Source organism: Streptomyces sp. NPDC056479 (assembly GCF_042795335.1).
Lineage (GTDB): Bacteria > Actinomycetota > Actinomycetes > Streptomycetales > Streptomycetaceae > Streptomyces.
The window spans coordinates 985,676-1,042,225 of sequence record NZ_JBHTRZ010000001.1 but is presented as its reverse complement, the minus strand read 5'-3'; the positions used below and the strand labels follow the sequence as shown (position 1 = coordinate 1,042,225).

The 56,550-nt window shown below is 71.6% G+C and carries 52 protein-coding genes and 1 pseudogene (1 of these 53 running past the window's edge); 27 read left to right on the top strand and 26 right to left on the bottom strand.

From position 1 onward, the window contains the following. Positions 1 to 190 precede the first annotated feature (190 nt). The 11 genes from ACFQ6S_RS04650 (at position 191) to ACFQ6S_RS04600 (ending at position 15,148) form a co-directional block, all read left to right on the top strand. Positions 191 to 874 (top strand): class I SAM-dependent DNA methyltransferase, encoded by a 684-nt coding sequence (locus ACFQ6S_RS04650; RefSeq protein WP_383403418.1) that lies wholly within the window; start codon positions 191 to 193, stop codon positions 872 to 874. A gap of 58 nt (positions 875 to 932) precedes the next feature. Beyond that, the gene (locus tag ACFQ6S_RS04645; protein ID WP_383403415.1) at positions 933 to 2,726 is read left to right on the top strand and encodes a SpoIIE family protein phosphatase; all 1,794 of its coding nucleotides are present in this window, start codon (positions 933 to 935) and stop codon (positions 2,724 to 2,726) included. Positions 2,727 to 2,883: 157 nt separating this feature from the next. Beyond that, positions 2,884 to 5,703: a SpoIIE family protein phosphatase gene (locus tag ACFQ6S_RS04640; RefSeq protein ID WP_383403412.1), complete on the top strand. Its 2,820-nt coding sequence runs from the start codon at positions 2,884 to 2,886 to the stop codon at positions 5,701 to 5,703. 133 nt (positions 5,704 to 5,836) lie between these two features. Then, the gene (locus ACFQ6S_RS04635) at positions 5,837 to 7,336 is read left to right on the top strand and encodes a sugar ABC transporter ATP-binding protein (RefSeq protein ID WP_383403409.1); all 1,500 of its coding nucleotides are present in this window, start codon (positions 5,837 to 5,839) and stop codon (positions 7,334 to 7,336) included. After that, on the top strand, positions 7,333 to 8,478 hold the full coding sequence (locus tag ACFQ6S_RS04630) for an ABC transporter permease (RefSeq protein WP_383403406.1): 1,146 nt from the start codon (positions 7,333 to 7,335) through the stop codon (positions 8,476 to 8,478). Before ACFQ6S_RS04635 ends, ACFQ6S_RS04630 begins: the two co-directional genes overlap by 4 nt. A gap of 54 nt (positions 8,479 to 8,532) precedes the next feature. After that, positions 8,533 to 9,696 (top strand): substrate-binding domain-containing protein, encoded by a 1,164-nt coding sequence (locus ACFQ6S_RS04625; RefSeq protein WP_383403403.1) that lies wholly within the window; start codon positions 8,533 to 8,535, stop codon positions 9,694 to 9,696. An 81-nt stretch (positions 9,697 to 9,777) separates the two neighbouring features. Beyond that, positions 9,778 to 10,701 (top strand): cyclase family protein, encoded by a 924-nt coding sequence (locus ACFQ6S_RS04620; protein WP_383403400.1) that lies wholly within the window; start codon positions 9,778 to 9,780, stop codon positions 10,699 to 10,701. 56 nt (positions 10,702 to 10,757) lie between these two features. Further along, positions 10,758 to 11,375, top strand: coding sequence for a TOPRIM nucleotidyl transferase/hydrolase domain-containing protein (locus ACFQ6S_RS04615; protein ID WP_383403397.1), 618 nt, complete (start codon positions 10,758 to 10,760; stop codon positions 11,373 to 11,375). A gap of 105 nt (positions 11,376 to 11,480) precedes the next feature. Beyond that, positions 11,481 to 12,449 carry a nitrilase-related carbon-nitrogen hydrolase gene (locus tag ACFQ6S_RS04610; protein WP_383403394.1) on the top strand — a complete coding sequence of 323 codons (969 nt, stop codon included), beginning with the start codon at positions 11,481 to 11,483 and terminating at the stop codon, positions 12,447 to 12,449. A gap of 29 nt (positions 12,450 to 12,478) precedes the next feature. Continuing rightward, positions 12,479 to 13,321 carry a class I SAM-dependent methyltransferase gene (locus ACFQ6S_RS04605; protein ID WP_383403391.1) on the top strand — a complete coding sequence of 281 codons (843 nt, stop codon included), beginning with the start codon at positions 12,479 to 12,481 and terminating at the stop codon, positions 13,319 to 13,321. Between the two features lie 147 nt (positions 13,322 to 13,468). Then, positions 13,469 to 15,148, top strand: a complete 1,680-nt coding sequence (locus ACFQ6S_RS04600; protein WP_383403388.1) for an allantoin permease — start codon at positions 13,469 to 13,471, stop codon at positions 15,146 to 15,148. Between the two features lie 70 nt (positions 15,149 to 15,218). Here ACFQ6S_RS04600 and ACFQ6S_RS04595 read toward each other — a convergent pair. Then, positions 15,219 to 15,515, bottom strand: a pseudogene (locus ACFQ6S_RS04595) (iron chelate uptake ABC transporter family permease subunit); the annotation flags it as partial. 166 nt (positions 15,516 to 15,681) lie between these two features. Beyond that, positions 15,682 to 17,460 (bottom strand): protein kinase, encoded by a 1,779-nt coding sequence (locus ACFQ6S_RS04590; RefSeq protein ID WP_383403385.1) that lies wholly within the window; start codon positions 17,458 to 17,460, stop codon positions 15,682 to 15,684. A gap of 177 nt (positions 17,461 to 17,637) precedes the next feature. Between ACFQ6S_RS04590 and ACFQ6S_RS04585 the strand changes: the two genes are divergently transcribed. The 3 genes from ACFQ6S_RS04585 to ACFQ6S_RS04575 are packed head-to-tail and all read left to right on the top strand — an operon-like array spanning position 17,638 to position 19,707. Then, positions 17,638 to 18,129 (top strand): VOC family protein, encoded by a 492-nt coding sequence (locus tag ACFQ6S_RS04585; protein WP_383403382.1) that lies wholly within the window; start codon positions 17,638 to 17,640, stop codon positions 18,127 to 18,129. After that, a complete protein-coding gene (locus ACFQ6S_RS04580; RefSeq protein WP_383403379.1) occupies positions 18,126 to 18,479 on the top strand; it encodes a YciI family protein in 354 nt (117 codons plus the stop codon). Before ACFQ6S_RS04585 ends, ACFQ6S_RS04580 begins: the two co-directional genes overlap by 4 nt. A gap of 7 nt (positions 18,480 to 18,486) precedes the next feature. After that, entirely contained in the window at positions 18,487 to 19,707 is a 1,221-nt protein-coding gene (locus ACFQ6S_RS04575; RefSeq protein WP_383403376.1) for an RNA polymerase sigma factor, read from the top strand. 17 nt (positions 19,708 to 19,724) lie between these two features. Here ACFQ6S_RS04575 and ACFQ6S_RS04570 read toward each other — a convergent pair whose 3' ends face one another. Next, positions 19,725 to 20,504: an enoyl-CoA hydratase/isomerase family protein gene (locus ACFQ6S_RS04570; RefSeq protein ID WP_383403373.1), complete on the bottom strand. Its 780-nt coding sequence runs from the start codon at positions 20,502 to 20,504 to the stop codon at positions 19,725 to 19,727. Next, the gene (locus tag ACFQ6S_RS04565) at positions 20,501 to 21,400 is read right to left on the bottom strand and encodes an NAD(P)-dependent oxidoreductase (RefSeq protein WP_383403370.1); all 900 of its coding nucleotides are present in this window, start codon (positions 21,398 to 21,400) and stop codon (positions 20,501 to 20,503) included. The genes ACFQ6S_RS04570 and ACFQ6S_RS04565 overlap by 4 nt, the downstream gene beginning before the upstream one ends. 135 nt (positions 21,401 to 21,535) lie before the next feature. Here ACFQ6S_RS04565 and ACFQ6S_RS04560 point away from each other — a divergent pair, with 135 nt between their 5' ends. Continuing rightward, complete coding sequence (locus ACFQ6S_RS04560) at positions 21,536 to 22,132, top strand: TetR/AcrR family transcriptional regulator (RefSeq protein WP_383403367.1); 597 nt, start codon at positions 21,536 to 21,538, stop codon at positions 22,130 to 22,132. A 278-nt stretch (positions 22,133 to 22,410) separates the two neighbouring features. Next, complete coding sequence (locus ACFQ6S_RS04555; RefSeq protein ID WP_383404322.1) at positions 22,411 to 23,967, top strand: MFS transporter; 1,557 nt, start codon at positions 22,411 to 22,413, stop codon at positions 23,965 to 23,967. Here the strand turns inward: ACFQ6S_RS04555 and ACFQ6S_RS04550 are convergent. The 3 genes from ACFQ6S_RS04550 to ACFQ6S_RS04540 form a co-directional block, all read right to left on the bottom strand. Further along, a complete protein-coding gene (locus ACFQ6S_RS04550; RefSeq protein WP_383403364.1) occupies positions 23,940 to 24,428 on the bottom strand; it encodes a hypothetical protein in 489 nt (162 codons plus the stop codon). The two genes, ACFQ6S_RS04555 and ACFQ6S_RS04550, sit on opposite strands and share 28 nt — an antisense overlap. Before the next feature lie 62 nt (positions 24,429 to 24,490). After that, positions 24,491 to 26,020 carry an aldehyde dehydrogenase family protein gene (locus ACFQ6S_RS04545; RefSeq protein ID WP_383403361.1) on the bottom strand — a complete coding sequence of 510 codons (1,530 nt, stop codon included), beginning with the start codon at positions 26,018 to 26,020 and terminating at the stop codon, positions 24,491 to 24,493. A 24-nt stretch (positions 26,021 to 26,044) separates the two neighbouring features. Then, entirely contained in the window at positions 26,045 to 27,442 is a 1,398-nt protein-coding gene (locus tag ACFQ6S_RS04540) for a 2-oxoadipate dioxygenase/decarboxylase family protein (RefSeq protein ID WP_383403358.1), read from the bottom strand. A gap of 205 nt (positions 27,443 to 27,647) precedes the next feature. On the opposite strand from ACFQ6S_RS04540, the gene ACFQ6S_RS04535 reads away from it, so the two are divergent. Continuing rightward, positions 27,648 to 28,604: an immunity 49 family protein gene (locus tag ACFQ6S_RS04535; RefSeq protein WP_383403355.1), complete on the top strand. Its 957-nt coding sequence runs from the start codon at positions 27,648 to 27,650 to the stop codon at positions 28,602 to 28,604. Positions 28,605 to 28,705: 101 nt separating this feature from the next. Beyond that, positions 28,706 to 30,037 carry a cytochrome P450 gene (locus tag ACFQ6S_RS04530; RefSeq protein WP_383403352.1) on the top strand — a complete coding sequence of 444 codons (1,332 nt, stop codon included), beginning with the start codon at positions 28,706 to 28,708 and terminating at the stop codon, positions 30,035 to 30,037. 14 nt (positions 30,038 to 30,051) lie between these two features. On the opposite strand, the gene ACFQ6S_RS04525 is transcribed toward ACFQ6S_RS04530, so the two are convergent. Further along, entirely contained in the window at positions 30,052 to 30,600 is a 549-nt protein-coding gene (locus ACFQ6S_RS04525; RefSeq protein WP_383404320.1) for a YciI family protein, read from the bottom strand. Between the two features lie 49 nt (positions 30,601 to 30,649). Here ACFQ6S_RS04525 and ACFQ6S_RS04520 point away from each other — a divergent pair, with 49 nt between their 5' ends. Further along, the gene (locus ACFQ6S_RS04520) at positions 30,650 to 32,035 is read left to right on the top strand and encodes a M1 family metallopeptidase (protein WP_383403349.1); all 1,386 of its coding nucleotides are present in this window, start codon (positions 30,650 to 30,652) and stop codon (positions 32,033 to 32,035) included. A gap of 115 nt (positions 32,036 to 32,150) precedes the next feature. Here ACFQ6S_RS04520 and ACFQ6S_RS04515 read toward each other — a convergent pair whose 3' ends face one another. The 16 genes from ACFQ6S_RS04515 to ACFQ6S_RS04440 form a co-directional block, all read right to left on the bottom strand. Next, a complete protein-coding gene (locus ACFQ6S_RS04515) occupies positions 32,151 to 32,654 on the bottom strand; it encodes a winged helix-turn-helix transcriptional regulator (protein ID WP_383403346.1) in 504 nt (167 codons plus the stop codon). Continuing rightward, positions 32,651 to 33,709, bottom strand: coding sequence for an LLM class flavin-dependent oxidoreductase (locus ACFQ6S_RS04510; protein ID WP_383403343.1), 1,059 nt, complete (start codon positions 33,707 to 33,709; stop codon positions 32,651 to 32,653). Before ACFQ6S_RS04510 ends, ACFQ6S_RS04515 begins: the two co-directional genes overlap by 4 nt. Then, positions 33,709 to 34,215 (bottom strand): SRPBCC family protein, encoded by a 507-nt coding sequence (locus ACFQ6S_RS04505; protein ID WP_383403340.1) that lies wholly within the window; start codon positions 34,213 to 34,215, stop codon positions 33,709 to 33,711. Before ACFQ6S_RS04505 ends, ACFQ6S_RS04510 begins: the two co-directional genes overlap by 1 nt. A 99-nt stretch (positions 34,216 to 34,314) precedes the next feature. Continuing rightward, a complete protein-coding gene (locus tag ACFQ6S_RS04500) occupies positions 34,315 to 34,605 on the bottom strand; it encodes a hypothetical protein (RefSeq protein WP_383403337.1) in 291 nt (96 codons plus the stop codon). Between the two features lie 54 nt (positions 34,606 to 34,659). Next, the gene (locus ACFQ6S_RS04495; RefSeq protein WP_383403335.1) at positions 34,660 to 35,679 is read right to left on the bottom strand and encodes a sugar kinase; all 1,020 of its coding nucleotides are present in this window, start codon (positions 35,677 to 35,679) and stop codon (positions 34,660 to 34,662) included. Positions 35,680 to 35,961: 282 nt separating this feature from the next. After that, positions 35,962 to 36,855 carry an SMP-30/gluconolactonase/LRE family protein gene (locus ACFQ6S_RS04490; protein ID WP_383403332.1) on the bottom strand — a complete coding sequence of 298 codons (894 nt, stop codon included), beginning with the start codon at positions 36,853 to 36,855 and terminating at the stop codon, positions 35,962 to 35,964. Beyond that, positions 36,852 to 37,484: a bifunctional 4-hydroxy-2-oxoglutarate aldolase/2-dehydro-3-deoxy-phosphogluconate aldolase gene (locus tag ACFQ6S_RS04485; protein WP_383403329.1), complete on the bottom strand. Its 633-nt coding sequence runs from the start codon at positions 37,482 to 37,484 to the stop codon at positions 36,852 to 36,854. The genes ACFQ6S_RS04490 and ACFQ6S_RS04485 overlap by 4 nt, the downstream gene beginning before the upstream one ends. Continuing rightward, the gene (locus ACFQ6S_RS04480; RefSeq protein ID WP_383404318.1) at positions 37,475 to 38,320 is read right to left on the bottom strand and encodes a hypothetical protein; all 846 of its coding nucleotides are present in this window, start codon (positions 38,318 to 38,320) and stop codon (positions 37,475 to 37,477) included. Before ACFQ6S_RS04480 ends, ACFQ6S_RS04485 begins: the two co-directional genes overlap by 10 nt. A gap of 2 nt (positions 38,321 to 38,322) precedes the next feature. Next, complete coding sequence (gene dgoD, locus ACFQ6S_RS04475) at positions 38,323 to 39,468, bottom strand: galactonate dehydratase (RefSeq protein WP_383403326.1); 1,146 nt, start codon at positions 39,466 to 39,468, stop codon at positions 38,323 to 38,325. After that, positions 39,465 to 40,235, bottom strand: a complete 771-nt coding sequence (locus ACFQ6S_RS04470) for a FadR/GntR family transcriptional regulator (RefSeq protein ID WP_383403323.1) — start codon at positions 40,233 to 40,235, stop codon at positions 39,465 to 39,467. The genes dgoD and ACFQ6S_RS04470 overlap by 4 nt, the downstream gene beginning before the upstream one ends. A gap of 40 nt (positions 40,236 to 40,275) precedes the next feature. Then, a complete protein-coding gene (locus ACFQ6S_RS04465) occupies positions 40,276 to 41,025 on the bottom strand; it encodes an SDR family NAD(P)-dependent oxidoreductase (RefSeq protein ID WP_383403320.1) in 750 nt (249 codons plus the stop codon). A 68-nt stretch (positions 41,026 to 41,093) separates the two neighbouring features. After that, complete coding sequence (locus ACFQ6S_RS04460; protein WP_383403317.1) at positions 41,094 to 43,163, bottom strand: alpha-galactosidase; 2,070 nt, start codon at positions 43,161 to 43,163, stop codon at positions 41,094 to 41,096. Beyond that, entirely contained in the window at positions 43,160 to 44,008 is an 849-nt protein-coding gene (locus ACFQ6S_RS04455) for a carbohydrate ABC transporter permease (protein WP_383403314.1), read from the bottom strand. The genes ACFQ6S_RS04460 and ACFQ6S_RS04455 overlap by 4 nt, the downstream gene beginning before the upstream one ends. Continuing rightward, a complete protein-coding gene (locus tag ACFQ6S_RS04450) occupies positions 44,008 to 44,943 on the bottom strand; it encodes a carbohydrate ABC transporter permease (RefSeq protein ID WP_383403310.1) in 936 nt (311 codons plus the stop codon). Before ACFQ6S_RS04450 ends, ACFQ6S_RS04455 begins: the two co-directional genes overlap by 1 nt. A gap of 1 nt (position 44,944) precedes the next feature. Then, positions 44,945 to 46,225 (bottom strand): ABC transporter substrate-binding protein, encoded by a 1,281-nt coding sequence (locus ACFQ6S_RS04445; RefSeq protein WP_383403306.1) that lies wholly within the window; start codon positions 46,223 to 46,225, stop codon positions 44,945 to 44,947. Between the two features lie 76 nt (positions 46,226 to 46,301). Then, on the bottom strand, positions 46,302 to 48,404 hold the full coding sequence (locus ACFQ6S_RS04440) for a glycoside hydrolase family 27 protein (RefSeq protein ID WP_383403303.1): 2,103 nt from the start codon (positions 48,402 to 48,404) through the stop codon (positions 46,302 to 46,304). 403 nt (positions 48,405 to 48,807) lie between these two features. On the opposite strand from ACFQ6S_RS04440, the gene ACFQ6S_RS04435 reads away from it, so the two are divergent. The 4 genes from ACFQ6S_RS04435 (at position 48,808) to ACFQ6S_RS04420 (ending at position 51,968) form a co-directional block, all read left to right on the top strand. Then, positions 48,808 to 49,008: a hypothetical protein gene (locus tag ACFQ6S_RS04435; protein WP_383403300.1), complete on the top strand. Its 201-nt coding sequence runs from the start codon at positions 48,808 to 48,810 to the stop codon at positions 49,006 to 49,008. 147 nt (positions 49,009 to 49,155) lie between these two features. Then, entirely contained in the window at positions 49,156 to 50,199 is a 1,044-nt protein-coding gene (mgrA, locus tag ACFQ6S_RS04430; protein ID WP_383403297.1) for an L-glyceraldehyde 3-phosphate reductase, read from the top strand. 185 nt (positions 50,200 to 50,384) lie between these two features. Beyond that, the gene (locus ACFQ6S_RS04425) at positions 50,385 to 51,539 is read left to right on the top strand and encodes a S1 family peptidase (RefSeq protein ID WP_383403294.1); all 1,155 of its coding nucleotides are present in this window, start codon (positions 50,385 to 50,387) and stop codon (positions 51,537 to 51,539) included. 99 nt (positions 51,540 to 51,638) lie between these two features. Continuing rightward, positions 51,639 to 51,968, top strand: a complete 330-nt coding sequence (locus ACFQ6S_RS04420) for an antibiotic biosynthesis monooxygenase family protein (RefSeq protein ID WP_383403291.1) — start codon at positions 51,639 to 51,641, stop codon at positions 51,966 to 51,968. 30 nt (positions 51,969 to 51,998) lie between these two features. Here the strand turns inward: ACFQ6S_RS04420 and ACFQ6S_RS04415 are convergent, their stop codons facing one another. Then, positions 51,999 to 52,790, bottom strand: a complete 792-nt coding sequence (locus ACFQ6S_RS04415; RefSeq protein WP_383403288.1) for a DUF817 domain-containing protein — start codon at positions 52,788 to 52,790, stop codon at positions 51,999 to 52,001. A 195-nt stretch (positions 52,791 to 52,985) separates the two neighbouring features. On the opposite strand from ACFQ6S_RS04415, the gene ACFQ6S_RS04410 reads away from it, so the two are divergent. The 3 genes from ACFQ6S_RS04410 (at position 52,986) to ACFQ6S_RS04400 (ending at position 54,828) form a co-directional block, all read left to right on the top strand. Beyond that, on the top strand, positions 52,986 to 53,360 hold the full coding sequence (locus ACFQ6S_RS04410; RefSeq protein WP_383403285.1) for an SH3 domain-containing protein: 375 nt from the start codon (positions 52,986 to 52,988) through the stop codon (positions 53,358 to 53,360). Between the two features lie 67 nt (positions 53,361 to 53,427). Next, complete coding sequence (locus ACFQ6S_RS04405) at positions 53,428 to 53,823, top strand: peptidase M23 (protein ID WP_383403282.1); 396 nt, start codon at positions 53,428 to 53,430, stop codon at positions 53,821 to 53,823. A gap of 78 nt (positions 53,824 to 53,901) precedes the next feature. Continuing rightward, positions 53,902 to 54,828, top strand: a complete 927-nt coding sequence (locus ACFQ6S_RS04400; RefSeq protein ID WP_383403279.1) for a GNAT family N-acetyltransferase — start codon at positions 53,902 to 53,904, stop codon at positions 54,826 to 54,828. An 18-nt stretch (positions 54,829 to 54,846) separates the two neighbouring features. On the opposite strand, the gene ACFQ6S_RS04395 is transcribed toward ACFQ6S_RS04400, so the two are convergent. Further along, positions 54,847 to 55,020, bottom strand: a complete 174-nt coding sequence (locus ACFQ6S_RS04395; RefSeq protein WP_383403276.1) for a hypothetical protein — start codon at positions 55,018 to 55,020, stop codon at positions 54,847 to 54,849. A gap of 243 nt (positions 55,021 to 55,263) precedes the next feature. On the opposite strand from ACFQ6S_RS04395, the gene ACFQ6S_RS04390 reads away from it, so the two are divergent. After that, positions 55,264 to 56,550: the 5' portion of an ABC transporter ATP-binding protein gene (locus ACFQ6S_RS04390; protein WP_383403273.1), read on the top strand. It continues 528 nt past the right edge of the window; only the first 1,287 of its 1,815 coding nucleotides appear in the window; it begins with the start codon at positions 55,264 to 55,266; the stop codon falls past the right edge of the window.

Below are 56,550 nucleotides of genomic sequence, written 5' to 3'. Positions count from 1 at the left end.
GACGCCGCTGGAGAATGAGGCCACAGAGGCTGCTGTGCAGGTCGGAACCCGGCTACGTCCGGACGCCGGTCCGGCTGTGACCACGAGGGATGCCTCACGGCGGTGACCGCCGTCCTCGACCCTGTTCAGACCGCAGCTACGCCCCTATAACTATGACAAAATCGCCAATAGGCATCAAAGGAGAGTCCCTGTGAGCAGCCCCGCCGACGAGGTCGGCTACGGGAGCATCCAGCTCGACCGCACAGGTCAGGCCGAGGCCTTCGACGCCATCGGCGAGCGCTACGACGAGGTCTTCCCGCACAAGGAGGGGCAAGTCGCGTCCGCCGAGTGGCTCGCCGGATCCCTGCCGGCGGGCTCTCGCGTGGCGGACCTGGGGTGCGGCACCGGGGTCCCCACCGCTCTGCAGCTGACGGAGGCGGGGTTCGAGGTAGTCGGTGTCGATCTGTCGGAGGGGATGCTCGCGCTCGCCCGCAAGAACGTGCCGAACGGGCGGTTCCATCGGGCGGACATCGCTGATCTGCGACCCGAAGGCTCCCTGGACCTGGGTCGCTTCGACGCGGTGGCGGCCTTCTTCTCGTTGCTGATGCTCCCGCGCGCGGAGATCCCCCTCGCGCTGCGCACCGTCCACCACCTGCTGGTTCCGGGCGGGCTGTTCACGCTGTCGATGGTGGAGGCGGATGTGGACGACTTCTCGATCCCCTTCATCGGCGAGACGATCCGGGTCTCCGGCTATCTGCGGGACGAGCTGCGCGAGGTCGTCGAGGCGGCGGGCTTCGAGATCTCCGACGAGTCCTCGTACACCTACGCCCCGGCGAGCGCGGACGTCCAGCCCGAAGTACAGATCTTCCTGCGGTGCAGACGACGGAAGGTCTGACGCCTTGTGGTCCACCCGCTTCGGCGGGGGCCCGCAGCGCGGGAAGGACGTACAGGTGATGACGAAGCGCCGCGGACCCGGCGAGGGCGCCGACGGGCAGGCCGGCGGACACCGGGAGGGCGCCGACCCCGGTCCCGCCCGCCAGCCGGGAAACGCCGGACCGGATCTCACCGGACCGCAGACCGACAGGCTCCGCTATCTGGACGCGGCGACGCGGCAGATCGCCCGCGGCATCGATCTGGACGAGACGCTGGACGAGCTGTGCCGGGCGGCGGTCCCGGCGTTCGCCGACGCGGCGTTCGTCCATCTGTACGATCCGCTTCCGGTCGGGGACGAGGCCACCGCGATTCCCGCCGTTCTGCGGCTGCACGCCACGGACCGCGTCTCCCCGCGAGACCCGGCTGCCCCGCGGGTGGAAGCCGCGGAGGTCGTACGCCCGGCCGCCGATGGTGTGCTCGCCAAGCTGCTGGACGGCGGACGGCCCGTGTTCGGGGACACCCCGGCCATCGCGGCCACGGCGGCCGAGCTGCTGGGCGGTGCCGACCCGCCGGGGATTGCCGGTCCGGCCGGACGAAGGCTGATCATCGCTCCGCTGCACGGCCGCAGCCATGCCCTGGGCAGCGTCGTCCTCCTGCGTGGGCCCGGCCGGCCCGGCTTCACCGGCGACGACATGCTCGTGGCCTCCCAGCTCGCCACGCACACCGCTCTGGGGATCGACAAGGCGACGCTGTTCGCGCGTGAGGCCTCGGTCGCCGACGCGCTCCAGCGCACGATGCTTCCGCCGTCGCTGCCCCAGCCTCCGGGTGTCCGGCTGGCCAGCCGCTATCTGCCGTCCTCGCGGACCGCGCAGGTCGGCGGCGACTGGTACGACGCGATCCCGCTGCCCGGCAACCGTGTCGCGCTGGTCATCGGCGACGTGATGGGCCACTCCATGACCTCGGCCGCGATCATGGGCCAGCTGCGCACGACGGTGCAGACCCTGGCCCTGCTGGATCTGCCGCCCGACGAGGTCCTGCACCACCTCGACGAGCAGGCCGGCCGCCTGGGCACCGAGCACACGGCGACCTGCCTGTACGCGATGTACGACCCTGTCCTGCACCGGCTGCTGGTCTCCAACGCCGGTCATCTGCCGCCGATGCTCCTCCACCCCGACGGCCGCGGCGAGATTCTGCGGGTCCCGCCCGGAGCGCCCATCGGCGTGGGCATCGGGGGATTCGAGTCCACCGAGCTGCACGCGCCGGCCGGAGCGGCGCTGCTGCTGTACACCGACGGCCTGGTGGAGTCCCGTGACGCGGATGTGCTGACCGGGATGGAGCGGCTGCGGGAGCGACTGCAGGCTGCCGCGTCGGGGTACGGGTCCCCGGCGCTGGAGGTGCTGTGCGACGTGGCGCTCGGCACGCTCGGGGCGGGCGGCCGGGACGACGACATCGCGCTGCTCGCCGCCCGGTTCGAGGGCATCGAGCCGGAGACGGTCGCGTACTGGTACCTGGCGCCGCGCCCCCAGACCGCGCGGCAGGCCCGTCGGCTGACCCGCAGAACGCTGCACCGCTGGGAGCTCGACCTCCTGGCGGAGTCGACCGAGCTGCTGGTGAGCGAGGTGGTGGCGAACGCCGTGCGTTTCGCTTCCCGGCCGATCACGCTACGACTGCTGCGCTCGGACGTACTCCGCTGCGAGGTCGGCGACGACTCGCCGCTGGTGCCGAGGATGCGGCACGCCCGGCTGAGCGACGAGGGAGGCCGGGGGCTGTTCCTGGTCGACCAGCTGGCACTGCGCTGGGGGGCGACGCGGATGAGCTCGGGCAAGGTGGTGTGGTTCGAGCAGCTGCTGCCGGGCGATCAGGGTTCCGGCTGACCTGGGCCCCGCCCTCTCGGGCATGACCGGCTTCCCGTCCGGTCGCCCCCGCGTGCGGCACCTTGCGCGCCGTGACTCGCGTCCACAATGCCCGTATCCTCATCAATGCCAGATTCTTCCGATGAGCGCATGGTCGAAGGCTCGAGTGAGGCGAAGCGTGGTTCGGTCCGGCGGCGATCCGATGCTGACGGGGCGTGCGACAGGTGGCACGGGACCCGCGCGTTTCCGTGAGCGGTTTCTCCAGGGTGAGCAGGTCACGGAGGGCGTCCGGCCCCCGATCCTGAACTCCTGGCAGCGCTCCCGGACCCTGGGCCTGTCGCCGAACCAGTCCGAGCTGCCGTACCGGGAGGACTTCGAGCCCGACGGCCGGATCGTCCGCGCCGCCGTGCCGGTGCTCGACCGGCTGCAGTCCAGGTTCGACGGCAGCGAGATGAACATCTCCGTCGCCGATGCGAACGGAACGGTGCTCCTGCGCCGTTTCGGAAAGGCATCGCTGGCCAGGAGCCTCCCGGCGATCCAGAGCGTCCCGGGGTTCGTGTTCGCCGAACGGTTCGCCGGGACCAACGGCATCGGTCTCGCGCTGGCGGAGCGGCAGCTCATCCGGGTCTACGGTGCCGAGCACTTCGCCGAACGCTCCCAGGGCAGCGCCTGCCGGGCGCTTCCCGTGCGCGATCCGCTCAGCGGACGCATCGAGGGCGTCCTGTGCCTGGGCTATCCGCGCGGCGCCGAGGACCCGTCGCTGGACTCCCTGATCCGCAAGGCGGCCGAAGCCATCGAGCGGCGCCTGCTGCGACAGAGCTCCACACGGGAGCGCGATCTGCTCACGGCGTACCTGGACGCGGGGAAGCAGGCCGCCTCCGGCCTGCACCACAGCGTCACCGTGGCCGCACTCGCCTCCGAGCTTCGCCCCGCGGACTGGGCGATCCTCATGGAGAAGGCCACCGAGCTGCTCTCCCGCGGGCAGCGGGCCGCCCTCGACGTGCCCTTTCCGGACGGGCGGTCGATCACGCTCGTGAGCCGTCCGATGACCGGCGCGTCCGGAGTGGAGGGCTTCGCCGTCGAGGCCGTGCTCCCCGGTCCCGCGCCCCGCGACGCCGCCACCATCCCGCACCAGGTCGACGAGCCGATGAGTCTGCCCGCTGTGCCGGCACCCGCGGTGACCTCGCTGTCCAAGGCGATATCCGTGGTCGCGGCGCCTGATCTGTCCGGGAGTGTCACGACCGCCGGTCTCGACGGCGAGCGGGGCGATCACCACGCTTCCCCACCCCCGGCCAGGGGGCTCGTACTGGTCGGGGAACCGCAGGTGGGGACGTATGCCCTGGCCGCGCGGCGGCGCCTGGAGCTGCTGTCCGAGGCGGGCACGCGCATCGGCAGCACCCTGGACGTGCGCCGTACCGCCCAGGAACTCGCCGAGACCGCGGTGCCGCGACTGGCCGACTTCGTCACCATCGACCTGCCGGAGGCCGTCCTGCGCGGCGACGAGGCCGCCACTCCCCTCGGCGCGCTGCTGCGCACCGTGGTCCACGGCATCCGTGACGGCTGTCCCTTCTGGCCGGTCGGCAAGCAGGTCGACTACGCCTCGACCACGCCCCAGCTGCGGTCACTGACGGTCGGACAGGCGGTGCTGGAGCCGGACCTGACGGCCGCCGCGGGCTGGCTCGCGCACGACCCCGAACACTCCGGGCGGCTGCTGAGCCATGTGCGCTCCCTCATCGCCGTGCCCCTGGTCGCCCGCGGTGTCGTCCTGGGCGTCGTCTGCTTCTACCGTGCGCAGGACTCCGCACCTTTCGAGGACGACGACCGGTCGCTGGCCCAGGAACTCGCCACGCGGGCGGCGCTGTCCCTCGACAACGCCCGGCGCTACACCCATGAACGGACCTTGGCCCTGGCCCTCCAGCGCAGCCTGCTCCCGCAGGGCCTGCCCGACCACAGCGCCGTCGACGTCGCGCTTCGCTACCTGCCGGCCGAATCCGATGTCGGCGGGGACTGGTACGACGTCATCCCGCTCTCCGGCACGCGTGTCGGCCTCTTCGTCGGCGACGTCGTGGGCCACGGCATGCTCTCGGCCGCCACCATGGGCCGACTGCGCACCGCGGCACGCAGCTTCGCCGAACTCGACTTCCCGCCGGACGAGGTCCTCACCCACCTGGACAACCTCGTGGCACGCCTGGACCGGGAGGACCCCGACTCCGACGGCGCCGGCCTCATCGGCGCCACCTGTCTGTACGCCGTCTACGACCCGACCTCGCAGCGGTGCACCATGGCCCGCGCCGGCCATCCCCCGCCCGCGCTGGCCCGGCCCGACGGCACGGTGTCCTTCCCGGACCTGCCCGCGGGACCTCCGCTCGGCCTCGGAGGTCTGCCGTTCGAGGCGGCCGAGATCGATACGCCCGCGGACAGCCGGCTGGTCCTGTACACCGACGGTCTCATCGAGGACCGGACGCGAGATGTCGACGTCGTCCTCGACCAGCTGAGCAGCGCCCTGGCGCACTCGGCGCGCACACCGGAGGAGACCTGCGGGGTCATCCTGGACACCGTCGCGCCCGCCCGCCCGTACGACGACATCGCGCTGCTCGTCGCCCACACCCACGCCCTCGAGCCCGATCGGATCGCCAGCTGGGACGTGTCCACCGACCCGGCCGTCGTCAGCGAGGTCCGCGCCGCGGCGATGCGGCAGCTTGCCGACTGGGGGCTCGACGAGGCCGCGTTCGCCGCGGAACTGATGCTCAGCGAGCTGGTCACCAACGCCATCCGGCACGGCACCGGGCCCATCCAGGTACGGCTGCTGCACGACCGCACCCTGATCTGCGAGGTCTCCGACACCAGCGACACCGCACCCCATCTGCGGCGGGCGGCCACCACCGACGAAGGCGGCCGGGGGCTCTTCCTGGTCGCACAGCTGTCGCAGAGCTGGGGGACGCGCTATACGCCGCAGGGCAAGGTCATCTGGGCCGAATGCGAGCTGCACGGGGTGTGAGCGAGTCCCGCCGGGCCGCTGACCCGTTGGGGCCACAACGGGACGGTAGATATCCGAAAAGTAGATATACATCCCGCTAATATCGCTGGTGGAAGTCGGGAAGAACCCGCCAGGCCGACCACCGGAGTTGTCCGTGGAACCTCTGGTCCGTGTCCGTGGGCTCGCCAAGCGGTTCGGCGGCACCGTCGCGCTGGCCGGAGTCGACCTCGACGTCCACGAGGGCAGCGTCCTCGCCCTGCTCGGTCCCAACGGAGCCGGAAAGTCCACGCTCATCAAGGTGCTCGCCGGTGTCCACCGAGCCGACGCGGGGCGGATCACGGTGGACGGGCACCCGCTCGGGAGCCAGGACGCCTCGCGCGCCATGTCGTTCATCCACCAGGATCTCGGTCTGGTGGAGTGGATGACGGTCGCCGAGAACATCGCCCTGAGCACCGGGTATCCGCGCCGCGCCGGGCTGATCTCCTGGCGACGGGCCCGGGAGCGCTGCGCCGAGGCACTGGAGACCGTGGCCGGACACCTCGACCCCGACGCGCCGATCGCCCTGCTCGCCCCGGCCGAGCGATCACTGGTCGCCCTCGCACGAGCACTCGCGACACGGGCCGGACTCATCGTCCTCGACGAACCGACCGCAAGGCTGCCGGCCGCGGACTGCGCCCGGCTGTTCCGCGTCCTGCACACCCTGCGCGACCGCGGCCACGGCGTCCTCTACGTCACGCATCGGCTGAACGAGGTGGACGAGGTCGCCGACACCTTCGCCGTCCTGCGCGACGGCCGGCTCGTCAGCCACGGCCCGCTGGCAGGCCACAGCCAGGCCCGCCTCGTGCGCGACATCACCGGCGAGTACCCGGCCGACCACCGCCCGGCCCCGGCTCCGGCCGACGAATCGGCCTTGCTGACCCTCGACGGCGTACGGACCACCGGCACGGGAGAGGTCGGCCTGCAGCTCAGGGCCGGCGAAGTCCTGGGCCTCGTCGGCCTCACCGGCGCCGGTCACATGGAGCTGGGCCGAGCGGTCGCGGGCGTCCATTCGCTCCTCGGGGGACGCGCGCTACTCGGCGGACGGCCCTACCGTCCCCGGACCGTCGTCGACGCCGTCGCGCGCGGCGTCGGCCTCGTGCCGGGCGACCGACAGCTCGAAGGCTGCCTCGCCGACCTGACCGTGCGGGAAAACCTCCTGGCCAACCCCCGCGCGGGCGGCGTGCCGGCGCTGCGCTGGATCGGCCCGCGCCGGGAGCGCCACGAGGCGGACGCCCTGATCGAACGGTTCTCGGTGCGTCCCCCCGACAGCGAGGCTCCCATCGCGACCCTGTCCGGTGGCAACCAGCAAAAGGTCATGATCGGCCGGTGGCTCAGGCTCGGCCTGCGCCTGCTCGTCCTCGAGGAACCGACGGCCAGCGTGGACGTCGGCGCCAAGGCCGCGATCCACCGGCTGCTCGACGAGGCACTGGCCGCCGGCCTCGCGGTCCTCCTCATCTCCACCGACTTCGAGGAGGTCGTGGGGGTGTGCCGGCGCGCACTGGTCTTCGTCCGCGGGTCCGTCACGGCGGAGCTGAGCGGTCCGTCCCTCACCGTCGCCGGGCTCACCCGGGCGGCCTCGGCCGTGCCTCCCGCCGGCACGGCGACGAAGCGGTGACTCCCCCGCCCGGGCCGCGGCCTCGTCGACCGGGCCCGCCGAGCCGATCCGGCGGCCGGGGCGGAGCGAGCCTTCCGGCCCGATTGCGCGGCGGCCCGGCAGGCCATCTCGTCGGCGCCTACGGCCTCCTGGCCCTCACCGCCCTTCTCGTCCTGGTCTTCTCCCTCACCCTGCCGCGCACCTTCCCCACCCGGGACACCGTCGACTCGATCCTGGCCACCCAGTCCATCCCGGCGATCCTCGCCCTCGCCGCGATGGTCCCCATCGTGACCGGCGCGTTCGACCTCTCCATCGGATACGGACTCGGCCTGGCACACGTCCTGGTGATGCAGCTGATCGTCAACGAAGGATGGCCCTGGCCGCTGGTGTGTATCACGGTGATCGTCGGCGGCGGTGTCGCCGGCGTTCTCAACGGCGTCATCGTCGAGTTCGGCCGGATCGACTCGTTCATCGCCACGCTCGGGACCGGCAGCATGATGTACGCCGCGACCGGCTGGATCACCGACGGCAGCCGGATCGTCCCCGGTCCGCAAGGCCTCCCGGCCGCCTTCACCGACCTCTACAACTCCACGTTCCTCGGCCTGCCCGTGCCCGCCTTCTACGTGCTGGCGCTCACCGCCGCCCTCTGGCTGGTGCTGGAGCGGCTGCCGCTCGGCCGGTACCTGTACGTCGTCGGATCGAACCCGCACGCCGCGGACCTGCTCGGCATCCCGATCCGGAAGTACACGGTGTACGCCTTCGCCACGTCAGGGCTGCTCGTCGGCTTCGCCGGAGTGCTGCTCGCGGCCCAGCAGCAGATCGGCAATCCGAGCGTCGGCCTCGACTATCTGCTGCCCGCTTTCGTCGGCGCCCTGCTCGGCTCCACCGCGATCAAGCCCGGCCGTCCCAACGCCCTGGGCACCCTGGTGGCCGTTACCGTGCTCGCCGTCGGCCTCACCGGCATCGGCCAGGCGGGGGCCGACTTCTGGACGGTCCCCTTGTTCCACGGCGGCACCCTGCTGCTCGCCGTCGGCCTCGCCGGCTACACGGCGCGTCGCCGCCTGCGCATCGGCGCCACCACGGCCCGCGACTCCCCCGCCGTGCCGCCGGATCCGCCGGCCGGCCCGGCCCAGGACGGCGGCACGTCGTCGGGCACCACGTGAGGCAAACCCCCGGCTGCCGTGTCCCGTTCGCGCATCCCTCCGCGAGGAGCTTCCGTGCACCGCACCCCGAAGGCCACACCCGGCATCCTCAGGGCCAGGTCCGCCGCCGCTGCCCTGCTGGCCGCGGTTGCCGTCCTGGCCGGCTGTGAACGCGGCTCGCAGAGCGGGCCGGAGGACCCGCCTTCCGGCCCGAACGGCTGTCCCGCGGCCCACGCCCGGGCCCGGACGGCCGTCGACCGGGCGCAGCGGACCGACGTTGCCTGGAACGGACCGACCACCGGCCCCACGGCCGTGTCGGGCAGGACCATCGTCTATGTCGCGCAGACCATGACCAACCCGGGAGTGGCGGGCGCCGCCGAGGGAGTGCGGGACGCCGCGGGCGTCATCGGCTGGAAGGTCCGGGTGATCGACGGCGGCGGGACCCCCGCGGGCATCCAGGCGGCGATGAGCGAGGCCGTGGCCCTTCGACCGTCGGGCATCGTCATCGGCGGCTTCGACCCCAACGCGACGTCACAGCAGGTGACTCGGGCGGACGCGGCCGGAATTCCGCTCATCGGCTGGCACGCGGTCGCCGCCCCGGGCCCCAGCCGGCGCCCCCCGCTCTTCACGAACGTCACGACCAATGTCGAGGAGGTGGCGAGGATCAGCGCGCAGTGGGTGATCGCCCAGTCCAACGGCAACGCGGGTGCCGTGATCTTCACCGATGCCTCGATCCCCTTCGCGAGGAACAAGTCGGAGTTGATCAGGAAGGAACTCGCCACCTGCTCAGGGGTGAAGCTGCTGGCGTACGAGAACATCCCGATCCCGGACGCGAGCACCCGCACGCCCCGCGAGGTCTCCTCGCTGCTGTCCCGCTTCCAGGACCGATGGACGCACTCCGTCGCCATCAACGACCTGTACTTCGCCGACGCGGCACCGGCCTTGCGCGCGGTCGGCCGGAAGGGGGCCGGCCCGCCCTTCAACATCGGCGCCGGGGACGGCGATCCGTCCGCCTTCCAGCGCATCAACAGCGAGCAGTACCAGGCGGCGACCGTGCCCGAGCCGCTGTCGCTGCAGGGCTGGCAGATCATCGACGAGTTCAACCGGGCCTTCTCCGACGGTCCGGAGAGCGGATATGTGTCCCCCACCCACATCAGTACGGCCGACAACACGGACGGGGCGACGACATGGGATCCGTCGGGATACCGGGAGGCGTACCGAAAGATCTGGGGCAAGTAGACGCACAGTGCGGGCATCGGCCCCTCGCGAGCGGGCCCATCTGGCCCATCCCCCTCCCAGTCCTGGAGCAGTGAGCACCCCATGACCAGCAACCCGCACCTCTCACGCGAGGAGTTCGACGCCCTGTTCGAGACGGTCCGCACCTGGGGGCGCTGGACACCCGCCGACCGTGGCGCGTGGAACCGGGTCACGCCCGAACACGTCCGGCGTGCGACCGCCCTCGTCCGCAGCGGCATCACCGTCCCGATGGCCCTGCCCTGGAACACGGTGCCCGGCCCGGACAACGCCAGGCCCGCGCTGCACCACATGTCCGACCTCGGGGACGTGGAGCCGCCCGAGCCGTCCTGCCACAAGGACTTCATCGCCGTCGACTACCACGGCAAGGGCGTCAGCCACCTCGACGCGCTCTCCCACATCGCCTATCGGGGACAGCTCTACGACGGCCGCACCGCCCGCGAGGTCGTCGACGCGAGCGGCGCCCACTTCGCGGCGGTCTCGTCGCTCGGCCCGCTGGTCACCCGGGGCGTCCTGATCGACCTGCCGGTCGTCCTCGGTACCGACTGGCTCGAGCCCGGCACCGCCGTGCACGCCGAGGACGTGCTCGCCGCCGAGAAGGCACTCGGCGTGACCTTCGGCGAGGGCGACGCGGTCCTGCTCCGCTCCGGACACTTCCGGCGCCGCGCCGAACTCGGCCCCTGGAACCCGGACGAGGCCAGTGCCGGCTTCCACGTGGACGCCGTGCCCCTGCTGGCCGAGCGCGGCATCTCGCTGCTCGGCGGCGACGGCGACAGCGACGTACGGCCCTCCCCGGTGGAGGGCCTGCACTCCCCCGTCCATGCTCTCGCCATCACCGCCATGGGCGTACCTCTGCTGGACAACCTCGACCTGGAGCCGCTGTCCTCCGCGTGCACGGCGGAAGGACGCTACGAGTTCCTGCTCGTCGTGGCACCGCTGAACGTACCCACCGGCACGGGCTCGCCCGTCAACCCGGTCGCGGTGCTGTGAGGGGTGCCGCGCAAATTGCCTGGCGCACCGGCCCGGCACCGGCGGAGACTCGTCCCATGGCGGACATGGGGGCGTTTCGGGAGGCGGTCACCGGGTGGGCGGCCGGAGGCCCCGGCGGCCCCGCGCGCGAGCTGGCCGCGAGGCTGCCGGTGTGGGCGGCCGTGCTGCTCGAAGGCCCGAGTGACGTGGCGGCGGTGACCGCGCTGGCCGAGCGTCGCGGGCGGGATCTGGCGGCCGAGGGGGTCTGCGTTCTGGCGATGGGCGGTGCCATGAGCGTCGGGCGTTTCACCGGTCTCCTCGGGCCGCCTGGCCTGGGGCTTCGTCTCACGGGGCTGTGCGACGAGGGCGAGCGTGGCTACTACGCCCGTGGCTGGGAACGGGCCGGCGTGGCACATCAGGGGTTCTTCGTCTGCGCGGCCGACCTGGAGGACGAACTGATCCGCGCGCTGGGCACGCGCCGGGTGGCGGAACTCGTCCGGGCGGAGGGCGAGTGGCGGGCCCTGAGGACCTTTCTGTCCCAGCCCGCCCAGCAAGGGCGCACCTCACAGCAGCAGTTGCGGCGCTTTCTCGGCACGAAAAAGGGGCGCAAGATCCACTACGGTCGCGTCCTCGTCGAGGCCCTCGAACCCGACCGAGTCCCGGCGCCGCTCGACGCTCTGCTCGCCGGCCTCTGACCGCTCGGCGGGGCGATGAATCGTGCCGGTGGGGCGCTGCGGCGGCCGTGAGCTTTTCCGTGATCTCTGTGGTGCCCGGTGCCAAGGGTTCCTAGGGTCGGTGCCATGACCACCTCGAACCCTGACGTCGCTACGCCCCCTGCGGCCCGCCGTACCGTGACCGCCGCCGTCGTACAGGCGGCCGCCCCGCTGTTCGACACGCCGGCCGCGCTGCGCCGGGCCGAGGAGCTCCTCCGGGAGGCGGTCCAGGAGCGAGGGGCGGAGGTCGTCGTGCTGCCGGAGGCGTTCCTCGGCGGGTATCCCAAGGGGCTGGACTTCGGGATCACCGTCGGGAGCCGCACCCCGGCCGGCCGGGAGGTGTTCCGCCGCTACCACGCCGCCGCCATCGACGTCCCCGGGCCCGAGGTCGACGCCCTGGCCGCGCTGACCTCGGAGTTGGGCTGTCACGCCGTCGTCGGAGCGGTCGAGCGCAGGGGCGGCAGCCTGTACTGCGTCGCCCTGTTCTTCGGGCCCGACGGCTATCTCGGCCTGCATCGCAAGCTCATGCCGACGGCCGCCGAGCGCTACCTGTGGGGTCAGGGCGACGGTTCCACCCTGCCGGTGGTCGACACGGGCACGGCCCGGCTCGGTTCGGCCATCTGCTGGGAGAACTACATGCCGCTGTTCCGTACGGCGATGTACGCCAAGGGAGTCGACCTGTGGTGCGCACCGACCGTGGACGACCGTGACGCCTGGCAGGCCACCATGCGGCACATCGCCCTGGAGGGGCGCTGCTTCGTCCTGAGCGCGTGTCAGTACCTGCGCCGCGACGGTCTGCCCGCCGACCTCCACCCCGTCCAGGGCGACGGGCCGGACACCGTCCTGATCGGCGGCGGCTCGGTCATCGTCTCCCCGCTGGGCGAGGTTCTCGCCGGTCCGCTGCGGGACGGCGAGGGGATCCTGACCGCCGAGCTCGACCTCGACGAACTCGGGCGTGCCCGCTTCGACTTCGACCCCGTCGGACACTACGCGCGACCCGACGTCTTCACCCTCCGCGTCGATACGTCCGCACACGCCGCCGTCATCGACGAGTGAGCGGGGCGGGCGTCGCTAGCCTGCTCCCCATGGCCCACGACCTCACGCCCGCACCACGCGACGACACCCCCGAGGAGTCCCGACGGACGCGCCTGAGCCGGACGTTCGACGAGGACGCGGAGCTGTACGACCGTGCCAGGCCCGGGTATCCGCCGGAGCTGTACGACGATCTCCGGGAGCTCGCGGGGGCGGTCCCCGGCAGCCGGGTGCTGGAGGTGGGCTGCGGGACCGGCCAGGCGACCGTGCCGCTGGCCGGGCGGGGTTGCCGGATCACGGCCGTCGAGGCGGGACCGCAGATGGCCGCGGTGGCCCGGCGCAATCTGGCCGGGCACGCCGGGGTGGAGGTGGTGACGGCGGAGTTCGAACGCTGGCCGCTGCCTCAGGAACCGTTCGACACGGTCGTATCGGCGACGGCGTTCCACTGGATCGACCCGGCCGTGCGGGTGGCCAAGGCCGCCGACGCCCTGCGGCCCGAGGGCTCGCTCGCCGTGGTGCGCACTCAGCATGTGCGGGGCGGTACGGAGGAGTTCTTCGTCGAGGTGCAGCGCTGCTACGAGCGCTTCGACCCGGCGACGACGCCCCGCCTGCGGCCTCCCGCGTCCACCGACTTCGACGGGTCGGACCACGCGCAGGAGGTGGCGCGCGACGGCCGGTTCGGGCACACCGTCTACCGCCGCTACGAACGGGACCTCACCTACTCGACGGCGGACTATCTGGAGCTGCTGCGCACCTACTCCGGCCACCGGGCGCTTCCCAATGCCGCCCGGGACGGGCTGTTGGGGTGCATCGCGGGGCTGATCGACGGGCGGTACGGCGGTCGGGTGACCAAGCGTTACCTCCTCGAGCTTGGGGTGTCACCGCGTCGGCGATGACGACCGGCCCGACCGGCCTGACCATCAGAAACATCGTGTTCACGACAAGGTGAATCCGGTGGTAACAACTGCTTTCTAGCGTGACCGGCCGTGGGTTCACCCCACTTCATCGGAGCACCCGCACCCAGCCCCACCGGGAGGCGTGGCATGAGCACCACCGAGTCACGGCTGACGAATACAGAACCGACGGACACGACCACGACGGACACCCCCACGACGCAGACGTCCGCCGACCAGGCGGTCAAGGAGACGCTGGAGGACTACACCCTCCGTTTCGCGCCCCGCAGTTACCGCCGCTGGAGCCCCATGGTCGTGGCCACCACGGCCCTCGGCGGCATCGCCTACATGGCCGACTTCTCCATCGGCGCGGGCATCGGCCTGGCCCACGGCACCGGCAACGCGCTGATCGCGATCGCCGTCGCCGCAGTCGTCATCTTCGTCACCGGCTTTCCGCTGGCGTACTACGGCGCCCGCTACAACATCGACCTCGACCTGATCACCCGCGGCTCCGGCTTCGGCTACTACGGTTCTGTCCTCACCAGTGTCATCTTCGCCAGCTTCACCTTCATCTTCTTCGCCCTCGAAGGCTCGATCATGGCCCAGGGCCTCAAGCTCGGCCTCGGGCTCCCGCTGTGGCTGGGCTATCTGGTCTCCACGCTCATGGTCATCCCGCTGGTGATCTACGGCATGAAGGCACTCAGCAAGCTGCAGGTGTGGACCACGCCGATCTGGCTGATCCTGATGGTCGCCCCGCTGGTTTATCTGATCGCCACCGACCCCGGCACCGTCGACCGCTTCCTCTCCTACGCCGGCACCGACGGCGACGGCGGCGTCAACACGGCCTCCGTCCTGCTCGGCGCGGGTGTCTGCCTGTCCCTGATCGCGCAGATCGGCGAGCAGATCGACTATCTGCGCTTCATGCCGCCCAAGACCGAGGAGAACAAGCGCGGTTGGTGGACGGCCGTGGTGATGGCCGGGCCCGGCTGGGTGGTGCTCGGGGCGCTGAAGCAGGCCATCGGCGTCTTCCTCGCCGTGTACATCCTCGCCGAGGTGGGACCGGCCGCCGCGCCGGAGCCGATCCAGCAGTTCCGCAGCGCCTTCGACGCGATGATGCCGTCCTGGATGGTCGTCCCGCTGGCCGTGGCCCTGGTGGTCATCAGCCAGATCAAGATCAATGTGACGAACGCGTACTCCGGTTCGCTGGCGTGGACGAACTCCTTCACCCGGGTGACCGGGAACTACCCCGGGCGCATGATCTTCGTCCTGGTCAACCTGGCCTTCGCGCTGGTCCTGATGGAAGCCGACATGTTCAGCTTCCTCAACAGCATCCTCGGCTTCTACTCGAACTGCGCCATCGCCTGGGTCGTCACCGTCGCCACCGACATCGGCGTCAACAAGTACCTGCTGAAACTCTCCCCGCTGCGGCCCGAGTTCCGGCGCGGCATGCTCCATCCGGTCAACCCGGTCGGCGTCGTGGCGTTCGTCGCCGCCTCCGGTCTGTCCATCGCCATGTACTTCCACGTCCTCGGCGACACCCTTCAGCCGTACTCCCCCGTCGCGGCGGCCCTGATCGCCTTCGTCCTCACCCCGCTCATGGCCGTCGTCACCAAGGGCCGGTACTACCTGCGCCGCACGCACGACGGCATCGCCGAGCCCTATCTGGACGCCGACGGCAACCCGAGCGCGCTCACCCTCGACTGCCATGTCTGCCACCAGCCCTACGAGCGCCCGGACCTGACCGCCTGCGCCACCCATGTCGCGGTGGTCTGCTCGCTGTGCCTGAGCACGGACAAGGCGGGCGACCACCTGCTGCCTGCCACGGCCTGACTCCGACCGGCCGGGGTGGTCCGATCCGCGGATCGGACCACCCCGGAATTCGTGCCACCGCGCCGGCCCAGCGTCGGCTGCGCACGAGCAGATGGAGGAAGTAGGGCGTGCCTATCACGGCGGTCATCAGACCGGCGCCGAGCTGGGCGGGCGCGATGACGGTACGGCCCAACAGGTCGGCGGCGCAGACGAGTACGGCACCGAGCAGTACGGCGACCGGGATCACCCGGACGTGCTGTCGGCCCACGAGCGCCCGGGCCGCGTGCGGTGCGACGAGTCCCACGAATCCGATGGTGCCCGCGGCGGCGACGGCGGTGGCGCTGAGCAGGACGCTCAGCAGGAGGAAGCCGAGACGCCCTCGTAGGCCACGGTGACTCCCGTGGCCGACAGCTCATGACCGCGGGATTTCACCGCTCAGGTATCTTCGCCAGCCAAAGGCGCCGCCGACTCCCGTACTGCGGCCGACTGGCCATCGCGGGGCTGGATGTGACCGGTGGTCACGGCGTTCGTGTCGCCACCCGCGACAGGACCGCTCAGCCCTCCGCGGGCAGCACGTTGGTGACCTTGCCGTGGGTGTCGGCCTCCAGGTAGCCGGCCTGGCCGTAGTCGTCGGTGAGGTAGACGGCGAGACCTGCCGGGGTGTCGAAGATGTCGTTGGGCTGCCTCACCATGACGTAACGGGCGTCCGGGTTGTCGACGTTGAGCTTCTTGTCCGCCTCGGCGAGCAGTGCGGGGACCGCGTCCCAGTTGAAGCCGTCGAGGCTGACGGGCTGTTCGCCGCCGGCCAGAGAGCTCTTGATGATGCCCTTCTCGACGCCTCGTCCCGGGCGGTAGGTGTAGGAGTCGTACTTGGTGTCGCTGCCGTCGACCATCACCTGGGCCGACACGTAGTCCTCGTACACGGTGAAGTCGCCGAACCTGTCCCGGCCGGTCTCCTCCTCCAGGGCCTTGATGGCGGTGCGGATCCCGGCCGGGGTGAGCATGTCGGTGGTCTGCGGATCCTCCGAGCGCTGTGCGGCCGGGGCGGCGGCGGTCGAGGACGCGGTCGTCTCCGGGGCCGAGCGGGTGGACGAGCCTCGCGCACCCGAATCGTCCGCGCTGCCGCCGAGGGGCAGCAGCCACCACGTCAGGACCAGGGCGCCGACGAGGGAGGTCCCGGAGACGCTCAGCAGGACGGACCGTCCAGGGGTGCGGCGACCGTCCGCTCGCACGGGCGCGGTGACCGGCTGGGGTGTGGCGTACCCCGGCCCGGGGTGGAGCGGCGGCCCGAACCCGGCTGGGGCGGCCGTCGAGAGTGGGGCTCCGAACGGGACGGACGTGGTCGACGAGCCGGGGGCGCCGAACGAGCCCGCCGTGGTCGGCGAGGCGGGGGCTCCCGGGGTGGAGGAAGCGGTGTCGGCGAAGGGGGACGGCGGGGTCAGCGGGTAAGTGGTGGGCACGTCACGCGCGGCCACCGGACCGGTCGGCCACGACTCGATCTCGGCCAGCCTGCGGTCCAGTTCGGCGGCGGACGGCCGGGCCGCCGGGTCACGCACGAGCACACTCATCAGGGCATCGCCCAGAGCTCCGGCCCGTACCGGCGGCGGCACGTCGTCGCTGAGGACCGCGGCGAGGGTGGCCAGGGTGCTGCCCCGGCGCAACGGGTGGTGGCCCTCCACCGCGGTGTACATCATCATCGCCAGCGACCACAGGTCGGAGGCGGCACCGCCCTCGTGCCCCGAGATGCGCTCCGGGGCCATGAAGTCGGGCGTGCCGATGATGGAGCCGGTGGCGGTGAGGTTGGACGTCTCGCGGATCGCGGCGATGCCGAAGTCGGTGAGGACCGGGCGGCCGTCGGGTCGCAGCAGGACGTTGGCGGGTTTGACGTCCCGGTGCTGGATACCGGCGTCGTGCGCGGCGGCCAGCGCGGCCAGCACTCCCCTGCCGATCCGCGCGGCCTCGGCCGGCGGCATCGGCCCCCGCTCCAGCCGGTCGGCCAGGGACCCGCCACTGACCAGCTCCATCACGATCCACGGGTACGTACCGTCACCGCCGTCGACTATGTGGTGGATGGTGACCACGTTCGGATGGTCGATCCGGGCCAGCGCCCTGGCCTCGCGCAGCACCCGCTCGCGCAGCATCCGGGCGCCTTCGGGGTCGTACTCGGCCAGGTCCCGGTCGGGCGGGCGGACCTCCTTGACCGCCACCAGCCTGTGCAGCACCAGGTCCCTGGCCCGCCAGACCGTACCCATCCCACCGCCGCCGAGACGGGCCTCCAACTCGAAGCGCCCGTCGACGACTCGTCTGCCGGGACCTCTGTCTGCCTCACTCATGGGCGGGAGCTTAACGGCCACCGCCGACACCGTTCGCCGGCCCCTTCGAGGGCCACCCCGCACCGGCGGTCCGCAAAATCGTCGGTGTGGCTGTCGTATCCGGCGGGCCGCCGATCGTCTTCTGGGTAGCGGGGCGAAATCCCGCCCTGCGCAGCAGCCACACAAGGAGGCGAGACCATGTCGTCGACAACCGCGCCCAAGCCGATTCCGGTCGGCTACCGCCGGGTCACCCCGTGCCTGGTCGTCCAGGGCGCCGCGAAGGCGCTCGAGTTCTACCGCGAGGTGTTCGGAGCCACCGAGCGCATGCGGTTCCCGGGACCGGGAGGGACCGTCGCGCACGCCGAGATCGAGATCGGGGACTCGGTCGTCATCGTCGAGGACCCCTCACCGATGCTGGGTACCGAGGCCCCGCCCACCACCGGTCTGCCCGGCAGTCCCACCTTCCTGTTCATCTATGTCGAGAACGTGGACGCGGTCGTCGGCCGGGCCGTGGAGCTGGGGGCGACGCTCAAGCGGGCGCCCGAGGACCAGTTCTACGGGGACCGGGACGGCACGATCGTGGACCCGTACGGGCACTGGTGGACCGTGGCCACGCATGTGGAGGACGTGACGTCGCAGGAGGCGGAGCGGCGGATGGCCGCCATGATGGAACAGGGAGGTCAGGGATGAAGTACGTGCTGCTCTTCGTGGAGACCGAGGAGTTCGCCCAGGAGTTGCGGGCGATGGGCCCGGCCGAGCGCGCCCGGGCGTTCGAGCGGGTCGACGAGTGGTTCGCGGCCCATGCCGGAAAGATCACGGGCGGGCAGAAACTGCGGGACCCGGAGACGGCGACGACCGTCCGGCTGGAGGGCGGCGAGCCGGTCGTGGTCGACGGGCCGTTCGTCGAGGGCAAGGAGGTCGTGAGCGGCTATACCGAGATCGAGGTGGCCGACCTGGACGAGGCACTGCGCATGGTCCGCAGCTGGCCCGGGTGCCCGGTGGTCGAGATCCGACCGGTGGAGACCGGCCCGATGAGGTGAGCGCCACGTGACCTCGTCGCCGTACGAAGCGGCCGAGTCGCACGACCGGCTGGCCCGCGTGGTCCGGGAGCACGCGGGCCGGCTGGCCGGCGCGCTGATACAGGTGACCGGCGACTTCGCCACCGCGGAGGACCTGGTGCAGGACGCGGTGCTGGTGGCGCTGCGGACCTGGCCGCAGGACGGCATCCCGGAGCGGCCGGACGCCTGGCTGTTCACCGTGGCCCGGCGGCGCGGGCTCGACCTGCTGCGGCGCCAGGAGAACTACCGGCGCAAGCTCGCGCAGCTGCGCTGGCCGCCCGAGGAGGGCGAGGGGTCGGAGCCGGACGAACGGCTGCGGCTGATCTTCACCTGCTGCCACCCGGCGCTGACGCGGGAGGCGCAGATCGCCCTCACCCTGCGGGTGGTGTGCGGGCTGACCACGGCACAGATCGCCCGCGCCTTCCTGGTGCGGGAGTCCACGGTGGCGCAGCGCATCACGCGCGCCAAGCAGAAGATCACCAAGGCGGGGATCCCGTACCGAGTACCCGGCGACGAGGAGCTCGGCGGCCGCCTTTCCCAGGTCCTCGCGGTGATCTACCTGCTGTTCAACGAGGGCTACCTCTCCACCGCCGGGCAGGCGCAGTCGCACGACCTGGCCGACGACGCCGAGTGGCTGGCCGCGCTGCTGCACCGGCTGATGCCGACCGAGTCCGAGGTCGCCGGGCTGCTGGCGCTGATCCGGCTGCACCGCGCCCGTACGGCCGCCCGCTTCACCCCCGAGGGCACGCTGGTGCGGCTGGAGGACCAGGACCGCTCCCTGTGGGACCACGAGGCGATCGCGGCGGCCGCGGCGCTGCTGACGCGTGCCATCCGGCGGCAGCGCCCGGGGCCGTACCAGCTCCAGGCGGCCATCGTGGCCGTGCACGCGGAGGCCGCGTGCTGGGCGGACACCGACTGGGAGCAGATCGTGCTGCTGTACGACATGCTGCTGCACCTCGCCCCGTCACCGGTCACCCGTCTGCACCGGGCCATCGCCCTGCGCTACACCCAGGGTCCGCCGGCCGCCCTGGCCGAAGTGGACGGCCTGGCCCCGGAGCTCGACCGCTACTACCTCTTCCACGCCACCCGCGCCGACCTGCTGCGCGCGCTCGACCGCCCCGACGAGGCCCGCACCGCGGACCGGCTCGCCCTGGACCTGACCACCAACCCCGCCGAACGCACCCTGCTCCAGGAACGCGCCGCCTCCTGAGCGGGTTCCGGGGACACTCACCAGGGGGCGGGGCTGCCCTTGAGCTGCTGCCAGTACCGCCGATGCGCCTGCCGGGCGCGCTCGCTCCGCATTTCGGCGGGAAGTTCCTCGTCGAGCGGATCGGACAGGTCGGCGATGTCGCGCAACGTGGCGGCCTGGCAGGCCCGTTTGGTGAAGGCGTACTGCTCGACGCAGTCCTCCGGCGTCGTCCCGGCGACCTCGACGGCCCGGTCCAGCACCTCGTCCGCCGCCGCCAACTCATGCACCATCCCCAGCTCGTGTGCCCGCTCCGGGCTGAAGATCTCGCCCCGGAGGCAGGCACGGGCCGCCACCGGTTCGCCCCACGCGTAGGCGAGCATCCGTGCGTACACCGCAGGCATCGGGATGCCGATGGGCACCTCGTTCAGCCCGAACCTGGCGCCTTCGGCCACCGCGATCCGGTAGTCGCACACCGCCGCCGTGATCAGGCCCCCGGCGAAGGCGTGCCCGTTCACCGCCGCCACCGTCGGACGTGGATAGGTGAACAGCCGCATGTTGGTGGCGCGGTACTCCGCGAACCAGGCCGCCACGGTCGCCTCGTCCTCCGCCAACAACGGGAAGTTCTCCCCCAGGTCCAGGCCCGCGGAGAACCGGCCGCCCGTGCCGGTCAGCACCACGGGAGAGTCCGTGTGATCACGCTCCAGCCGGTCGAACGCCTCATGCAGGTCGGCGAAGAAGGCGCGGTTCTGCGCATTGACGGGGTTGGTCGTCATCGTCACGACCGCGACACGTCCCCGCCGCTCGATCGTCCAGCTCATGCTCGTCCTTCCGGCTCCCGGAACGGCCCGTCCGTCCGTGCTTCGATGGCGTGCAGTACGGCCACCATGTCCTCGTCGCCGTGCCCCCGGGCGACGGTCTCACCGAAGAGGGTGTGGCAGATGTCGAGCAGGGGCGAGGCCAGGCCGGTCTTGCGGGCGGCCTCGGCGATCAGACGGTTGTTCTTCAGCACGTCCGCGGCGCCCGCCTGCACGGAGAAGTCCCGGGCCAGCAGCTTCGGCGCCTTCATCCGGGAGACGGCGCTGGCCATCGGTCCCGCGTCCAGGACGTCCAGGAACAGCCGTCGGTCGAGCCCGTGCCGGTCGGCGAAGTGGAATGCCTCGGTCAGCCCGGTCACCTGCGCGATCAGGAACAGGTTCACGGATAGCTTCATCAGCAGGGCGCCCGGTACGGCACCACAGTCGAACGCCTCCCGGCACATGGGGGCGAGCAGCGGACGTACCGTCGCCACGGCGTCCTCGTCGCCCGCCAGCATCGCCACCAACTGCCCCTGCTCGGCCGGCACCCGGGAACCCGAGACCGGTGCCTCGACATAACCCGCGCCCGCGGCCCGGACGTCGTCGCGCAGACTGCCCGAGTACTCGGGCGAGGTCGTGCCCATGTGGACAAGGATGCGTCCGGCGACCCGAGGCGCGAAGTCCGGCGTGCCCCGCAGGAGGACGGCGTCGATGGCGGACTCGTCGGCCAGCATGAGGATCACCACGCCGGCCCGCTCGAAGACCTCGGCGGCACTCGCGGCGACCTCGGCCCCCGCGGCGCGCAGGGGCTCGCAGCGCTCGGGCGTGCGGTTCCACACGATGAGGGGTGTTCCGGCGCGGGCGAGATTGAGTGCCATGGGGCGGCCCATGACCCCCAGACCGATGAAACCCACGGACACAATGCACCGCCGTTTCCGGCTCGCGCGGACCTCGAGCCGTCGTCGCTCCCGACCATGACAGCGGTCATAGTAGCCGCAGCTATGACAGCGGTCATAGGGTGAGAGGGGACGAGGCCGAGGTACGAGGAGGTCGCAATGGCGGTGTCCGGACGGGGACCGCGCGAGCGGATGGTCTTCAGCGCGGCCCAGCTCATCCGGCGTGACGGGGTCGCCGCGACGGGGATGCGTGAGGTCGCCACGCATGCCGCCGCGCCCCGCGGCTCGCTCCAGCACTACTTCCCCGGCGGCAAGGAGCAGTTGGTCAACGAGGCGGTGGGGTGGGCGGGCCGGTACGCGGGCAACCGTGTCGCCCGGTTCCTCGCCGCGCTCGACGAGCCGACGCCCAGTGGGCTGTTCGCGGGGATGGTGCGCCAGTGGACCGACGAGTACGAGGCCGTCGGATTCGCCGGCGGCTGCCCCGTGGCGGCGGCCACGGTGGACTGCGCGGAGTCCACCGAGTCCACGCGGGAGGCGGCGGCCGCGGCGTTCGCCACCTGGACCGGGCCGGTGACCGGTGCCCTGGTGGACATGGGAGTGCCGAAGGAGCGGGCCGGCGCGCTCGCCACGCTCATGATCAGCGCGCTGGAGGGGGCGATCCTGATGGCACGGGCGGAGCGGGACGTACGGCCGCTGACGACGGTGGCCGCAGAACTCGGCCCGCTGCTCGACGGCGCGGTGAGCCGGGCCGGTTGACCGGAAGGATGCAGCCGCGGCGGCCAATGACACGCCCGCCGCATGAATTTGACGGCATGTCAGTGTGCATTCCCGTTCCGTGGACGGCCCTCGAACTGAGCCGGGTCCGGCCCTCCCGAGTTGCCCGTCGCGGGAGGACTCCGTCGGCGTGCGGTGCTGGTGATGCGGGGGTGTCCGGGCGGGCGCAGACTGGACGGGTGACGGGCACGTCCCCCGGGCGTGGCGAGACCACGTCCGTACCCAGTTCGGCACCACGGGAGACCGTGGCGCTTGCGGCGATGATGTTCGCCGTCGCGATGACGTTCATCGACCAGACCATCGTCTCCATCGCCGCCCCCGACATCGTCCGCGAACTGGGCCTGTCGGCGTCCGGCATGCAGTGGGTCGTGAACGCCTATCTGCTCGCCCTCGCCGCGTTCTTCGCGCTGGGCGGCCGTCTCGCCGACCTCTACGGGCCACGCCGGCTCGTCGTGATCGGCACGCTGGTGTTCGTCATCTCGTCGGTGCTGTGCGGCTGCGTCCCCAAGGGCGACGCGGCACAGGCCTGGCTGATCGCCTTCCGGACCGTTCAGGGGCTCGGGGCCGCGCTGCTGTTCCCGGCGGCACTGGCCGTGGTGGTGGCGGTGTTCCCACGCGAGCGACGCGGCCGTGCCCTCGCGCTGTTCTTCGGGCTGTCCGGTGCGCTGACCGCACTCGGCCCGCTTCTGGGCGGCTGGCTGACGGCGGGCTGGACCTGGCGCGCCGTGTTCTGGGTCAACGTCCCCGTGGCCATCGTGGCGCTCGCCCTGACCGCCTGGGCCCGGATCGCGGACCGGAAACGAGCCGGCACCCTCGATGTGCCGGGCGCCGTGCTGATCGCCCTCGGCATGGGCCTGAGCGTCCTGGGCTTCCAGCAGGCTTGGGCGTGGGGCTGGGACAGCGCCGCGACCTGGATCTGCATCGTGGGCGGTCTGGCGATCCTCTACGTGTTCGTCCGGTACGAGCGAGGGGTGCGCCACCCGCTGATCGATCTGCGGGTCTTCCAGGACCGGGCGTTCACCGTGGACGCGGTGGTGCTGTTCTTCGCGATGCTGGCCTTCGTCCCGCTGTTCTTCTTCGCGTCCGTGTACGCCCAGGTGTCGCTGAGCGCCTCCCCCAACCAGGCGGCCCTGTTCCTGCTGTACTTCTTCGCGGGGTTCGCCATCGCCTCCCAGTGGGGCGGCCGGATCCTCGACAAGCAGGGCGCGCGGCCGGCGCTGAAGCTGGGGACGGTGGTGGGCGCCGTCGGCTTCGCGCTGTGGGCGGGCAAGCTCACCGATCTGTCCATGCACGACCAGTGGCCCTACGCCGCCCTGGCCGGCGCCGGAATCGGCTTCATCCTCGCCCCCGCCTCCACCGACGCCGTGAACCGGGCCATCGGGCCCTCCTACGGCGAGGTCACGGGAGTCACGCAGACCGTGCGCAACTACGCGGCGAGCGTGGGCCTCGCCGTGTTCGGCACGATCCTGACCCACGTCACCAACAACAACGTGACGAACACCCTGGAATCACGCGGCCTGCCCTCGAACGTCGCGGACAACGTGGCGCACAGCATCACCGAGTCCGTCACCGGCAACGGCGACTCCAGCACGCCCACGGGCTCGGGAGCCGCCGCCACTGCGACGCGGAACGCGATGAACGCGATACGCATGGACTTCGCCGAGGCCAACCAGTGGGTGTTCTACGGCATGGCCATCGCCCTGGGTGTCGGCTTCCTCTGCGCGCTGCGCCATCCGGGCGGACGTGCGGTGACGCGCGAGGATGCGGCCGAGGTGGAACGGACGCCGAGTCACTCGCCGGCTGCGCCGCAGTCGTAGTCGTCCACGGCGTCGAACGAGGGAGCGTTCTTCTCGCCGTACAGCGGATCCACGACGTCGCGAACCTGGGCGCCCCGCTTCAGGCCGCTCGCCGAGGTGTCGATCGCCTTGAGCACCGCACGGAACTGCTCCGCGATGTCCGGAGGCGCGCTCGACCGCATTTCCTTGCCCATGCGGGCGATCGCGTCGGCTCTCAGCCGGAGTTCCTCGAAGTCCAGCGGCTCACCTTCGATCGCCTTGCCCACGTCGGCACGGAAGGCGACGACGCCGACCTGAAAGGTCGACAGATCGAGGCAGAAGGCCGAGGACGGCGTAGGGGTGGGACCCGCGCTCGAGGCACTGGACGAGGCCGGCGCGGATGTCGGTGCCGTGCGGTCCGCGGCGCCGTCCGGAGCACCCGAACAGCCCGCCAACAGCACGGCGGCACCCATGGCGAAGACGCATCTGCGGGGAGCGGTCATGGACGGACCATAGGGAGCGGGCCCCGGGAGGGGTCCCGACACCCGGCCGACGCACCCGCCCCTCAGAGGAAGCTGACGCCCTGGGCGAGTGGGAGTTCGCTGGAGTAGTTGACGGTGTTGGTGGCCGAGCGCATGTAGGACTTCCAGGCGTCGGAGCCGGACTCGCGGCCGCCGCCGGTGTCCTTCTCGCCGCCGAACGCGCCGCCGATCTCGGCTCCGGAGGTGCCGATGTTGACGTTGGCGATGCCGCAGTCGGAACCGGCGGCGGACAGGAAGACCTCGGCCTCCTGCTGGTCGCGGGTGAAGATGCTGGACGACAGCCCCTGCGGAACGTCGTTGTGCAGCGCGATCGCCTCGTCGAGGGTGTCGTAGGTGAGGACGTACAGGACAGGGGCGAAGGTCTCCTCCCGTACGACATCGGTCTGTTCGTCGACGCGGACCAGGACCGGCTCCACATAGGCGGCCGCGGACGCCTCCTCGGTCAGGCGACGTTCGCCGCCCACCAGGATCCTGCCGCCCTGTGACTGGACGCGGGCCAGGGCGTCCCCCATGCGTGCGTGGGCCTCGGTGGAGATGAGCGGGCCGACGAGCGTGGTGTCCTCGAAGGGGCTGCCGATCGGCAGTTTGCGGTAGGCGGCCGTCAGCCGCTCGATCAGGGTGTCGGCGATGTCGCGGTGGACGATGAGACGGCGCAGGGAGGTGCAGCGCTGACCCGCCGTGCCGGCCGCGGCGAAGACGATGCCCTGCACGGCGAGGTCCAGGTCGGCGGACGGGGCGACGATCGCGGCGTTGTTGCCGCCGAGTTCCAGCAGGGTGCGGCCGAACCGGGCGGCGACGCGCGGGCCGACCTCACGGCCCATGCGGGTGGAGCCGGTGGCGCTGACGAGGGCGACACGGGGGTCGTCGACGAGCTTCTCGCCGACCGCGCGGTCGCCGAGCAGGAGACGGTGCACGTCGCCCGGCGCGCCGGCCTCCTCGGCGGCGCGGGCCAGCAGACGGTGGCAGGCCAGGGAGGTCAGCGGGGTCAGCTCCGAGGGCTTCCAGATCACGGTGTCGCCGCAGACGAGGGCGACGGCGGTGTTCCACGACCACACGGCGACGGGGAAGTTGAAGGCGGAGATGACACCGACCACACCGAGCGGGTGCCAGGTCTCGGCCAGTCGGTGGCCGGGCCGTTCGGAGGCGATCGTACGGCCGTACAGCTGGCGGGACAGGCCCACCGCGAACTCGCAGATGTCGATCATCTCCTGGACCTCACCGAGGGCCTCGGAGCGGATCTTGCCCGCCTCGATGGTGACGAGGTCGGCCAGCTCGCTCTTGTGCTCGCGCAGCAGCTCGCCGAGCCGGCGGACGAGTTCGCCGCGGCGCGGTGCGGGCGTCGTGCGCCAGGTCAGGAACGCCGCACGGGCTGCCGCGACGGCCTCTTCGGTGTCGGCGTCGGAGGCGGCCCGCAGTCCGAAGAGGTCCTCGCCGGTGATGGGGGTGCGGGCCCGGAGGCCGTCGCCCTCGGGGACGGCGACCCCGATGCGCTCCAGGGCAGCGCGGGCGCGGGCGCGGAGGTCGTCCGTGGTGGGCAGTGCGGTGCCGTTCATGGTGGTCCTTGCGGGTGGGAGGGGTCAGCCGGGGGTGTCGGGGAGGCCGAGTTCGCGGGCGACCAGGGCGAGGGTGTCCGCCTGCTGCCTCGCGTAGCGGGCGTAGGGGTCCAGTACGTCGCGGCCGACGGCGCCGGAGAGCCAGGCGGCGTCGTAGGCCGTGCCTTCCCGGTCGTTGTCGCGGGTGCCCTCGCCGCTGAGGTTGGACTGGAAGATTCCGGCGGCGGAGCGCGGCAGGAAGTCCTCGTAGACGATGGGCCGGGCGTGCACCCAGCCCTGCCGCACCAGTTCGTCGACGGTCGCGGGCGGGCGGCTGCCGTCGCGCGGCCGGTCGTCGGCGAGGCGGTAGGTGAAGTAGGCCAGGCCCTTGGCGGCGAGTTCCATCTCGCTGCCGGGCATGTGCCGCTCCCACAGGGCGCGTGCGATGTCCCCGCGGGTCGCCGTGGGGTGGGCGGAGGCCTGTTCGTCGACGCGGCCGAGGAGTTCGTCGTACAGGGCGCGGCCCTCGCGGGTGAGGGCGATGCCACGGGCCTCGACCTCGCCGAAGCGCACGCGCAACGAGCCGCTCTCGACGCTGCCGTCGGCGAGGCGCATGGCACGCGGCTCGGCCAGGGCCCGGAAGGAGGTCTGCCGCAGCAGGACGTCGGGGCCCTTCCAGGCGGGCGGGCCCTGGATGGTGTCGATCATCTCGATGCCGCGGGCGGTCATACGGCGGTACAGGTCGTCGATGTCCAGGACGCGCGGGGTGAGGTGGTTGATGTGGGTGCTGCGCACGCCGCCGATGTCCGCGGCGACGGCGGAGACCCGCTCGAGGGTCCGGTACCAGGCCCTGTCGACCGGTTCGCTCGACAGCTCGAAGGCGGATACCGCGAGTTGCAGGAACCGCTCGGCGTCGTCCTCGGGCAGTTCGCGCTCGGCGGCGGCGCGGTCGGCCAGCGTGAGCAGGTCCGGCGGGAACAGTTCGCGGACGGCGAGGAAGGCCTCGAGACGGGCGCGCAGGTCGGCGTCGAAGAAGCGGGGGTCGGCCGGAGTGAGCATGGAGGTGAAGACCCGGAAGGGATTGCGGGCGAGTTCCTCGCCGTCGACCGGGCGGAAGGCGGTGGAGACGACGGGGACGGCGCTGGCGGCGGCCTCCCGCAGGTCGTAGAAGCCGACGGGGTGCATGCCGAGAGCGCCGAAGACACGGGCGACCTGGGCCAGTTCGCGGGGGGTGCCGACGCGGATCGCTCCGTGCCGCTCGGCGGTCACCCGGCCGATGGAGCCGAGGCGTTCGGCGTCGGCGCCCTGGGCGCGCAGGACGTCCTCATTGACCTCGCGCGAGACGTCCACGAGCGTGGCGTAGGCGGGGACCTCCCGCCCGTACATCTCCGACAGCCGCACCGCGAACGCGGCTCGCAGTTGCCACTGACTGATCGTCGACATGATCCGGCCTTTCGATCGAGGGTGCCGAGTACATCGAGGGTGCCGAGTACAGAGAGATGTCGATCAGCTGTCCGTGCGTCATCGTGCAGCAGCACGACCGTCGACGTCCATCGACGATGGACTGGACGAGTGCACGACCAGAGCGGTCCTCGCGCTCCGATAAGGTGCCGAGTTCTGCCCTGAAGATCGCGAAAGGACGACAGTCGTGCGGGAAGTGGCGTGCCACGAGGTCGGTGAGCAGCGGACGGCGCAGGCACTGGACGACATCGGTCCGCGCACCAGGGGACGTTGGCACGCGATGCGCCACGACGGCCCGTCGCTCGGGAAGCTGCGGGTGATGCGCGACGAGCTCCTCGACCACGTCGGCGCGCGCAGCGTGCGGGACCCCGCGCTCGACGGGACCTCGCGAGCCGCCCTGCGCACCGCGTCGGAGTGCGCCCTGGGGGTTCTGAGCGTCGGCTGCTTCCCTGACGGGGATCAGGAGATCCTCCTGCCGCTCATCGACGAGACGCTCAGCAGCGAGGATGTCTCGTTCGCCGACGCCGCGGAGGAGGCCCCCACGGCTCGGACGTGGCTCGACGCGTTCGCGCTGTGCGTGGTGAGCGGCTCGGTGTGGGAGTGGCAGCGGGTGATCGGGCTGCTGCTCCGGGGCGACTACGCGCCGGCGATCCGGGCCGGGGTGCCGTACTCGAAGCAGACCTCGACGTCGGAGCCGGCGGACCTCGCCGCGATGGACGCGCTGTGCGGGTATCTGACCGAGGCACGGGGGCACCTGCCCCGCGACTGGCCCACCGTGCCGCTGCGCAAGCCGGACGGCGACGAACGGGCCGCGGCGGCACGGCGGTTGGACGAGGTCGGCTCCCTGTCACCGGATCAGCGGCTCCTGCGGTTCCTCCTCGACGACGACCGGGAGGCCTTCGAGCGGGCTCTCGTCGCCCGGCTCGTCGAGCACCGGCAGAGCGTGGGACCCGATCCCGCCCCCGGGACCCTGCTGCCGGTCGGGACCCTCGCCCTGGCCGCCCTCGCGGTCCAGGTGCACGGATGGGAGCCGTCCGTCAGGTCCGGCTGTCTGCCGCACGGCCTGCTGGGTTCCCCGGAGGCGCTAAGGCGCACGGCGGAGGCCGGCGAGAACCCTTCGGGCCGTTGGGCGGCGGCCAAGTAGCCCGTTTCGGCGATCCGTTCGCTGTCACCGGTCGTGCCCGCTCCCGTACAGTCCGTGCCACCGGCACGCACCGCCGTCACGGGTCGACCAGGAGAAGGAACATGGACACCGAAGCCGCCCCCGGCTCCCTCCCGCACACTCCCGGAACGCCACGGCCCGTCCCCGAAGCCGATCCCGAGCTGCTGAAGCGGTGGCGGTCCCAGGGAGGCGAGCTCATCGAGCTGCTGACCCAGGTGCGCGAGCAGGTCGGCGGTGTCGCCGCGTTCCGCCTCGGGCCGGCCCGCACCGTCCTCGTCACCGAGCCGCAGGCCGTCCAGCACGTGCTCGCCCGCCATCCGGAGCAGTACGTCAAGCGCTCGCATCGCGCACGACTGCTGGTCGGCGACGGTGTCCTCTCGGCGAGCGGCGAGGCGTGGAAGCGGCAACGCCGTCTGCTCCAGTCCCAGTTCACCGGCACCGGGATGCGCCGCTACGAGCGGCGGATCACCGAGGCGGCCCGGGTCACCGCCGAGCGCTGGGCGGCGTACGCGCGTACCGGACAGACCCTGGACGTCGGGCAGGAGATGCACCGCTTCGCCCTGGACGCCATCTGGCGCTCGCTCACCGGCCACCCCATCGACGACGGGACCGCACGCGAACTGGCGGCCATGGAAGCCGTGGGGGCCGCCCTTCCGACGCTGCCCGCGAACACCGAGGACGCACGCGAGGCCGTGGCCGCCGATCTCGCCCGGATCGACGCGGTCGCCGGGCATGCGATCGAGGCCGCCCGAGCCGGGGACGCCGGTCCCGACGGTCCTGGCCTGCTGCGTGTCCTGCTCGACGCCGCCACCGAGCGGCCCGAGTACACCGATCGGCTGATCCGCGACGAGTTGGTCACGCTGCTCGCGGCCGGGCACGAGACCACGGCCAGCACCCTGACCTGGCTCTATCTTCTCCTCGACCAGTACCCCGCCGCCCGCGAGGAGGCTCTCGCCGCCGGCGCCGAGGGCTCGGAGCAACGCCGCCAGGCCCTCCAGGCCCTGGTCCACGAGACGCTGCGGCTCTATCCGTCCGCGTGGCTCCTGCCCCGCCACGCCGCCGAGGACGACACCCTCGCCGGCTACACCGTCGAGGCGGGCACCGACCTCCTGGTCTGCCCCTACCTCACCCATCGCGACCCCGAACTGTGGCCGGATCCCGAGCACTTCGACCCGCGGCGCTTCCTCACCCCGGACGGGCGGCCCACCCAGCCGGGTGCCTACCTCCCCTTCGGCATCGGCCCGCGCACCTGCCTCGGGATGCAGTTCGCGCTCCGCGAGTCGACCGTCCTGCTCGAACACCTGCTGCCGGCCCACACCGTGGCCTTCGCCTCCACCCCGGTGAAGGCGAAGTATGGGTTCACCGTCCGCCCTGACGGCCCCAGTCCCGCGACCCTGCGTCCGCCGCTCGTCTGAAGCGGGCGACACTTTCAGCGACGTCCACCGAACTCCCAGTCGTGGACCTCGACTTCGGCGTACAGGTCCGCCGTCAGCACCGCACGCGCCGTCGCCGCGTCCGACGCCCGCACCAGTGCCGCCGTACCCAGCCACGCGGTGCCGTCGTCGGACAGCAGCGGTCCGTACGCGACGAGGTCCTCGTCCTTGGGCGGCTCGGCCGGGTCGGCGGACGGGTCCGGGCCGAGGCCCAGCACCAGGTACCGGTTGCCGCCGCTGCTGCCGCCGGGGAAGTCCCACATGGTGCGGCCCAGCATGTTGCGCCACCGGCGCAGCAGCACGTCCCGGTACGCGCCGGCCTGGTAGTTGGGCTCGTCGAAGGCGAACGCGCGAGCGGCTGCGGAATCGGGCAGGTCGACGATGTGCACACTGCCGGTCGGCGTCTCACCGTCCGGCGCGTACGTCGGGCCTCGGGCGATCAGCTGCCGGGCGAACCCGTCCATGTACGACCAGTGTCGCTCCAGCAGGCGCTCGCGCAGTGCCACTGAGTCGGCCCGGTCACGGTGGTAACAGAAGAACTCCATGCCATCAGTCTGGGCCATTGCCTCACCCTCTGTGGCAGGATCCGCTGTCATGTCCTCTATTCCCTCCCGGACGTCAAGTACCGTCGGCCGTCTGCTCGTTGTCCTGCTGGCATTGCTCGTGGCACAGGGCGGCACGGGGGCCGACGCCGTCACGAAGGCCGCCGACTCCGCGGCCGCGACGCCCGATCGGCCTCGCTATGACGTGACCTTGCGCGGCAACGCCGACGGCTCCCGCTGGACTGGCCGGGAGCGGGTGTCGTTCCGCAACGCCTCGGATCGTCCGCTGCGTGAGGTGTACGTACGTCTGTGGGGCAACGGCGTGGACAAGTGCGGCACGGCCGGCACGCCGCCCCCGGTGAAGGTCTCCCATGTGCGCGGGGGCACCGCGGGTCCGCTCACCGTGAACTGCACGGCACTGCGGATCGCTCTGCCGAAGCCGCTCGGGCACGGCGAGCGCGCGACCGTGTCCTTCGACGTGTCCCTCACCGTGCCGGGGCGCAACGACCGCTTCGGCCGCGAGGGCGCCTTCCGCTTCCTCGGCAACGCGCTGCCCGTGCTCGCCGTGCACGACGCCAAGGGGTGGCACCTCGATCCGTATGTGCCGACCGGCGAGAGCTTCTACACCCTGGCGAGCGACTTCCGCGTGGCACTCGACCACCCCACGAGACTCAAGGTCCCCGCGACCGGCCGTACCCGGACCCTGCCCGGCGGACCCGGCCGCAGCATCACCCTCAGCGTCGCGCATCGTGTGCGGGACTTCGCCTGGGCGGCCGGCCCGTTCCGTACCGCCGTCGAGACCTCACCCGGGGGCGTGCGCGTGAGGTCGTACTGGGCGCCGGACACCTCCGCGACGGGGGTGCGCCTCACGCGTCAGGACGGTGTCCTGGCCGTCGACCGGTTCGGCGGGGAGTTCGGCCGCTATCCGTACGGCGAGATCGACCTGGTGATGACCAGCGAGTTCGGCGGCGGCATGGAGTACCCCGGCCTGGTCCTGCTCGGCACGACCGACGAGGGCAGCGCCGTCGTGCACGAGATCGCCCACCAGTGGTGGTACGGCATCGTCGGCAACGACGAGTACGGTGCGCCGTGGCTGGACGAGAGCTTCGCGCAGTACGCCAACGCGCGCTTCTACGGCTGGGACACCCGCGACTGCTGGTCGGAGGAGGATTGGCCCGATGACCGCGCGGCACTGACCAACTCGATGGCCTACTGGGCCGAGCACCGGGGCGAGTACCACCTCATCTACACGGCCGGCTCCTGTGCCCTCGCCGACCTGGAGCGCACGCTCGGCGCCGGCACCATGGCCCGCCTCCTCAAGCGGTACGCCCACGACCACTGGTACGGCGTCTCCACCACCGCGGACTTCAAGAAGGCCGCACAGTCCGTGACGCACAGCGACCTCGGCCCCTTCTGGAAGCAGCACCGCATCCGCTGACCACCTGAGGCGAGCCTTCAACATGCCCCCAAGTCGGCGGGGCCCGCCTCGATGCGCTGCACTCCGACCTCGCACCTGGGGACTGCGCTCGCCTCCGGCCCACCCATCCCACCCGTCACTCCCGCGAGAACCGCCGCTGCACGTCGGGCCGGGACTTGAGCCGGTCCGGATATCCGGGGCCCATCCGCGCGGTGGTGTCGTCGGCGTGCATCGGTTCGCCGCAGGCCGAGCAGACCACCTCCGCGTGAGCGTCGTGGCCGCAGGCGTCGTGGTGCAGGGTGATCGGAGGTCCTTCGGGGCCGGCGAGCCAGCGGTCGCCCCAGTTGGCCATCGCGGCGAGGACCGGGAAGAGGTCCCTCCCCTGCTCCGTCAACAGGTACTCGTGGCGGGGCGGCTCGCTCTCGTAGAGCCGTCTCTCCAGCAGTCCCGCCTCGACCAGGCGACGCAGCCGGTCGGTGAGCGTGTTCCGGGCGATCCTCAGCTCGCCCTGGAACTCGTCGAATCGGCGGCTGCCGTAGAACGCCTCGCGAAGGACGAGCGGGGTCCAGGCGTCGCCGACGACGTCCAGGGTCCGCGCGATCGAGCACGGCCAGTTCGCGAAGGACGTACGCGCGCTCACGTCCGCCCTCCGACCTCGTGGACCAGCTCGATCGCCCGGCCCAGCGTGTCGAGCCGGGCGGCCAGGTCCGCACCGGCCGGGTACAGCCGTACGGTGTCCACGCCCGCGTCGCGCCAGACGCGCAGCCGCTCCCGCACCATGTCCTCCGTGCCGATCAGTGTGGTCGCGAGCACCATCTCGTCGGTCACCAGCGCGGCCGCTCCGTCCCGGTCGCCCGCCTGCCAGCGCTCCCGTACCTCCTCGGCCACCTCCGCCCAGCCCTGCCGGCTGTAGGCGCGGTTGTAGAAGTTGGTGGACGCCGAGCCCATGCCGCCGAGGCTGAAGGCCAGTTCCTTCTTGCGGCCGGCCACCATCGCGCTCAGTGCCTCCTCATCGGGGGCGAAGGCCACCTCGGCGCCCTGGCAGATGTCCAGATCGGCACGGCCGCGCCCGCCGTGGGCCAGCCCTTCGTCGAGGTGAACGAAGTAGGCGTCGGCCGCTCCTGCGGGCACGAAGCTGGTGCCGAGCCAGCCGTCGGCGACCTCCCCGGTCAGCCGGAGCATGGCCGGCGACAGGGCGGCCAGGTAGATCGGCACGGGGTGTTCGGCCCGCATCGACAGCCTCATGGGTACGGCGTCGCCGTCGGGCAGCGGGATGCGGTACTCGGTGCCGGAGTGGTCGATCTTGCCGCCGCTCAGGACCTGGCGCACGATCTCCACCGTCTCGCGGACGCGCGCCAGCGGGCGGGCGAAGGGCACGCCGTGCAGCCCCTCCATCACCTGCGGGCCCGAGGGGCCAAGGCCCAGCAGGAAGCGTCCCTGGGAGAGGTTGGACAGGGTGATCGCGGTCTGCGCGAGGGCCACCGGAGTGCGCGTCCCGACCTGCATGACGCCGGAGCCCAGCAGCATGCGCTCGGTGCGGGCGGCGTAGTAGCCGAGGGCGGAGGGCGCGTCGGAGCCCCAGGCCTCGGCGACCCAGCAGATGTCGAGGCCGAGCTTCTCCGCCTCGAGGACGAAGTCCGCCTGGCCCGTCCAGGTGCCCAGGCCGGACGCCTCGATCGTCGTCGCGGTCCTCATCACGCCTCCGCCAGCTTCTTGATGTGACCGAGCGTGGCACTCATGTTGCGCTCGAACTCACGCATCCGTACGAACACGATCTTCTGTTCCTTGTCCGGCATCGCGTCGATGGCGAAGGACAGACCGGAGCGGCCGGGTCCCATCTGCATCCACTCGGACAGCTCGGTTCCGCCGTCCTTGGGGTCCAGCCGGAAGCGCCAGACGGCGCTGGGACTGGAGGGGTCCTCCACGGCCCAGGCGAGGACGTGCGGGGACTCGCATTCGATGACGTGCGAGGTGGTCTCCCACTCCCCGAAGGACTCGTGCCTGCTCCGGCCGACGAACCGAGCGCCCACGGCGGGCCCGGCCGCGCCGTCGAGCCAGTGGACGGACTGCAGTTCCTCGCTCATGCCCGGCATCAGCGTGACATCGGAGACGATCTCCCACACCCGGCCCGGCGGCGCGTCGATCCACGCCCGCACTTCGACCGTGGGCGTGTCCGCGTAGCGTGCGCCCGTCCACTCCACCTGGCACCAACCCCTTCTCCAATGAAGGCCTGTGACCTCTAGAGTTGTGTAACGAGACTTACTCGTCAAGAGGTAGGGCCACCCCGGGAGCCAGCCCTGCTAGACCCCGGCGCCGCCCGTCTCCGTGTGCCAGACCGCCTTCTTCACCTGCTCCTCTATCTCACTGCGTGTCTCGCCCTGGTCCCTGGCGTACTCGGCCACGGCGATCTGCACCTCCCGGGCCAGGTCACGCCAGGCCCGCAGTGCCGTGTTGTACGTCTCGGTCTGCCGCGGGCTCCATCCGCCCTGCTGGGTCGGCGGTCCGTACATGCCCCGCAGCTCCTCGACGCGGCCGTGCGCCTGCTCGGCCGCGCGCTCCTTCGCCACCAGCTCTTGGAAGATAGTCGTCACACAAATGGAGCATAGGCGGGCATACGGCCTATCGCGCGCCGAGCGTTCGGACCCTCAGGCCGACGGCGCCACGGCGGCCCGCTCCGCCCACGCCCGCGGCGACAGCGCGAGCAGCGCCTCCAGCTCCCGCGGATCGGGCAACGGGCCGTGGTCGCCCGGCACTTGGAGCGCGGAGGCCGCGGTGATGTGGCCGAGGCGGAGCGCGTCGGCCGTCGTGGCGCGGCGCACCAGGCCCGCGAGGAAACCGGCCGCGAAGGCGTCGCCGGCGCCGACGGCCTCCACCACGGCCACGCGCGGCGTCGGCACCGTGACGGCGCCCTCGTCCGTGAACGCGGTCGCGTCGTTCGCCCCGTCCTTGACGACGAGGATGCGCGGACGCGGGAGCCACGCCCGTACGTCCTGCGCGCTCAGCTGGGCGCCCCACAACGCCTGCGCCTCGTCCAGGCCGACGAAGACGATGTCGGCGCGGTCGGCCAGCTCACGCAGCGTCGCCGGGGCCGTGCCGTCGGGCCACAGGGCCGCGCGGTGGTTGACGTCGAAGCTCACCGCGTACGGGCGGGCGGCGGGCTCGGCTGCCAGTGCCCGGGTCACCAGTCGGCGGCAGGATTCGGACAGTGCCGGGGTGATGCCCGTCAGGTGCAGCAGCGAGGCCGTTCGCGCGGGCGGGCCGTCCAGCAGGTCGGGGCCGAGAGCGGAGGCGGCCGAGCCGCGCCGGTAGTAGTGCACGCGGGTTCCGGCGGGGCCCGGGTCCTTCACCAGCAGGCCGGTCGGCCGGTCGGGATCGGTGCGCACATGCGACACGTCGACGCCGGGCGCGGCCACGGCGACACGGACGCGGTCTCCCAGCGGGTCGTCGCCGAGCGCCGAGAGCCAGGCGACCTCGACGCCGTGGTCGGCCAGGTACATGGCGACATTCGACTCGGCTCCCGCCACCGACAGTCGCAGCTGGGCCGCGGTCGCCAGGGGGTTCGGCGGGTCGGGGGCCAGGGCCGCCATCGTCTCGCCGATGCAGACGACCGGGCCGGGGGCGGGGCGCCATGGGGCGGTCTTAGGAGCTGCCGGTCCGCCGGTCACGACGGGTCCCCGATCGTCGACCGGTGCCGGACGCTGTCCAGCCGGCAGGCCGGGGTCAGGATGCCGGGCACCCCCAGGCAGACGACCCGGCGAGGGGCACGCCACCAAGCGGCAGTCGTCGGAGCTGCCGGTCCGCCGGTCACGACGGGTCCCCGATCGTCGACCGGTGCCGGACGCTGTCCAGCCGACAGGCCGGGGTCAGGATGCCGGGCACCCCCAGGCAGACGACCCGGCGAGGGGCACGCCACCAAGCGGCAGTCGTCGGAGATGCCGGTCCGCCGGTCACGACGGGTCCCCGATCGTCGACCGGTGCCGGACGCTGTCCAGCCGGCAGGCGGGCGTGGGGGTGCCCGGGACGTCCACGCGGGTGGTGAACAGGGCGCCGTCGGCGTCGCCGGGTGCGGTCAGGCCCACGCGGGCCGTCGTGATGTGCAGGACGTCGTGGGCGAGGCACACTCCGACCGGTTGCCGTGCCGGCAGCCGCAAGGTGCGGTCGAGCGTGCCGTCCGGCAGGTAGCGGCGCACGGTGCCGGTGCCCCAGACCGCGATCCACACGGCGCCTTCGACGTCGACCGCCATGCCGTCGGGACTGCCCTCCCGGAGCCTCACGAACTCCGCCGGTGCCCCGAGTTCGGCCGTCACGGGGTCCACGGAGTACCTCCGGACGACGCCCCGCGCACTGTCGGCCAGGTACATGAGGCCGCCGTCCGAAGTGAACGCGGGTCCATTGGGGACGGTGATGCCCTCCAGCACCCGCACGACCGTGCCGTCCCGGTCGAGGCGGTACAGCGAACCGGCGTCCTCCTCGGCGTCGTACGCCATGCTGCCGGCCCAGAACCGGCCGAACGGATCGGCGACGGCGTCGTTCATGCGCATGGGGGTCCCGGCGTTGTCCTCCGGGCGTGCCAGCCAGTCTAGGGTGCCGTCGGCGTGCAGCAGGCAGATGCCGGTTCCGGCGGCCGCGATCCAGGTGCCGTGGTGGCCGGCCAGGGGTGCCACGGCGCCCAGCGGGACGGGGAGTTGGGCCACGGAGCGCAGGGGCGCCGTCGGGTCCTGCGGAGCGGAGAGGAGGCGGCCGGCGAGGATGTCGACGAGGACGACGTCCGTGCCGGTCCAGCGGATGCCCTCGCCCAGTTCGAGCCGGTCGGGGCGGGCCGGGCGCAGGTCCGCGGTCATGGCGTCGCCTCGGCCACGACGGTGCGGAACAGGCGGGCGCGCTCCCGGAGGGCGGTGATGCTGCCTCCGTCGGCGGCGTCGCCGACGAGGGGCGAGCCGACGCCGACCGCGAGGGCCCCGGCCGCGAGACAGGCACGGGCGGCGGCCTCGTCGATCCCGCCCACCGGGACGAAGGGCACGTCGGGGAACGGGCCGCGCAGCGCCTTCAGATAGGCCGCTCCCCCGAACTGCGCGATGGGAAAGATCTTCAGCGCGGCCACTCCCCTCGTCCGCGCTGCGATGATCTCGGTCGGGGTCAGCACGCCCGCGAGGACCGGCATGCCCAGCTCCCGCGCCGCCTCCACGCCGTCGCCGAGCCCCGGGGTGACCGCGAAGTCGGCTCCGGCGCGGTGGGCCGCCCGGGCGTCCTCGGCGGTCAGCAGGGTGCCTGCACCGAGGGGATGATCCGGACCGAGAGCACTCCGGGCACGTTCGATGACGGAGAGGGCGTCCTTGCCGGAGAGCGAGACCTCGACCAGTTCGACGCCCTCCTCGGCCAGGGCCAGCACGGTGCGCAGCGCGGCATCGGCGTCGTCGCCGCGCACGATCGCGACCAGACGATGGGTGGCCAGGGCGGCTGTCAGGTCCACGAGCGGTGCTCCTTCTGTGTGGGAGGCGAGGGGCATCGGCAGGCGGCGGTCAGCGCAAGCCGCCAGCGGATCTCGCCCGACGCCGGTACGCACGCGGCGTCGTCCGGCCCCGCGTCGGCGAGGTCGAAGACGCGGCCGAGCATGGGCTCCACGCCGGTGCTGCGGTAAGGGTGCGGCTGGGGGTAGCCGGTGAGGTTGCGCCACAGGGCCGTCGACACGGGTTGCCCGTCCGCCCGTAGTTCCAGGGCCAGTCGGTCGCGGTCGTCGTGGACGCAGCACAGCGGTGAGTCGACGACAGCTCCGACCGCGGTGCCGTCGTCGGGTCCGAGCCGGTGGAGGGGCAGTCCGTGGGGTGCGGGCCAGGAACCGGTGATCCAGGGCGCTCCGGTGGGCCAGGTGTCGTCCAAGAGCGGGGCTGCCTCGGGGAACAGACGGGTGGCGGCGCCGGAGGGCATGTGCAGGGTCGCGCCCGCCGACAGGTCCAGCAGGGCGTGGGCCGCCCAGATGAAGCGGAACCCGGGCTGCGCGGTGAGGGTGTAGTCGGCCTGGGCGCCGTCGGTCGTGGTGCGGACGGTCCGTGCGAGGGTGAAGGACTCCCCCTGTACGCGCTCCGTGTCGCCGGTCCGGGTCCACGGGCGCGACCAGACGTCTCCGTGGTCGGGCAGGCCGCGGACGGTGGGGACGCACTCCTCCAGCCCGCCCGCGTCCACGAACACGTCGCCGGGAGCGGCCATGTTCCGTTCCGGCGCCGGGCGGTGCCAGAGCCATTCGCGTCCCGCCGAGCGCAGGGAGGTCCAGCGGCCGCCGTGCGCGGGGTCGGTCGTGATCTCCAGCACCGTCACCACTCGGCGAAGGAGTCGTCGGGGTGCCGCCAGACGGGGTTGCGCCAGGCGTGTCCGGCACGGTCGGCCGCGCGTACGGCCGTCTCGTCGATGGTGATGCCGAGGCCAGGGGCCTCGTTTCGCGGCGCGTGGCCGTCCACGAAGCGGAACGGGGCGGGGTCGGCGAGGTAGGACAGCAGGTCGGCTTCCTTGTTGTAGTGGATGCCGCGGCTCTGTTCCTGGATCAGGAAGTTGGGGGTCGCGAAGGCGACTTGGAGGCTGGCGGCCAGGGCGATCGGGCCGAGCGGGCAGTGCGGGGCGAGTTGGGCACCGTAGGTGTCGGCGAGGGAGGCGATGCGGTGGACCTCGGAGATGCCGCCGGCGTGGGACAGGTCGGGCTGGGCGACGGCGATGCCGGCGGTGAGGGCGGGCAGGAAGTCGCCGCGTGAGTAGAGGCGTTCGCCGGTGGCGAGCGGGATCGGGGTCGCTTCGACCAGGCCGGGCAGCAGGTGGCCGTGTTCGGGGACGACGGGTTCCTCCACGAACAGCGGGTGCAGGGGGGCGAGTTCGGCGAGCACCCGGCGGGCGCTCGCCGCGGTGAGGCGGCCGTGGAAGTCGACGGCGACATCTCGGTCCGGGCCGAGGACGTCGCGTGCGGCGGCCACGCGGGCGACGACGGCCGCCGTCTCGGCCGCGGTGGTGATCGGCGAGGTGGCGCCCGCCGCGTTCATCTTGACGGCGGTGAAACCGGCCTCGACCTGGGCGGTGATCTGTTCGGTGAGCTCGGCGGGCTCGTCGCCGCCGACCCAGGCGTAGACGCGGACGCGTTCGCGCACCGGTCCGCCCAGCAGGGCGTGCACGGGGGCGCCGTAGGTCTTGCCGGCGATGTCCCACAGAGCCTGGTCGATCCCGGCGACGGCGCTGGAGAGGATGGGGCCGCCGCGGTAGAAGCCGCCCTTGGTGAGCACCTGCCAGTGGTCCTGGATGCGCAGCGGGTCCTGTCCGACGAGGTATTCGGCCAGGACGTCCACGGCTGCGCGGACCACCTCGGCCCTGCCCTCGACGACGGGTTCGCCCCAGCCGACCACGCCGTCGTCGGTCTCGATGCGGCAGAACAGCCAGCGCGGCGGGACCAGGAAGGTTTCTACGCGAGTGATCTTCACTTGCCGCCCGTGCCTTTCCTGCCGTCGGAGCCCGCATCGTCGGAGACCGCGTCGTCGGAGCGGTCGATCCGGTCCAGGTCGCGCCCGGCCTGGAGGAGCAGGGCCCGCATCGCCGTCTCCGCGGCTCCCGGGTCCTGGTCGCGTACGGCGTCCAGGACGGCGCGGTGGGCCGGTACGGGGTCCTCGCTGTGGGGGTGGCTGTGCACGATGCGGTCGCGGTGGGCGAGGCCCGGCTCGATGACCATCTCCATGCGTTCGAGCAGTTCGTTGTGGGTGGCGGTGAGCAGGGCACGGTGGAAGGCGAGGTCGGCCTCCACTGCCTGCCCCGGGCCGGCGTCCTGCTCGCCCATGGCCTCCAGGGCCGCTTCCAGGGCCGTCAGGTCGGCGTCGGTGCGGCGCTCGGCGGCCAGCCGTACGGCGGCCGGTTCGACGATGGCGCGCACTTCGGAGAGATTGCGCAGCAGCTTCCGGTCGGCGTCGCTGGCCTGGTCGGCGCCCTCGAACTGCCAGCGCAGCACATCGGCGTCGAGCAGGTTCCAGTCGGCGCGGGCCCTGACGAAGGTGCCCCGTTTCTGGCGGGCGTCCACCATCCCCTTGGCAGCGAGCACCTTCAGGGACTCGCGCAGGGCGGTGAGACTGACGTCCAGCTCGCTCTGGAGCGCCACCAGGTCGAGCGTGGCGCCCTCGGGGATCCGACCGCCCAGGATGCGGCGGGCGAGGGCCTCCACGGTCTGGCCGTGCACGCCGCGGCGGGCGTAGGGCGTCATGTCGTACAGCCTTTCTGCTGAGGAGTGGGGACGACGGCGGTCATGCGGAGGCCTTCACGACGCTCCAGCCGCCGTCCACGACGAGACTCGTGCCGGTGATGAAGGAGGCATCGCCGGCGCTCAGGAAGGCGATGGCCGCGGCCACCTCCTCGGGGGTGCCGAAGCGACGGGCGGCCGTCTCGGCGACGCTGCGCTCGCGGTCCTCGGGCGGCACCCTGTCCCAGGCGGCGGTGAGGATGGGGCCCGGCAGGACGGCGTTGACGCGTACCTCGGGCCCGTACTCGACGGCGAGCTGGCCGCACAGGGAGAGCAGGGCGCCCTTGGCGGCGGCGTAGGCGGGGTGTCCGGGAATGCCGATGCGCGCGTGGACGGACGACGTCAGCACCACCGCTCCCCGCCGGGCCCGCAGATCGGGCAGCACCGCCCGGAAGCCGAGGAAGCTCGCGGTGAGGTTCACGGAGAGCTGCCGCTGCCACGACTCCAGGGTCGTCTCGTGGACCGGCGCCACATCGACGGTGTAGGCGTTGCTGACGAGGACGTCCACGGGTCCGAAGTCACGGGCGGCGGCCACGATCCGGTCCCAGTCGTCCTCCGCCGCCACGTCGGCCCGTACGAACCGGGCCCGGCCGCCGTCCTTCGCGATCCGTTCGGCCACCGCCGCGCCGCGTTCCTCCGCCACGTCGGCGAGGACGACGGCGGCTCCCTCCTCGGCCAGCCGTACGGCGGTGGCGGCGCCGATGCCGGAGGCCGCGCCGGTGACCACGGCCGTGCGGCCGGTGAAGCGGTCCATCGTGGGGTCGACTCCTTCGTGAGCGTCCGTCGTGAGCGGGGGCAGACCGTCCGGGAAACATATGCGGCTCACCGGTGTGTCAGCACCACCAGTTCGGCATCATGATCGCGACTCCAGGCGAACGGCAGCCCGTAGTGCAGCAGATGGGCTCCGCTGTACGTCGTCCCGGTCGCCGTGTCCCGGTAGCGCGCCGCCGGGTCCAGTGCCCGCAGCCGGAGCCGGTCGGGCCGTCCGGGCACGAGCGGGGCGCCGTCGAGGCGCCCGGTGCTCAGCGCGGCGACGACCGTGCGGTCGCCGGCGTCGTACTGCACACCGCAGGTCGTGTCGTCCGGAGCGCCCAGGAGCCGGGCCTCTCCATGGTGGATGACGTCCCGCACCTCCTTGTAGCGGGCGATCCACCGAGCTGCCTCGGCCCGCTGCTCCGGCGTCCAGGCCCGCAGGTCGGCCCCGATGCCCAGCACTCCGCACATGGCGTTCACGAAGCGGAACGCGAGGCTGCGCGGGCGCGGGTCGAAGATGCCCGGCGCGTCGGTGACCCAGGAACTCATGACGTGCGGTGCGTGGGCGTGCAGGAAGCCGTGCTGGACGGTCAGCCGGTCCAGCGGGGCGGTGTTGTCGCTGGGCCAGACGACGTCGGTGCGGGCCAGCGTCGCGTGGTCGATGCGGGCGCCGCCGCCCGCGCAGCCTTCGACGGTGACGTCCGGGTGGGCGGCGCGCAGGTGGTCCAGCACCCGCAGGTATCCGGCGACGTGCTCGGCGTCCAGGTCGACGCGGCCGGCACCGGGGCGGCCGCGTTCGGTGGGCGGCCGGTTCATGTCCCACTTCAGGTAGCCGATGTCGTAGGTGCCGAGCAGCCGTTCCAGGGTGCCGATCACGAAGTCCTGGACGTCGGTGCGGCCGAGGTCGAGCAGGAGCTGGTTGCGGACCAGCCGGGCGGGCCGGTCGTCGACGCGGTAGACCCAGTCGGGGTGTTCGGCGTGGAGGCGGCTGCCGGGGCTGACCGCCTCGGGTTCGACCCACAGCCCGAAGTCCAGGCCCAGACCGCGTACGTCCTCGACGAACCGGTCGAAGCCCTGCGGGAAGGCCGCCGGGTCGGGGTACCAGTCGCCGAGTCCGCCGGTGTCGTCGGGGCGGCCGGTGAACCAGCCGTCGTCCACCACGAACAGTTCGGCGCCGATGTCCGCCGCCGCCTTCGCCAGCTCCAGCTGGCCGGACGCGTCGACGTCGAAGCCGGTGGCCTCCCAGGAGTTGTAGAGGACCTTGCGGGTACGCCGCAGGCGGTCGCCGGCGAGGTGGCGGTCGTAGCGGTGCCAGACGCGGGACAGCCCGTCGAGCCCTTCCGGGCTCATCGCGCAGGCCAGCCTGGGCGTGCTCAGGGTGACGCCGGGGGCGAGGACCACCGCGCCCTCGTGCGGCACCCGCCCGGCACGCACCCGTACCGCGCCGCCGGGCTCGGCCTCGGCCGTGATGTGCCAGTTGCCGGGCCACTCCAGGGCCACACCGTAGGCGGGGGCCTCGTCCGACGTGCCGTCCTGCACGGCGAGCCAGGGAGCGTAGGCATGGCCGGGGACGCCCTGGGTGCTGCCCATGGTGAACGTCCCTCTGGTGAGGGTGAGCCGGGTGCGCTGGAACTCCTGCGACCACTGGCCGGAGAGGTAGGTGAGGCGGGCCCCGGCGGTGACGGGGACGTTCACCGCGGCCGAGTCGAGGCGCTCCAGGCGCAGCTCTCGCGAGGCGGTGTGCTCGGTCCAGCGCAGGATCACGTCGGTGCCCGGCACGGCCTCGTAGCACAGGACCGTACGGAGCCCCATGACCTCGTCGGCGAACGCGAGCCGCAGCGTGCCCTCGCCCTCCTCGGCCCCCTCGAACTCCCACCACACACCCCGCTCACCGTCCGGACGCGAGGCCACGAGATCGGCGCCGGTGAACGGCCTGAGTCCGTACGGCAGATACTCGGCGGGCGCGGCGTCGGCGGGCGTGACGAAGTGGGTGCGGTGGGACCAGTCGAGCGCCGAGGGCCCGGTCTCGACACCGTGCGGTCCCCAGGCGTCCAGTTCGGCCCAGGGGCCGTCCGGGGACAGGCGTACGGCGTAACTGGTGTGTTCGGTGCGCAGGATCCAGCGCCGGCCCGACGTCACTTGACCGCTCCGAGGTTCAGTCCGGCCACGAAGTGGCGCTGGAAGCGCAGGAATACGGCGACGGTGGGGGCGGCGGCGATGACGGAGCCGGCGGCGATCACGTTCCACATGGACACGTACTGGCCCTGGAGGCCGATGAGGGCCGCGGTGATGGGCATCTTGGTGTCGCTGCGCAGCACGGTGATCGCCCACAGCAGGTCGTTGAAGATCCAGGTGAACGACAGGGCGCTCAGCGCGGCGAGCGCGGGCCGGGTCAGCGGCAGGATGATCCGCCAGAAGATCTGCCAGGGCCCGGCACCGTCCACGACGGCCGCCTGCTGGATCTCGGCCGGGATGGACCGCATGAAGCCGTGCAGGACGAAGACGTAGAAGCCGACGCCGAATCCGATCTGCACGCCGATCAGGGCGGGCAGGGTGTCGTAGACACCCATCAGCTCGCTCAGCTTGGAGACGGGGATGAGCAGGATCTGCGGCGGGAGCAGGTTGCCGCCGAGCATGAGCAGCAGCAGGGAGCGGCGCAGCGGCAGTTCGTAGCGGCTGAGGGCGAACGCGGCCATGGCCGCCAGGGCCAGGGTCACCAGCACGCACGGGACGGTGACGATCAGGCTGTTGATCAGGGCGCGCTGCTGGCCGCCGTAGACCCAGGCAAGACGGAAGTTGTCGAGGGTGAAGGAGCGGGGCCAGCTGCCGAGGCCGTTGGCGGCGATGTCGTCGAAGGAGCGCAGGCTGCTGACCAGGACCAGAGCGATGGGCAGCAGCCACAGGAGGGCCAGGGCGCCGGCGCTCAGATGGAATCCGGCGGTCGCGGCCCGCTTGCGGCGCACCGCCGTGGAGTTGGCGGACATCAGTCGGCCTCCCGGAAGGCGCGCACGAGGTAGGAGGCGATGACGCCGAAGGCCAGCAGGAAGATGACGACGGCGAGCGCGGAGCCGTAGCCGAGCCGCAGGGACTGGAAGGCGGTCGAGTACATGTAGGTGCTCAGCAGTTCGGACGAGTGGTAGGGGCCGCCGCGGGTCAGCGACCACACGACGTCGAAGGAGCGCAGCGAGTCGATGATGATGACGGACAGAACGACCGCGTTGACGCTGCGGAGTTGAGGCAGGGTGACGTGGCGGAAGCGCTGCCAGGCGGTCGCGCCGTCGACCTTGGCGGCCTCGAACAGGGCGGGGTCGATGCCCTTGAGGCCGGCGAGGTAGAGGACCATCACATAGCCGATCTGCCGCCACAGCGCGGGGACGATGACCGCGTACAGGGCGGTGTCCTGGTCGGCGAGCCAGGCGTGCCGCAGGCTGCCCAGGCCGACGGATTCCAGGAGTTGGTTGAGGACGCCGTCGGGCTGGTAGATGGCCTGCCAGACCAGGGCGGTGGCGACCAGGGAGAACACGACGGGCAGGAAGAGGGCGGCGCGGTAGAAGCCGACACCGCGCCGCTCCTGCTGGAGCAGCAGGGCCGCGGCGAGGCCCAGCAGCGCGGACAGGCCGCCGAACAGCACCAGCCACAGCACGGTGTGCCCGACCGCGCCGCGGAAGATCTCGTCGCCCGCCATCTCCCGGAAGTTGTCCAGGCCGACGAACCTCGGCGCCGACACTCCGTCCCAGCTGGTCAGGGCGAGGTAGAAGCCCTGCAGCGCGGGCCAGAACACCCACACCGCCTCGGCGAGCAGCGGGACCAGGACGAAGGCGAGCACGATCGGTGATGTGCGCCGGGGGCCCCGGGCCCGGCCGCCACGGGACGGCGCCGGGACCGGGGGCTTGCGGTGGGGGGCGGTCAGGACGGCCATGTCAGGCCTTCCAGATCTTCTCGGCGTCGCGCTGCCAGTCGGTGAGGATGGAGCCGATCTCCTTGGGCTTGGCGAGGAACTTGGTCAGCGCGGTGTCGGCGGTGGGCTGCAGGGCGTCGCTGGAGTCGCGGTTGAAGAACTGGGTGATCTCCGCGGCCTCCTCGATGTGCTTGCGGCCCTTCTTGACCAGCGGCGTCCCGGAGTCCTTGGCGTCGGGGTGGCAGGGCAGGACGGTGCCGGACGATCCCTTGATGTACGTCTCCTGCGACTCGGCCGTGGCGAGGTAGCCCAGCAGGTCGAGCACGCCCTCGCGGCGTCCGGTGCGGGCGCTCGCGAAGTAGCCGTCGGTGGGGGCCTCCTCGGCGAGCGGCACCTTCGGATCGATGACCGGGAAGCGGAAGAAGTCGATGTCGTCGAGGGCGTCCCTGGGGGCGGCGTCGGCGAAGAAGGTACCGATCAGCATCATGCCGCTGCGGCCGTTGAGCAGGGCGGTCGTGGCGTCCTGGAAGGCGCCGGCCGCGCCGTTCGGGTCGAAGTAGGGCAGCACCTCCTGCCAGCGGTCGAAAACCTTGCGGACCTCGGGGTCGTCGAAGCGGTGCTTTCCGGCGAGCAGTTCGCGGTGGTACTCGGCGCCGTTGATGCGGATGTCGAGGTAGTCGAACCAGGCGGAGGCGACCCAGGCGGTGTTGCCGCCGGCGCCCAGTCCGATCGGGGGGACGCCCTTGCTCTTGAGCTTGTCGCACAGGTCGAGGAAGTCGTCCCAGCTCTTCGGCTCGCTCACGCCCCACTTGGCGAAGTTGGACTTCCGGTAGAACATGCCCCACCAGTAGTAGGTGGCCGGGACGAAGACCTTCTTGCCGGAGCTCGAGGTGCACAATGTCTGCAGTGCCTTGGAGTAGCCCTTGAGTTCGGGCCCGCCCCAGAGCTCGTCGAGGTCGAGCAGCAGGTCCTTCTTGGCGTAGGCGTCCGCCACCGAGCCGGGGTACCAGGTGTAGACGTCCGGCGGGTTGGCGGAGGTGAGATACGTCGGCAGTTGGGTGCGGAAGGTCTCCGCGGCGACCGTGTTGAGGCTGACTCCGCCCTTCTTGCCGTAGGCGGCGACCACGTCCTGCATCGCCGCCTTGGCCTGCGGGGCGGACAGGTTGGACTGGAGGGTGACCGCGCCCCCGGAGGAGGACTTCGCGGAGGAGGTCGAGGTGACACAGCCGCTGAGCAGCGCGGTCGTCCCCGCTGCGCCGAGTCCGGCGAGGAAGCGCCGTCGGCTGGGTTGAGGGTTCGTCATGGAGGGCTCCCTGTGGGTCCGCGCGGCGGATCCAGGTTCGCGTGGCGCTCACGCCACGTCAAGATTAATTACTAATTTATTTGAACTGGGTCCGATGGACGTCCCCGTCGACCCCGCGGAACACGACGTCCACCGCACCGCCCTCCCCCGCGACCGCCCCGAGAGCACCCTCGAAGGCGGCGCTCGGGAACTCCTGCCGCTTCGTCCAGCCCTGCCAGGCGCCGCCTTCGTAGCGCTGCTGCCAGAGCGTGTAGTCACCGGCCCGCGCGTACAGCACCACGGCGTCCCCCACGGCGACGAGCGTCGGACTGCCGCTCACGGTGCCGCCGAGCGAGCTCCACCCCGACCACTCCCCCGAGGCGTCCTGTGCCCGCGTCCACACGTCGTCCGCCGAGGTGCGCACGGCGACATGAACGCGCCCCTGCGCGTCGACGACGGCGGATGGCCTGCCGTACGTCGGCCGGTCACCGGGCGCATCCAGCGACGACCATCCGGTGGACGGCCCGCGCCGCACGATCCGCCCGTCCGACCCGCGCGCGACGAGCGTCCAGTGCGCGGAGTCGGTGAACGCCACCGACGGCGCGTCGGTCACCTGCCCGCCCAGGCCCTGCCAGTCGCCCCACCGTCCGCCGGCGAACACCCGCCGGTACACCCGGGAGTCGGCACCGCGCACGAACACGTCGATACGGCCGCCCTCGGAGGCGTAGGCGGCCGGCTGGCCGAGGATTCCGCCCCTGACCGGGCCACCGAGGTCCCTCGTACGGGATTCGCCCGCCGCGGCCGCGGCGTTCTGAACGAGGTTGCCGCCCGGTCCACGGAAGAACGTGGTCAGCGTGTCGCCGGAGCGCACAACGGCCGGGCTGGCACTGGCCCGCTCACCCAGGCTCGCGCCCGGCAGGGCGTCCTCGCCGGTGAGCTTCAGGAACGCGGTGCCGTGAGCGGGGACCTCGACGGTGTACGACCCCGTGTGCGTGCCGCGGTCGGTGCGGACCCGCAGGTCGCGGACCTTGACCGGCCCGCCCAGCGCGACGTCGGTGAAGCTCACGGTGCGCTGTACCGGCCGGTCGGAGCGGTTGAGCAGGACGACCGACCGTCGGCCCTGCCCCGACAGGACCTTGCCGTAGACGTCGCCCGCGGAGTCGGTGGCGACCCGGACGCCCTGGACCGCGAGCGGGTCCTGGTTCACGGCGATGATCTCCGGGTTGCGCAGTGTCCTGATCATCGACGCGGACAGGGTGCGGGGATCGGAGCCGAGGACGAGCGGCGAGCCCATCTCGGCCCACATCACGAACTGGGTGGTCGACTCCTCCTCGGTCAGCTCCAGGGAACCGTCGGCCATGCGGCGCATCGGGATGAGGTAGTCCGGGTCGTTGTAGTGGCCGGGCCCCTGCGCCTCGGGGTGCCAGGCGTTGGCGTCCATGTTGCGCAGCACGTTGGGCCACTGACCCGGACTGGGCGTGCCCCAGGCGATGTCCGTGCCGGTGCGCCATGAGTCCGCGATCGTCGGTGCGTAGGCGTAGGTGTTGTGCGCGTCCTGCTCGGGCGTGTGCGGCAGGCCCCAGTCGTCGGTGAGCGGGTTGCACAGGTTCAGCAACATCTTGCGCCCGGACTTGGCTACGGCGTCGCTGAACTCCTTGAACGCGGGCCCCGGATCGAGCTTGGCGCCGATGCCGCACAGGAAGTCGACCTTGATGGCGTCGACCTTCCAGTCGGCGAACTGCCGGGCGTCCTCGGTGTAGTGGCCGCGGCTCCCGAGCCCGCAGGTCTTACCGCCGTCGTAGGTGCCGGCGTCGGTGTAGATACCGGCCTTCAGCCCACGTCGATGCAGATAGGAGACCAGGGCCGGAATGCCGGAGGGGAAGCGGCCGGGGTGGGCCGTCAGCCGCCCCTGTGCGTCACGGGGGTTGTCGGCCTGCCAGCCGCCGTCCAGCCACACGATGTCGTAGCCGCTGTCGCGCAGTCCGCTGCTGACGAGCCTGTCGGCGACGGCCCGGACCTCCTTCTCGGTGGGCGCGCCGAGCCCGTAGTAGGTGTTCCAGCCCATGTAGGGCGTCGGCGCGAGGCCGCTGTCGTAGTAGTCGGGCGCGCCCTGGTCCACGGTGGTGTCCGCGGCGTGGGCGGGGGTCGCGGAGGCGGTCAGGACCACGGAGATCGCGGTCGCGAGGACGAGTGAAGTCACGTGCTTCTCCCGGAGGTTGGGGAGCAGGAGGAGGTGTGACGCGGGCCGCTCGGGGATCCGGGGCCTTCGGCGTCACGGCGAAGACTGTGGCGTGCGGCCGGAACCCTGTCAATATTAATTACTAATTTAAAGAAACACCGATCGCGCCGTGTCAGCAGTCTTGACGACCCCACGTCGGCCGTGCAGGGTTTGGCAACGTTGTCAGCTGACGGTCCCAGGTCGACGCGCGCGGCGCGCTGCTGGCCGAGAACACCTACTGGCGGTACCGCGAGCGCGGCGACATGGGCGCCCTGAACCAGGTCGAGCGGACCAGGGTGTCGGTGGAGATCACCGGGAGGGACCGCTCGGGCAGCCGGCACGGGCTGACGGTCCGCCTGCGCAACCGGGCACTACGGTCGCGGCGATGGTGCGTGCCGCGCTGCTCGACGCCGAGAGCGGTGACCGGGTGCTGCCGACGCTGTACAGCGACAACTACCTGTGGCCGCTCCCCGGCGAGTCCAGGACCCTGACGCTGTCCTGGCCCGCTTCGGCCCTCGTCTCCGGCAGTCCGGCCGTGGGCGTCGAGGGGTACAACGTGCCCATGGCATCCACGGGACGAGCCTGAGCACGAGCCGCGCCCCGCATTCAGAAACGGTGTCGCTGAATCCGATGAGAAGGATGCGTTGGACGCCAGAATCGTGCGGGAGCAAAGTGAGCACGTCCCTCACCAGGGACCGAACCACCCCGACTGCACCCTGCGGAGAAACACTCGATGAACCACGTCGCGGATCCCGAGCGCTACGACGGCACGATGCGATACCGGCGCACCGGACGCTCAGGACTCGACCTGCCCGTGCTGTCCCTGGGGTACTGGCACAACTTCGGTGACGACAAGCCCTTCGAGTCGCAGCGCGAGATCGCCCTGCGCGCCTTCGACCTGGGCATCACCCACCACGACCTCGCCAACAACTACGGCCCGCCGTACGGCGCGGCGGAGATCAACTTCGGCCGTCTGATGAAGCAGGACCTCGCGCCCTACCGGGACGAGCTGGTGGTCTCCACCAAGGCCGGCTGGGACATGTGGCCCGGTCCCTACGGCCAGGGCGGTGGCTCCCGCAAGTACGTGCTGGCCTCGCTCGACCAGTCGCTGCGGCGGACGGGCCTGGACTACGTGGACATCTTCTACTCCCACCGGCTCGACACCACCACCCCGCTCGAGGAGACGATGGGCGCGCTCGACACCGCCGTCCGTCAGGGCAAGGCGCTGTATGTCGGCATCTCCTCGTACGACGCCGAGCGCTCCCGGCAGGCGGCCGCGATCCTGCGTGAGCTGGGTACTCCGCTGCTGATCCACCAGCCGTCGTACAGCATGCTCAACCGCTGGATCGAGAACGAGGGCCTGCTCGACACCGCCGGGCAGGAGGGCTTCGGGGTGATCGGCTTCACCGCGCTCGCCCAGGGCCTGCTGACCGGGCGCTACCTGGACGGCGTGCCCGAGGGCTCGCGCGCCACGCAGGGCAAGTCGTTCGACGAGACGTGGCTGTCGGACGACATGCTGCGCAGGCTGCGCGCGCTCAACGACATCGCCGCCCGGCGCGGGCAGACCCTCGCCCAGATGGCGCTGGCCTGGGCCCTGCGCGACCCGCGGGTGACGTCCCTGGTCATCGGTGCCTCGCGCACCGAGCAGCTCGAGCAGAACGTGGCCGCGTTGGAGAACCTCGACTTCACCGACGAGGAACTCGCCGACATCGACAAGTACGCCACCGACGGCGGCGTCGACCTGTGGCAGGCGGCCAGGACCGGCGACCTCGGCTGAACACGGGCGAGCGGCCCTTCGAGCACTCCGGGCGCCGGTGCGGCACCCGGAGTGCCGCCATTTTCATCACTTTGGTATGGACCTGACACGCCGGCCTGGCTATGCTCTGCCCGACCCTGAATGAGAGCGCTCTCAGATTGCGGTTGTTCCACCCCACCTTGCTGGAACGACGAAGGGCAACTCCCTTGAGACGCACCAGACTCATGTACACCGGCCTCGCCGCACTCCTCGTCCTCGGCGGCTGGACCGCGAGCGGCACCGGACAGGCCGCGGCGGACGACTCCCCCACGGCGGTCGAACCCGCGTCCGCCGGCCTGCTCCAGGCGATGCAGCGCGACCTCGGCCTGTCGAAGGATCGGGCCGAGGCCCGGCTGGCGGCGGAACGCACCGCCATGGACCTCACACCGAAGGCACGCAAGGCGGCCGGTTCCACCTACGGCGGCTCCTGGTTCGACGCGCAGAGCGAGCGGCTCACCGTGGCCGTGACCTCGGACGCTCCGCCCGCGACCGTGGGGAAGGTCCGCGCCACCGGAGTGAGCGTGCGCACCGTGGCCCACAGCGCGCGGCAGCTCGACGCGACCAAGGCCCGCATCGACCGCCTCTCCGCACCGTCGGGCGTGAGCAGCTGGCACGTCGATCCGATGGCCAACACCGTCGTCGTGAACGTCGTCCGCGACAAGCGTGCTGACAACGATGTCCGAAAGTTCGTCTCCCGGGCCCGCGCGACGGGCCCCGTCACCGTCGAGACGGTCGGCGCCGCCCCGAGCACCTTCGCGGCGGGCACGGTCGGCGGCGACCCCTACTACACCGGCAACGTCCGCTGCTCCATAGGCTTCTCGGTGCACGGCGGCTTCATCACCGCCGGGCACTGCGGGCAGGCGGGCGCCGGCGTCCGGGGCTGGGACGGCAGCTACATCGGCAATTTCCAGGGCTCCTCGTTCCCGGACAACGACTACGCCTGGGTGAACGTCGGCAGCGGCTGGTGGACCGTGCCGGTCGTGCTCGGCTGGGGCACGATCCCGGACCGGCTCGTGCGGGGCTCGGCCGAGGCACCCGTCGGCACCTCCATCTGCCGGTCCGGCTCCACCACGCACTGGCACTGCGGCGCCGTGCTGGCCAAGAACGAGACCGTCAACTACAGCCAGGGCGCGGTGCACCAGATGACCAAGACCAGCGTCTGCGCCGAACCCGGTGACTCCGGAGGCTCCTTCATCAGCGGCGACCAGGCGCAAGGCGTCACCTCGGGCGGCTGGGGCAACTGCTCCGGCGGCGGGGAGACCTGGTTCCAGCCCGTCAACGAGATCCTCGGCCGCTACGGGTTGACCCTGCACACGGCCTGACCCTCGGGTGGGGGGCGGTCCGGGCGGTGACCGGTGCCGGACCGCTCCTCGCACGAGCCGCCGCGTGTCTGCCGGCGGCCGTGCGGCAGGATGAGCACCATGAGCGTAGTCAAGATCAATGTACTGACCGTGCCGGCCGAGCAGCGCGAGACGCTGGAGAAGCGCTTCGCCTCGCGTGCGCACGCCGTGGAGAGCTCCGACGGGTTCGAGTGGTTCGAACTCCTCCGGCCGGTCGAGGGCACCGACACCTACCTCGTGTACACGCGCTGGCGCGACGAGGAGTCCTTCCAGGCCTGGATGGAGGGCCCGATGAAGACGGCCCACCAGGGCGGTGGCGAGGGCGGCGGCGAGCGTCCCAAGCCGGCGGCGAGCGGGTCCACCCTGTGGTCGTTCGAGGTCGTGCAGCAGGCGGGGCCGAAGAGCGAGTAGCGGTGGGCGGCGGGGGCTCGGCCCCCGCCGTCACCCGGTTCCGGTGCGACGTGACCGGGTGACGGCCGCCAGCACGAAGGTGACGCTGATCAGCAGGGACCAGGCGCCGAACTTCTCCACTCCCACGGGCTGCCAGCCGTCGAGTTGGTACGGGTAGCGCCAGGCGCCCACGTAGGTGGCGAGGTTCTCCGCGACCCAGAGGAAGAAGCCGATCAGGACGAACGACAGCGCGAGGGGCATACGTCGGCGTACACCGCGCACCGTGAACCGCACCGAGCTGCCGGCCGTGACGGCGAGCAGCAGGCCGGCCAGGAGCCAGCGGGCGTCGGGTAGCCAGTGGTGGCTGAAGAAGTTGATGTAGATGGCCGCGGCGACCACGGCCGTCGAGCGCGGGCGGTAGCGGACCAGCTCCAGGTCGAACAGGTGCCAGGCACGGCAGACATAGCTGCCGACAGCGGCGTACAGGAAACCCCCGTACAGCGGCACGCCCGCGAACTTCAGCACGGCCGGCTCCGGATAGCTCCATGAGCCGAGGGACACCTTCACCAGCTCGAAGGCCAGGCCGATCACATGGCAGACCGCTATGACGGCGACGTCCCGCCCGTTCTCCCAGCCGCGCAGCCAGAACAGCAGCGTCAGCAGCACGCCGTAGACGACGAGCAGGTCGTAGCGGGCGAGGGGGAGGCCGGGGAGCAGGGTGGACGCCGCCACGCCGGACATCAGGGCGATGGCGAAGGCGCAGGACCGGGTCTGCAGCCACGCGAAGTCGAGCAGCTGACGCAACGAGGCAGCCAAGGGGCCGGTGATGCTGGCGGTGTACATGATCCCAAGGACGAGCCGATGGCCCTCTTGGTTGCCGTTCTCCGGTCGGGCACCTTTCGTCGTCAGGACCGTACGGGCCGCGCCCGGCGGGCGGTACCTGACACATATCAGGGTCCCTTCGACCGCCCGTTTCCCTAGGGTTCCGAACGTCGGCCACGTGCCGTGCAAGTGACCGCCGGAACAGGGGGATCCACCATGTCCACTCTTGCCTTCGCCCGGGCCGCGCTCGTCGGTGCCGGCGCGCTCGCCCTGCTGGGGCCGCTCACGGCCGCCACCGCCGTCGCGGCCTCCGACGCGAGCCAGGGCGGCGCCCGCATCATGGCCGCGCCGTTCACCGTCGTGCCGTACGAGACGGTCAACGTCCGCTCCGGCCCGGCTCGTTCGTACGACAAGGTCGGCAGTGTCACGGCGGGCGAGCCGCGTGGCGCGTACTGCTGGGTGCGCGGCGAGGCGATCACCGACCACGGCTACACGAACAACGTGTGGGTCAAGCTCGTCGAGGGCTATGTGAGCGCCGTCTACCTCAAGGGCAACGAGTACGGCGACCTGCCCGCCTCGGCGACCTGCTGACGGCCGCCGCTCCTTCGCGATGCACCACCTCTCAGTCACAGACCTCTTTCGAACACGGGGGACACTCATGAAGACAGCACTGCGTCGTTGCGCCACCGTCCTGGCGGCGGCCGCGCTCTCCGTCGGCACCCTCGCCGTCACGGCCGAGGCCGCGCCCACGGCCGCCGGCCCCGCCGTCGCGGCGGCGAACAACGGCGACCCGAGCCTGACCGACATCTACATCTGGGCGACCGACGTCAATCTGCGCAGCCAGCCGACGAGCGACTCGCCGCGGCTCGCGGTGCGTTCGCAGTACTGGATGGACGCGGTGTGCCAGACACAGGGGCAGTACGTGAACGACCCGGCCGTCGGGGGGAACAACTGGTGGACCGCGGTGCAGGAGTTCGCCGGCAGTGACATCGCCTGGGTGAACAACCTCTACATCCGGGGCGGCGAGAAGATCGCCGGAGTGCGCGACTGCTGACGGCCCAGGTCGGCAGGGGGGCGGGCGGCCGCGGAAAATCCGTTGCGGCCGTCCTCCCCTCCCCCGGACCCTGAGCCCATGCCCTACGCCCTTCGTCCGGCCGGCCTGGCCGACGCGCCCGCCGTCACCGAACTGCTCAACGACATCGACCGGATCGAGATAGGCCGGCCCGAGACCGACCTGCACACCGTCGAGGCAGATCTGAAGCGGCCCGACATCGCCCTGGACCGCGACTCGTGGCTGGTCTTCGACGGTGACCGGCTGGTGGCGTACGGCCTGTTGTGGGACGAGTCGGGAAGTGAGCGCGTCGACGTCGACCACTATGTGCTCCCCGACCACCAGCGGGCCGGGGAGCTCATCTTCGACGCCCTGGAGGCCCGTTCCCTGGAGAAGGCCCAGGCGAACGGTGCGGCCAGGGCGGTGGTGCATCTGCACCTGAACACCGAGCCCACGCTCGACACGGGGCTGATCGAGAAGCGGGGCTGGCACGTCGTACGGCGCTATCACGTGCTCCAGCGCCCACTGGACGCCGCAGCGGACCACCTGCCGGAGCTTCCGCCCGGCGTACGGCTGCGCCCGTGCGCCGACGAGGCCGACCGTGCCCGGGTGCACACGCTGTACCAGTCGAGCTTCGCCGAGCACTTCGACTTCCAGCGGCGCACCTACGACCAGTGGCTGCACGACGTCGACGCGGACGTCCTCGACTGGTCCCTGGTGTGGATCGTCGGCACGGAGGACCTGGGGGACGCCGGGTTCCTCATCTCACGCGACGACCGTGAGGCCATGGGCTGGATCCGCAGCATCGGCGTCTTGCGCGAGGCCCGGGGCTCCGGGCTCGGCGGACTGCTGCTGCGGCACGCGTTCGCCGCGTTCGCCGCGCGAGGACGCGACACGGTGGGGCTCGGCGTGGACACCGCCAACTCCACGGGGGCTCCGGCGCTCTACGCCCGTCACGGGATGGCCGTGCACTACGCCGTGGACACCTGGGAGACGGTCCTCATCTGACGTGGGCCGCCGGCACCTTCAGTGACCCCTGACGTCCCGTTGGGCGCTGATTCTTCGGGCGTTGTTGTACAGGCGCAGCAGGTGCTTGGCGACCGCGCACGGGACGGTGTCGGCATGGCACTGCCGACAGGTCCGCATGTGGTGCTCGTAGTCGGTGCGTGCCTGCTCCAGGGCATCGCCTTGAGTCGACATGGAGGTCCTCCGGGGTGACGGCGTGAAGGGGCCGAAGTGGGGAATCGGGCACCGAAGTGACTGCTCGGTAACCCTGGAGAAAGTTGATCACGTTACTTGCGGTAGTCAAAAGTCGCGCCTCCGACCGCCCCTTACCTCCCCCGTGCGCCGCCCACGGGTCGGAAAACGCGTGGACTCCGCGGCCACCGTCGCGGGACACTGCGTATTCGGTTCGATACTGAACGTAGTCACACAGGGGGTGGGATGGGAACGCCTGAGCCTCGCAGGGTTCTGCCGGGCAAACGCTCTGTGCTTCTCGCACTTCGTTACTACGGACAGGAGTTGGCCCGGCTGCGGTGGCTGACGGTACCCACCATGCTGCTGACGGCGTTGGGCAACATCGGGATCAACTACGTCGCGCCGCTGATCGTCGCCAAGCTCGTCGGCGCCATCGCGGGCGACAAGGACGTCACGGTCGCCTCGACCCTGCCGTACGTCCTGGGATTCGTCGGTGTCCTCCTGTTCGCGGAGGGGCTGTGGCGCATCGCACTGCACTGTCTGAACCGCCTGGACGCCCTGGGCGTGGAGCACCTGTACGTGATCGGGATGGACGAACTGTTCGCCAAGGACGCCGCGTTCTTCCACGACAACTTCGCCGGATCACTGACCAAGCGCGTCCTGAGCTTCGCCTCCCGCTACGAGGACTTCGTCGACACGCTGACGTTCCAGATCGTCGGCAGCTTCGTGCCGCTGGCGTTCGGGGCGGTGGTGTTGTGGCGCTACGACCCGCTGCTGGTCATCGGGCTCCTGGCGATGGTCGCGGTCACCGCGCTGTGTGTGGTGCCCCTCATCCGCCGCCGTCAGGCGCTGGTGGACCAGCGTGAGGAGGCGATCGCGCGCATGTCGGGGCATGTCGCCGACAGCCTGATGAACATGGACACGGTGCGGGCGTTCGCCGCCGAGGAGGGCGAGGCCGCGGAACACCGCTCCCGCGTCGCGGAGTCACGGCGGCTCATGCTGCGGTCGTGGGACTACGGCAATCTGCGCATCGACACTCTGGTCGCACCGATGTCGGTGCTGACCAGCGCACTGGGCCTGCTGCTCGCGGTCACGCTCGGTGGCGGCGGGCACGGGGTGGAGGCGATCGTGGTCGCGTTCACCTACTACTCCAACGCGACGCGGATCATGTTCGAGTTCAACCAGATCTACCGTCGGCTGGAGAGCTCGATGACGGAGGCCGCACAGTTCACCGAGCTGCTGCTGGCACCGCCCACCGTGCTCGACCCCCCGTCGCCGGAACCGCTGCTGCCCGCGCCCGCCGAAGTCCGCTTCGAGAAGGTGCATTTCACCCACTCCGGTGGCCGACCGCTGTTCGAGGGCCTCGACCTGGAGGTGCCCGCCGGAACGAAGGTCGGCCTCGTGGGCCGGTCCGGGGGCGGCAAGACCACGCTCACCCGGCTGCTGCTGCGGATGACCGACATCGACGCCGGCCGGATCCTGATCGGCGGTCAGGACATCAGCAGACTGCGCCAGGCCGACCTGCGCGGTCTG

Coding starts and splice junctions, on each gene's coding strand:
- ACFQ6S_RS04550 (WP_383403364.1), bottom strand. CDS start 24,428: ATGACCGCTCCCCGCAGATGCGTCTTCGCCATGGGTGCCGCCGTGCTG.
- ACFQ6S_RS04540 (WP_383403358.1), bottom strand. CDS start 27,442: ATGTCGACGATCAGTCAGTGGCAACTGCGAGCCGCGTTCGCGGTGCGG.
- ACFQ6S_RS04570 (WP_383403373.1), bottom strand. CDS start 20,504: ATGAGCTGGACGATCGAGCGGCGGGGACGTGTCGCGGTCGTGACGATG.
- ACFQ6S_RS04510 (WP_383403343.1), bottom strand. CDS start 33,709: ATGAGGACCGCGACGACGATCGAGGCGTCCGGCCTGGGCACCTGGACG.
- ACFQ6S_RS04445 (WP_383403306.1), bottom strand. CDS start 46,225: ATGACGAACCCTCAACCCAGCCGACGGCGCTTCCTCGCCGGACTCGGC.
- ACFQ6S_RS04560 (WP_383403367.1), top strand. CDS start 21,536: ATGGCGGTGTCCGGACGGGGACCGCGCGAGCGGATGGTCTTCAGCGCG.
- ACFQ6S_RS04605 (WP_383403391.1), top strand. CDS start 12,479: ATGGCCCACGACCTCACGCCCGCACCACGCGACGACACCCCCGAGGAG.
- ACFQ6S_RS04620 (WP_383403400.1), top strand. CDS start 9,778: ATGACCAGCAACCCGCACCTCTCACGCGAGGAGTTCGACGCCCTGTTC.
- ACFQ6S_RS04395 (WP_383403276.1), bottom strand. CDS start 55,020: ATGTCGACTCAAGGCGATGCCCTGGAGCAGGCACGCACCGACTACGAG.
- ACFQ6S_RS04555 (WP_383404322.1), top strand. CDS start 22,411: ATGATGTTCGCCGTCGCGATGACGTTCATCGACCAGACCATCGTCTCC.
- ACFQ6S_RS04585 (WP_383403382.1), top strand. CDS start 17,638: ATGTCGTCGACAACCGCGCCCAAGCCGATTCCGGTCGGCTACCGCCGG.
- ACFQ6S_RS04435 (WP_383403300.1), top strand. CDS start 48,808: ATGGTGCGTGCCGCGCTGCTCGACGCCGAGAGCGGTGACCGGGTGCTG.
- mgrA (WP_383403297.1), top strand. CDS start 49,156: ATGAACCACGTCGCGGATCCCGAGCGCTACGACGGCACGATGCGATAC.
- ACFQ6S_RS04615 (WP_383403397.1), top strand. CDS start 10,758: ATGGCGGACATGGGGGCGTTTCGGGAGGCGGTCACCGGGTGGGCGGCC.
- ACFQ6S_RS04530 (WP_383403352.1), top strand. CDS start 28,706: ATGGACACCGAAGCCGCCCCCGGCTCCCTCCCGCACACTCCCGGAACG.
- ACFQ6S_RS04465 (WP_383403320.1), bottom strand. CDS start 41,025: ATGGACCGCTTCACCGGCCGCACGGCCGTGGTCACCGGCGCGGCCTCC.
- ACFQ6S_RS04405 (WP_383403282.1), top strand. CDS start 53,428: ATGAAGACAGCACTGCGTCGTTGCGCCACCGTCCTGGCGGCGGCCGCG.
- ACFQ6S_RS04420 (WP_383403291.1), top strand. CDS start 51,639: ATGAGCGTAGTCAAGATCAATGTACTGACCGTGCCGGCCGAGCAGCGC.
- ACFQ6S_RS04455 (WP_383403314.1), bottom strand. CDS start 44,008: ATGTCCGCCAACTCCACGGCGGTGCGCCGCAAGCGGGCCGCGACCGCC.
- ACFQ6S_RS04610 (WP_383403394.1), top strand. CDS start 11,481: ATGACCACCTCGAACCCTGACGTCGCTACGCCCCCTGCGGCCCGCCGT.
- ACFQ6S_RS04600 (WP_383403388.1), top strand. CDS start 13,469: ATGAGCACCACCGAGTCACGGCTGACGAATACAGAACCGACGGACACG.
- ACFQ6S_RS04400 (WP_383403279.1), top strand. CDS start 53,902: ATGCCCTACGCCCTTCGTCCGGCCGGCCTGGCCGACGCGCCCGCCGTC.
- ACFQ6S_RS04520 (WP_383403349.1), top strand. CDS start 30,650: ATGTCCTCTATTCCCTCCCGGACGTCAAGTACCGTCGGCCGTCTGCTC.
- ACFQ6S_RS04645 (WP_383403415.1), top strand. CDS start 933: ATGACGAAGCGCCGCGGACCCGGCGAGGGCGCCGACGGGCAGGCCGGC.
- ACFQ6S_RS04590 (WP_383403385.1), bottom strand. CDS start 17,460: ATGAGTGAGGCAGACAGAGGTCCCGGCAGACGAGTCGTCGACGGGCGC.
- ACFQ6S_RS04525 (WP_383404320.1), bottom strand. CDS start 30,600: ATGGAGTTCTTCTGTTACCACCGTGACCGGGCCGACTCAGTGGCACTG.
- ACFQ6S_RS04450 (WP_383403310.1), bottom strand. CDS start 44,943: ATGGCCGTCCTGACCGCCCCCCACCGCAAGCCCCCGGTCCCGGCGCCG.
- ACFQ6S_RS04580 (WP_383403379.1), top strand. CDS start 18,126: ATGAAGTACGTGCTGCTCTTCGTGGAGACCGAGGAGTTCGCCCAGGAG.
- ACFQ6S_RS04410 (WP_383403285.1), top strand. CDS start 52,986: ATGTCCACTCTTGCCTTCGCCCGGGCCGCGCTCGTCGGTGCCGGCGCG.
- ACFQ6S_RS04545 (WP_383403361.1), bottom strand. CDS start 26,020: ATGAACGGCACCGCACTGCCCACCACGGACGACCTCCGCGCCCGCGCC.
- ACFQ6S_RS04470 (WP_383403323.1), bottom strand. CDS start 40,235: ATGACGCCCTACGCCCGCCGCGGCGTGCACGGCCAGACCGTGGAGGCC.
- ACFQ6S_RS04415 (WP_383403288.1), bottom strand. CDS start 52,790: ATGTACACCGCCAGCATCACCGGCCCCTTGGCTGCCTCGTTGCGTCAG.
- ACFQ6S_RS04490 (WP_383403332.1), bottom strand. CDS start 36,855: ATGACCGCGGACCTGCGCCCGGCCCGCCCCGACCGGCTCGAACTGGGC.